This is a genomic window from Cytobacillus sp. MT66, assembly GCF_058792595.1.
In genome coordinates, this window is record NZ_JBXAFB010000001.1 from 107,208 (window position 1) to 164,878 (window position 57,671).

At 39.2% G+C, this 57,671-nt stretch carries 54 protein-coding genes and 1 riboswitch (1 of these 55 only partly in view); of the genes, 44 read left to right on the forward strand and 10 right to left on the reverse strand.

Features of this window, described 5'->3' with window-relative positions; translation table 11 throughout:
- The first annotated feature begins 52 nt into the window (after window positions 1–52).
- Both AC1Q59_RS00495 and AC1Q59_RS00500 read left to right on the forward strand, forming a co-directional pair.
- Window positions 53–322: a CGCGG family putative rSAM-modified RiPP protein gene (locus AC1Q59_RS00495; protein ID WP_492363804.1), complete on the forward strand. Its 270-nt coding sequence runs from the start codon at window positions 53–55 to the stop codon at window positions 320–322.
- A complete protein-coding gene (locus AC1Q59_RS00500; RefSeq protein WP_492363805.1) occupies window positions 298–564 on the forward strand; it encodes a hypothetical protein in 267 nt (88 codons plus the stop codon). Before AC1Q59_RS00495 ends, AC1Q59_RS00500 begins: the two co-directional genes overlap by 25 nt.
- Window positions 565–596: 32 nt before the next feature.
- On the opposite strand, the gene AC1Q59_RS00505 is transcribed toward AC1Q59_RS00500, so the two are convergent.
- A complete protein-coding gene (locus AC1Q59_RS00505) occupies window positions 597–1,736 on the reverse strand; it encodes a CAP domain-containing protein (protein WP_492363806.1) in 1,140 nt (379 codons plus the stop codon).
- A gap of 245 nt (window positions 1,737–1,981) precedes the next feature.
- Between AC1Q59_RS00505 and speD the strand changes: the two genes are divergently transcribed.
- Complete coding sequence (gene speD, locus AC1Q59_RS00510; RefSeq protein WP_492364313.1) at window positions 1,982–2,788, forward strand: adenosylmethionine decarboxylase; 807 nt, start codon at window positions 1,982–1,984, stop codon at window positions 2,786–2,788.
- A 95-nt stretch (window positions 2,789–2,883) separates the two neighbouring features.
- Here the strand turns inward: speD and AC1Q59_RS00515 are convergent, their stop codons facing one another.
- Entirely contained in the window at window positions 2,884–3,819 is a 936-nt protein-coding gene (locus AC1Q59_RS00515; RefSeq protein ID WP_492363807.1) for a MerR family transcriptional regulator, read from the reverse strand.
- A 194-nt stretch (window positions 3,820–4,013) separates the two neighbouring features.
- A complete protein-coding gene (locus tag AC1Q59_RS00520) occupies window positions 4,014–5,105 on the reverse strand; it encodes an AbrB family transcriptional regulator (protein ID WP_492363808.1) in 1,092 nt (363 codons plus the stop codon).
- A 210-nt stretch (window positions 5,106–5,315) separates the two neighbouring features.
- Between AC1Q59_RS00520 and AC1Q59_RS00525 the strand changes: the two genes are divergently transcribed.
- From AC1Q59_RS00525 to narI, 7 genes are all read left to right on the forward strand, one after another.
- Entirely contained in the window at window positions 5,316–5,738 is a 423-nt protein-coding gene (locus tag AC1Q59_RS00525) for a hemerythrin domain-containing protein (protein WP_492363809.1), read from the forward strand.
- A 43-nt stretch (window positions 5,739–5,781) separates the two neighbouring features.
- Window positions 5,782–6,093: a hypothetical protein gene (locus AC1Q59_RS00530; RefSeq protein WP_492363810.1), complete on the forward strand. Its 312-nt coding sequence runs from the start codon at window positions 5,782–5,784 to the stop codon at window positions 6,091–6,093.
- Window positions 6,094–6,107: 14 nt separating this feature from the next.
- The gene (locus AC1Q59_RS00535; protein ID WP_492363811.1) at window positions 6,108–6,401 is read left to right on the forward strand and encodes a hypothetical protein; all 294 of its coding nucleotides are present in this window, start codon (window positions 6,108–6,110) and stop codon (window positions 6,399–6,401) included.
- Window positions 6,382–10,074, forward strand: coding sequence for a nitrate reductase subunit alpha (locus tag AC1Q59_RS00540; RefSeq protein ID WP_492363812.1), 3,693 nt, complete (start codon window positions 6,382–6,384; stop codon window positions 10,072–10,074). Before AC1Q59_RS00535 ends, AC1Q59_RS00540 begins: the two co-directional genes overlap by 20 nt.
- A complete protein-coding gene (gene narH / locus AC1Q59_RS00545; RefSeq protein WP_492363813.1) occupies window positions 10,064–11,566 on the forward strand; it encodes a nitrate reductase subunit beta in 1,503 nt (500 codons plus the stop codon). Before AC1Q59_RS00540 ends, narH begins: the two co-directional genes overlap by 11 nt.
- Complete coding sequence (gene narJ, locus AC1Q59_RS00550; protein ID WP_492363814.1) at window positions 11,563–12,165, forward strand: nitrate reductase molybdenum cofactor assembly chaperone; 603 nt, start codon at window positions 11,563–11,565, stop codon at window positions 12,163–12,165. The genes narH and narJ overlap by 4 nt, the downstream gene beginning before the upstream one ends.
- A 404-nt stretch (window positions 12,166–12,569) precedes the next feature.
- Complete coding sequence (narI, locus tag AC1Q59_RS00555) at window positions 12,570–13,259, forward strand: respiratory nitrate reductase subunit gamma (RefSeq protein WP_492363815.1); 690 nt, start codon at window positions 12,570–12,572, stop codon at window positions 13,257–13,259.
- 50 nt (window positions 13,260–13,309) lie between these two features.
- On the opposite strand, the gene AC1Q59_RS00560 is transcribed toward narI, so the two are convergent.
- Window positions 13,310–14,803 carry a nitrate/nitrite transporter gene (locus AC1Q59_RS00560; protein WP_492363816.1) on the reverse strand — a complete coding sequence of 498 codons (1,494 nt, stop codon included), beginning with the start codon at window positions 14,801–14,803 and terminating at the stop codon, window positions 13,310–13,312.
- A gap of 324 nt (window positions 14,804–15,127) precedes the next feature.
- Here AC1Q59_RS00560 and AC1Q59_RS00565 point away from each other — a divergent pair, with 324 nt between their 5' ends.
- On the forward strand, window positions 15,128–15,889 hold the full coding sequence (locus AC1Q59_RS00565) for an exodeoxyribonuclease III (RefSeq protein ID WP_492363817.1): 762 nt from the start codon (window positions 15,128–15,130) through the stop codon (window positions 15,887–15,889).
- Window positions 15,890–15,918: 29 nt separating this feature from the next.
- On the opposite strand, the gene AC1Q59_RS00570 is transcribed toward AC1Q59_RS00565, so the two are convergent.
- The 3 genes from AC1Q59_RS00570 to AC1Q59_RS00580 all read right to left on the reverse strand — a co-directional run bounded on the left by AC1Q59_RS00570 (window position 15,919) and on the right by AC1Q59_RS00580 (window position 18,806).
- Complete coding sequence (locus AC1Q59_RS00570) at window positions 15,919–16,608, reverse strand: Crp/Fnr family transcriptional regulator (RefSeq protein ID WP_492363818.1); 690 nt, start codon at window positions 16,606–16,608, stop codon at window positions 15,919–15,921.
- Window positions 16,609–16,610: 2 nt separating this feature from the next.
- Complete coding sequence (locus AC1Q59_RS00575; protein WP_492363819.1) at window positions 16,611–18,506, reverse strand: heavy metal translocating P-type ATPase; 1,896 nt, start codon at window positions 18,504–18,506, stop codon at window positions 16,611–16,613.
- A gap of 90 nt (window positions 18,507–18,596) precedes the next feature.
- Entirely contained in the window at window positions 18,597–18,806 is a 210-nt protein-coding gene (locus AC1Q59_RS00580; RefSeq protein WP_492363820.1) for a heavy-metal-associated domain-containing protein, read from the reverse strand.
- A 158-nt stretch (window positions 18,807–18,964) separates the two neighbouring features.
- On the opposite strand from AC1Q59_RS00580, the gene AC1Q59_RS00585 reads away from it, so the two are divergent.
- The 13 genes from AC1Q59_RS00585 (at window position 18,965) to htpG (ending at window position 31,322) form a co-directional block, all read left to right on the forward strand.
- Window positions 18,965–19,609 carry an SDR family oxidoreductase gene (locus AC1Q59_RS00585; RefSeq protein ID WP_492363821.1) on the forward strand — a complete coding sequence of 215 codons (645 nt, stop codon included), beginning with the start codon at window positions 18,965–18,967 and terminating at the stop codon, window positions 19,607–19,609.
- 67 nt (window positions 19,610–19,676) lie between these two features.
- Window positions 19,677–19,778: riboswitch (guanidine-I (ykkC/yxkD leader) on the forward strand.
- A gap of 59 nt (window positions 19,779–19,837) precedes the next feature.
- Window positions 19,838–20,179, forward strand: coding sequence for a DMT family transporter (locus AC1Q59_RS00590; RefSeq protein WP_492363822.1), 342 nt, complete (start codon window positions 19,838–19,840; stop codon window positions 20,177–20,179).
- Window positions 20,179–20,493 (forward strand): DMT family transporter, encoded by a 315-nt coding sequence (locus tag AC1Q59_RS00595; protein WP_492363823.1) that lies wholly within the window; start codon window positions 20,179–20,181, stop codon window positions 20,491–20,493. Before AC1Q59_RS00590 ends, AC1Q59_RS00595 begins: the two co-directional genes overlap by 1 nt.
- Before the next feature lie 82 nt (window positions 20,494–20,575).
- Complete coding sequence (locus AC1Q59_RS00600) at window positions 20,576–21,178, forward strand: transglutaminase-like domain-containing protein (RefSeq protein WP_492363824.1); 603 nt, start codon at window positions 20,576–20,578, stop codon at window positions 21,176–21,178.
- Between the two features lie 90 nt (window positions 21,179–21,268).
- The gene (locus AC1Q59_RS00605) at window positions 21,269–22,465 is read left to right on the forward strand and encodes a DHH family phosphoesterase (protein ID WP_492363825.1); all 1,197 of its coding nucleotides are present in this window, start codon (window positions 21,269–21,271) and stop codon (window positions 22,463–22,465) included.
- Between the two features lie 104 nt (window positions 22,466–22,569).
- The gene (locus tag AC1Q59_RS00610) at window positions 22,570–22,710 is read left to right on the forward strand and encodes a hypothetical protein (RefSeq protein WP_492363826.1); all 141 of its coding nucleotides are present in this window, start codon (window positions 22,570–22,572) and stop codon (window positions 22,708–22,710) included.
- Window positions 22,711–22,818: 108 nt separating this feature from the next.
- Complete coding sequence (gene corA / locus AC1Q59_RS00615) at window positions 22,819–23,754, forward strand: magnesium/cobalt transporter CorA (RefSeq protein ID WP_492363827.1); 936 nt, start codon at window positions 22,819–22,821, stop codon at window positions 23,752–23,754.
- Window positions 23,755–23,965: 211 nt separating this feature from the next.
- A complete protein-coding gene (locus tag AC1Q59_RS00620) occupies window positions 23,966–24,403 on the forward strand; it encodes a helical membrane plugin domain-containing protein (protein ID WP_492363828.1) in 438 nt (145 codons plus the stop codon).
- A gap of 39 nt (window positions 24,404–24,442) precedes the next feature.
- Window positions 24,443–25,624, forward strand: a complete 1,182-nt coding sequence (locus AC1Q59_RS00625; protein WP_492363829.1) for an NAD(P)/FAD-dependent oxidoreductase — start codon at window positions 24,443–24,445, stop codon at window positions 25,622–25,624.
- A 137-nt stretch (window positions 25,625–25,761) separates the two neighbouring features.
- Window positions 25,762–26,703, forward strand: coding sequence for an AAA family ATPase (locus AC1Q59_RS00630; protein WP_492363830.1), 942 nt, complete (start codon window positions 25,762–25,764; stop codon window positions 26,701–26,703).
- Entirely contained in the window at window positions 26,700–27,977 is a 1,278-nt protein-coding gene (locus tag AC1Q59_RS00635) for a DUF58 domain-containing protein (protein ID WP_492363831.1), read from the forward strand. The genes AC1Q59_RS00630 and AC1Q59_RS00635 overlap by 4 nt, the downstream gene beginning before the upstream one ends.
- A 20-nt stretch (window positions 27,978–27,997) precedes the next feature.
- Entirely contained in the window at window positions 27,998–29,335 is a 1,338-nt protein-coding gene (locus AC1Q59_RS00640) for a hypothetical protein (protein WP_492363832.1), read from the forward strand.
- A 109-nt stretch (window positions 29,336–29,444) separates the two neighbouring features.
- The gene (gene htpG / locus AC1Q59_RS00645) at window positions 29,445–31,322 is read left to right on the forward strand and encodes a molecular chaperone HtpG (RefSeq protein ID WP_492363833.1); all 1,878 of its coding nucleotides are present in this window, start codon (window positions 29,445–29,447) and stop codon (window positions 31,320–31,322) included.
- 31 nt (window positions 31,323–31,353) lie between these two features.
- On the opposite strand, the gene AC1Q59_RS00650 is transcribed toward htpG, so the two are convergent.
- Entirely contained in the window at window positions 31,354–32,358 is a 1,005-nt protein-coding gene (locus AC1Q59_RS00650; RefSeq protein ID WP_492363834.1) for an AI-2E family transporter, read from the reverse strand.
- A 220-nt stretch (window positions 32,359–32,578) separates the two neighbouring features.
- On the opposite strand from AC1Q59_RS00650, the gene AC1Q59_RS00655 reads away from it, so the two are divergent.
- The 6 genes from AC1Q59_RS00655 (at window position 32,579) to menC (ending at window position 38,976) form a co-directional block, all read left to right on the forward strand.
- Entirely contained in the window at window positions 32,579–33,697 is a 1,119-nt protein-coding gene (locus tag AC1Q59_RS00655) for a metallophosphoesterase (protein WP_492363835.1), read from the forward strand.
- A 182-nt stretch (window positions 33,698–33,879) separates the two neighbouring features.
- Window positions 33,880–34,986, forward strand: a complete 1,107-nt coding sequence (locus AC1Q59_RS00660) for an ABC transporter ATP-binding protein (protein WP_492363836.1) — start codon at window positions 33,880–33,882, stop codon at window positions 34,984–34,986.
- A complete protein-coding gene (locus AC1Q59_RS00665) occupies window positions 34,976–35,779 on the forward strand; it encodes an ABC transporter permease (RefSeq protein WP_492363837.1) in 804 nt (267 codons plus the stop codon). The genes AC1Q59_RS00660 and AC1Q59_RS00665 overlap by 11 nt, the downstream gene beginning before the upstream one ends.
- Complete coding sequence (locus AC1Q59_RS00670; protein WP_492363838.1) at window positions 35,776–36,579, forward strand: ABC transporter permease; 804 nt, start codon at window positions 35,776–35,778, stop codon at window positions 36,577–36,579. Before AC1Q59_RS00665 ends, AC1Q59_RS00670 begins: the two co-directional genes overlap by 4 nt.
- Window positions 36,576–37,649 carry an ABC transporter substrate-binding protein gene (locus AC1Q59_RS00675; RefSeq protein ID WP_492363839.1) on the forward strand — a complete coding sequence of 358 codons (1,074 nt, stop codon included), beginning with the start codon at window positions 36,576–36,578 and terminating at the stop codon, window positions 37,647–37,649. The genes AC1Q59_RS00670 and AC1Q59_RS00675 overlap by 4 nt, the downstream gene beginning before the upstream one ends.
- Window positions 37,650–37,869: 220 nt before the next feature.
- Window positions 37,870–38,976 (forward strand): o-succinylbenzoate synthase, encoded by a 1,107-nt coding sequence (menC, locus tag AC1Q59_RS00680; protein WP_492363840.1) that lies wholly within the window; start codon window positions 37,870–37,872, stop codon window positions 38,974–38,976.
- A 213-nt stretch (window positions 38,977–39,189) separates the two neighbouring features.
- Here the strand turns inward: menC and AC1Q59_RS00685 are convergent, their stop codons facing one another.
- The gene (locus AC1Q59_RS00685) at window positions 39,190–40,437 is read right to left on the reverse strand and encodes an ATP-binding protein (RefSeq protein ID WP_492363841.1); all 1,248 of its coding nucleotides are present in this window, start codon (window positions 40,435–40,437) and stop codon (window positions 39,190–39,192) included.
- A gap of 284 nt (window positions 40,438–40,721) precedes the next feature.
- Between AC1Q59_RS00685 and AC1Q59_RS00690 the strand changes: the two genes are divergently transcribed.
- The 14 genes from AC1Q59_RS00690 (at window position 40,722) to AC1Q59_RS00755 (ending at window position 56,739) form a co-directional block, all read left to right on the forward strand.
- Window positions 40,722–41,819, forward strand: a complete 1,098-nt coding sequence (locus AC1Q59_RS00690; protein WP_492363842.1) for an amidohydrolase family protein — start codon at window positions 40,722–40,724, stop codon at window positions 41,817–41,819.
- A gap of 27 nt (window positions 41,820–41,846) precedes the next feature.
- The gene (locus AC1Q59_RS00695; RefSeq protein ID WP_492363843.1) at window positions 41,847–42,200 is read left to right on the forward strand and encodes a Rieske (2Fe-2S) protein; all 354 of its coding nucleotides are present in this window, start codon (window positions 41,847–41,849) and stop codon (window positions 42,198–42,200) included.
- Window positions 42,201–42,237: 37 nt separating this feature from the next.
- Entirely contained in the window at window positions 42,238–42,969 is a 732-nt protein-coding gene (locus AC1Q59_RS00700) for an IclR family transcriptional regulator (protein WP_492363844.1), read from the forward strand.
- Window positions 42,970–42,980: 11 nt separating this feature from the next.
- Window positions 42,981–43,733: a sulfite exporter TauE/SafE family protein gene (locus AC1Q59_RS00705; RefSeq protein WP_492363845.1), complete on the forward strand. Its 753-nt coding sequence runs from the start codon at window positions 42,981–42,983 to the stop codon at window positions 43,731–43,733.
- A 224-nt stretch (window positions 43,734–43,957) separates the two neighbouring features.
- Window positions 43,958–44,965, forward strand: a complete 1,008-nt coding sequence (locus tag AC1Q59_RS00710) for a TAXI family TRAP transporter solute-binding subunit (protein WP_492363846.1) — start codon at window positions 43,958–43,960, stop codon at window positions 44,963–44,965.
- A gap of 33 nt (window positions 44,966–44,998) precedes the next feature.
- Window positions 44,999–46,879 carry a TRAP transporter permease gene (locus tag AC1Q59_RS00715; protein ID WP_492363847.1) on the forward strand — a complete coding sequence of 627 codons (1,881 nt, stop codon included), beginning with the start codon at window positions 44,999–45,001 and terminating at the stop codon, window positions 46,877–46,879.
- A 16-nt stretch (window positions 46,880–46,895) separates the two neighbouring features.
- Window positions 46,896–48,101, forward strand: a complete 1,206-nt coding sequence (locus AC1Q59_RS00720; RefSeq protein ID WP_492363848.1) for a CaiB/BaiF CoA transferase family protein — start codon at window positions 46,896–46,898, stop codon at window positions 48,099–48,101.
- Between the two features lie 21 nt (window positions 48,102–48,122).
- Entirely contained in the window at window positions 48,123–49,082 is a 960-nt protein-coding gene (locus tag AC1Q59_RS00725; RefSeq protein ID WP_492363849.1) for an NAD(P)H-dependent flavin oxidoreductase, read from the forward strand.
- Between the two features lie 409 nt (window positions 49,083–49,491).
- Window positions 49,492–51,153: an amidohydrolase gene (locus tag AC1Q59_RS00730; RefSeq protein ID WP_492363850.1), complete on the forward strand. Its 1,662-nt coding sequence runs from the start codon at window positions 49,492–49,494 to the stop codon at window positions 51,151–51,153.
- Window positions 51,154–51,179: 26 nt separating this feature from the next.
- On the forward strand, window positions 51,180–52,775 hold the full coding sequence (locus AC1Q59_RS00735; protein ID WP_492363851.1) for an ABC transporter substrate-binding protein: 1,596 nt from the start codon (window positions 51,180–51,182) through the stop codon (window positions 52,773–52,775).
- 100 nt (window positions 52,776–52,875) lie between these two features.
- Window positions 52,876–53,826: an ABC transporter permease gene (locus AC1Q59_RS00740; RefSeq protein ID WP_492363852.1), complete on the forward strand. Its 951-nt coding sequence runs from the start codon at window positions 52,876–52,878 to the stop codon at window positions 53,824–53,826.
- Window positions 53,827–53,840: 14 nt separating this feature from the next.
- The gene (locus tag AC1Q59_RS00745; RefSeq protein WP_492363853.1) at window positions 53,841–54,740 is read left to right on the forward strand and encodes an ABC transporter permease; all 900 of its coding nucleotides are present in this window, start codon (window positions 53,841–53,843) and stop codon (window positions 54,738–54,740) included.
- An 18-nt stretch (window positions 54,741–54,758) separates the two neighbouring features.
- Window positions 54,759–55,775, forward strand: coding sequence for an ABC transporter ATP-binding protein (locus AC1Q59_RS00750; protein ID WP_492363854.1), 1,017 nt, complete (start codon window positions 54,759–54,761; stop codon window positions 55,773–55,775).
- Window positions 55,726–56,739 carry an ABC transporter ATP-binding protein gene (locus tag AC1Q59_RS00755; RefSeq protein WP_492363855.1) on the forward strand — a complete coding sequence of 338 codons (1,014 nt, stop codon included), beginning with the start codon at window positions 55,726–55,728 and terminating at the stop codon, window positions 56,737–56,739. The genes AC1Q59_RS00750 and AC1Q59_RS00755 overlap by 50 nt, the downstream gene beginning before the upstream one ends.
- 57 nt (window positions 56,740–56,796) lie before the next feature.
- Here the strand turns inward: AC1Q59_RS00755 and AC1Q59_RS00760 are convergent, their stop codons facing one another.
- Window positions 56,797–57,671, reverse strand: the 3' portion of a protein-coding gene (locus AC1Q59_RS00760; protein ID WP_492363856.1) for an AAA family ATPase. Its footprint extends 844 nt past the window's final position; 875 of the gene's 1,719 nt are visible here — the last part of the coding sequence; its start codon lies off the right edge, out of view; it ends in the stop codon at window positions 56,797–56,799.

Consider the following 57,671-nt stretch of genomic DNA (forward strand, 5'->3'; position numbering starts at 1 on the left):
CTATTATAGACGTTTTTTTTATAATGGATATATAAAGAGGAGGGGGTCACAAATGCAAAAGAATTGGTCAATGGATTTAGAGCACAACGAATACGAGGACAATGTGGAACTGATTATTGAAGACAGCATTAAAGCAGTCGAGGAAACCGCCGCAGGCTGCTATGTGAATTTAGTCACTTCAGGGAAATTCGGCAACCCGTATAATTATCTTGTGCCGCTGTTATCGGAAGTATTTGGCGAAGCAATACAAATGAAATTTATTGACCAATGTGGCTGCGGGGGGTATGTATTACGCGTATGGAAACTGGAATCGAATACTTAACACACTTTCAAAATCAGCAAGTGGTGTTAAACTTTTATGAGAACGATGAATTGGTACAAAGAGACGGTATTCGCTTCGAATCCGTAGAAATTGCGGATCAGCAATTACTATTTAAAAGGGGAGAGACCGTCCTATATACACTTCCCTTGAACAAATGGAAAACCTTCAGACAGCGGACAGAATTTAAAAATTACTTTATCCTTGAAAATAAAGACGCCTGGATAGATATTTATTTTCCATAAAAACAGCCTATACGATTATGATAGGCTGTTTTTTATCTTATAAAATTCTCCGTGTAATACGGCTGTTTCTGGCTGTTAAAGGCAACGCCGACGCCTAGTGTATCGTATTCCTTCCGTAGAATATTTTCCCTGTGCCCCATGGAGTTCATTAGCCCTTCATGAGCAAAAATACTGCTAAATTGCCCGTAGGCTAAATTTTCTCCAGCAACAGTGAAGAAAATATCATCCTCTTTCATCCTGTCAAACGGAGACTCCCCGTTTAAATTTGTATGGGAGAAGTAGTTATTTTCGGCCATATCTAAGCTATGTTTCCTTGCTGTTTCTTTTATCTTATCATCCCAAGAAAGAACAGAGAAGCCGTGCTTAACACGGGCAGCATTCGTCAAATCGAACAGCTGAAGTTCGAAACCTTCTTTTAATTGCGGAGTTCCTTCAGCATAAAATCCTTTTTTGCTTTGTTCCAGATCCTTTTTGATGACTTGAATAGCAGTAACCGTATTATCCATATGTTTATCGTAAAAAATAGTCACATAGCTGTCATCAATCATAAAAACATCATAGTCACGGTCCTGTTCGAATCGGAAATAAACTAGGCCTTTTCTAATTTCATTTAAAGGCTTTCCAAGCTGCTCCAGAACTGTCTCTTTTGGTGTTCCTAATTTGATTCCTTTAGAGGAAGAAATTAAATCCTGGTTTGTATATAAACCGACAGCTTTATCTTTCTCGTTATAAGCAACCATCACAAAGTTCTGATACTGATCATGATAAGCATCCCATTTAACCCCGTATTCATTATAGGTTGAACGTTTAGCTTGTCCCAGCTGCTGCTCAATAGCCGATCTAGTTTCTTCAAGGGTTATATTATGAACGGCAAATGTATGACTGTTTGGCACAGCCAAATCGGGTTTTTTTACGTGACTCAAATCTGGCTCGTTCTGCTTTTTCGCCAATAGATCTGGAGCATCTTCCACTTTTTCTGTGATTTCGGTTAACGCGGAATACAAGGATTGCAGTGCTTCATTTACCTGCGGACTTTCTTTTAACATTTGAAGCTCTGATCTTACATTATCAACAATTGGATAATAGTCCGTCTTTTGCAGCTGTTTATCAATGAAAGGCCATGAAAAGTATAAAATTAATAATATAAACAGTGTGCGGAACAGTTTTCCCAAGATTTCACCATCCATTTCTCACACAAGTAAAATAGCCCATCTCTTTCAATTATATTAGGACCAAGAGCATTCGTAAAATTAAATGCAACTGGAAAATGACGGCAAGGAATAATGATCTTTCTATCCATTATAGACATATTTCTCTTATTTTAGAGGTTACGTTCATTTTGTCAAAAAAACCGGGCAAGCTATAAATATTTACAACTAATCTGGGTGTTCTTAGCTTTTTTGAAGGGGGAATTATGTTGAATTTTACTCCAGAAGAGAGAATTGAACTGCATGGGTTTAATAATCTGACTAAAACATTGAGCTTTAATATGTATGATATATGCTATACGAAAACGAGAGAAGAACGGGAAGCCTATATTGAGTATATTGATGAAGAATATAGTGCAGAAAGGCTGACGAAAATTTTAAAAAACGTGGCAGATCTTATTGGGGCACATGTTTTAAACATTGCACAGCAGGATTATGTCCCGCAAGGAGCAAGCGTTACCATGCTTGTGTCAGAAGGGCCTGTTGTTGAGGTACCAACTGAATCTTTTCACGAGTCACCAGGGCCGCTGCCTGATTCTGTTGTCATGCAGCTGGATAAAAGCCACGTAACTGTGCATACGTATCCGGAATATCATCCGACCGAAGGAATAAGTACTTTTAGGGCAGATATTGATGTCTCAACGTGCGGGGAAATTTCACCATTGAAGGCGCTTCATTACTTAATTCATTCCTTTGATACCGACATTATGACAATTGATTATCGCGTACGCGGTTTCACAAGGGAGAAAACTGGACATAAGCTATTTATCGATCATAATATCAGTTCGATTCAAAATTACATTCCTGAAGATATTAAGGAAGAATTTGATATGATTGATGTAAATATCTATCAGGCCAATATTTTTCATACAAAATGCCGGATCAGGGATTTTGACTTAAATAATTATTTATTTGGATATACAAAGGATAAGCTTCCCCAAGAAGAAATAGATGAAATTACAGAAAAATTGCAGACTGAAATGGATGAAATTTTTTATGGTACAAATATAAAATAAAACTATTTGCAGTCCTGCCCTTCCTAAGTCATATGAACCAGGAGGGGACAGGGACTGCTTGTTTTAATTTATACGATTTTCAGCCTAATTACTGATTATGCCTTACTTTCCCAAAACTTCCACCATGGTTTTGCCTTTTCTTCCTCAGCTGCGGCAGCACTTCGGAAATTGACGATTAAATCCTGGAATGTTTTTTCCCGCTGATGAACATCCTGCCAGTATTGCTCGCGTTCTTGATTTATAGTTTCCAGATAAATTTCTCTATCGGTATTAAGTGTCTCAATGAGAGAGCTAATTTCTGTGTGTGTAACCTCTGCAGAGCTAGAAATATAATGAATCATCGTTTTGAACTCTTCGGAAGCTGCTTCCGAAGAATCTGCTACGTGTTTTGTTAGATTGCGAATTTGTTCGGAGGTTCCTTTTGAAGTTTTCACAATCCTTCGTGAAAGGTTTCCGAGCGTTTCGGAAGTCTCTTCCGAAGTCTTATGTATGGATTTAGAAAGTTCTTGAATCTCCTCTTTAGTTTTTTCATTCGATTTATAAATAGAATCAGATAAACTTTTTACAGTATGAAGGGACCCTTTTGAGATTTCTTTTTTCACTTCCTCAAGAACTTCCTTCTTTATTGATGTTCTTATTTCAGCTCTTACATCATCAATTAAACGTGTGCGGAACTCCTCCATAACTGCGTATAGTTCTAATTCTTTCATCTCGCTTTTTTCCTGTGCTGGTTCGATTTCGTCAATCATTGCCGGAACGGTTTCGATTGCTTCGGAACCGCCTTTTGAATCTAAATGTTTTTGGAATAACTCTTTAATCATTTCTTTACTTAAGCTCTTTGCGCGCATTTGCTTTACAATGTTTAGCATGTTGATTTCTTCATCTGTATAAAAACGGGCGCCCTGTTTTGTACGCGGGATTATAAGGAGGCCGTCAAGATCTTTTTCCCACTGTCTTAAGGTGCCTGGCGGTACACCGATCATTTTTGATACTTCTTTCACTGTATAAGCTTTAACAAATTCACTTGTCATTTTTTCCATCCCTTTCTATCTCTTAGGTTATGAATCGTTCGGAAGCACGCTCCGAAGCTTTTTTTGGCATGTAAACTTATTCATCATCCACTACCACTTTTTCCTGCTGCCTGACAAAAGCTGTCAAAACAAGAGCATAAATTTGAAAAAACAACAATTTCGACAACAAAAAAACCGCCCTATTCAAGGCGGTTTTATTCAGTGGCTTTTTGTTTTATTCTTAGTTTTTTATTCATTTGTGTTTTAAAAAGCCATTTTAGGACGGGAGGAACAATGAAAAGAATAAAGAAAATCCGAAAGAGCTGATAGGCGGTCACAATGGATAGATCAGCTCTTATTTCATGCGCCATCAGCGCCATTTGTTCCATTCCGCCTGGCGCGAGAGCAAGAAAGCTTGTAGGGATGGAGAAATGATAATACGTCATCAAACCAACGCTCAAACCTAATGCACATAGAATAAGTGAAAAGCTGCTGATCAAGGCCAAAGTTATCATTTTTGTCTTGTTTTCGAGTTTTTCTGGTTTCATCATTAGGCCAATATATCCGCCAATAAATAATTGTGATAGATCTAATAGGCCATGCGGCAGCAGGGGTCCGTTGACGCCTGAAATATTCAGGCTCGCCGTGACAATGATTGGGCCAAGTAAAAAAGGAGTCGGCATATGGATCCTTTTTCCAAGAAAAGCAAAGCCAATAGAAAGAATAAAAAACAAAAGAACTTTAGATGACAAATCACTCCATAAAGGGGACGACGCCTCCACTACTGCACTCTTTTCACCTCCGAAAAAAGGACCAAACACAAGAACAGGCACAATAAAAATGATCATCATCAGCCTGGCCACTTGCAAAAAGGTCACAATCGTTAAATCAATGCCCTTTTCTTCCTCGGCCATCACAATCATTTGTGAAAGTCCGCCTGGAATACTGCCTAATAGGACAGAGGGATAATCCACTTTAGTAAACTTAGAAATGATCCATGCAGCACCAGATGAAAAAAGAATAATTAAAACGGTCGTAAACAGCATGGATGGCAGCTTATTGCCTACCTCAATCAGAGTTTCCTTTGTAAAAGAAAGCCCCATTTCATAACCAACAATAATAAGCCCAGCCTCTCTTATATATCGTGGCCAATAGAATTCTATTTTAAATAACCGGGAACCGATTAAGACAAAAGTCATCGATCCAAGCAGCCAGGGAATTGGCAAATGCAGCAGCTGAAAAACAATCCCGCCGAGAATGGCAGCCAGGAATGAAGCTATTAACCGCATCACTTTATCTTTTATCATGATTCAAACCTTCTTTATAAAGAATCGTAAAAGTCATTTTGCCATTAATAATAACATATTTTAATTTAAGTGGCTGAAAAAAATTTCCAAAATTTTCTTCGTCATAAAACGTTCATCTCTTATAAGTTTATCAGCCCCTGTTTTGGATATGATGGTTACTAATGCTTATCTAAGCCATAATTTACCTTATGTGAAAGGGAGAGATCTAATTTGTCGGGACCTAGCCTTAAAAAGCAAGACGCACATTCCTCTATCCATGAGGCTGCCTTAAATGAAGCAAAGGAATTAGCTTCTTTATTTCATCGCTGTCTTGGAGAAAATGATAAAGAAAAAGCGCTGCAAATAGCGGAAATCATTATAGAGCATTGGGAATCACGGACATTGGCACATGCCCAGTCAGAAGAAGAGGGTTTATATAAAGAAATGAAGGAGGAGCATCCAGAACTGAATGATCTTGTTGCACAGCTGACCCGTGATCACGATATTATGCGCCGGATTGTCGAGCAAATGAAGAAAATGCTGGAAAACCAGGAAGCAGATAAACGATTCTTGAAGCTGCTGGACGGCCTGATCATTGTTGATTTAATCCATAATGAGGATGAAATGAATAAATTGCTTGGTCATAACGAATAATAATCCGAGGAAATTTAAGGAAGTCTTTTGGGAGGGAAATAAATTGGGAGAATATCAGCTGCAAAAAGAAGAATCATTGAGGATTGTTTCACCAGTTCTTTATCGCAGAATGATTGATATTTTTAAAAAATATAATATTCATCCGTATGACGCTCATGGTTTTATCAAGAAAAGCCACTCAGGCTTTGAGCTATCTATCAAGCTTGCAGACAGCTTCTCTGAAGTTGGCAGAACAATTATTAGTGATAAGCAAGCCTTCGAGCCGGATGAAGAAGTTAGCGAATTCTTTAAAGAAACAGCAGAGAGCTGTAAAAATCGCTTGATTCAAGAGTATTTCAAAATGATTAAGCTTTAAGGGAGGGTGATAAAATGTTTTCCTTTGAGTCAGACTCCATGCTTGTGGAGGACAGGGAGGATTTAATCGCGCTTTTAAGAATGCGATTTGGTCAGATCCCAGGAGAAATGATTGAAAAAATCTATGAAATGAATGATATGAACACGCTGCAGAGACTCATTCTTGCCGCCGCCAATGCTGCAAGCTTCGAGATTTTTGTCAGGGAGCTTGAAGAAGGTGTCGGCCCAGTAAGAATCGCAGGTGAAGATTTTAATCCGCTGAGCAGCATAGAAAGGAGGGACTGGATAAATGGAGCAAAAGCAGAATAAATTACTAGCTGGATTAAAACATTTACAGCGAGGATCAAGAATTAACGATGGCTGGACAGAACATAGCCCAAGACCGAGAAATTCGGAGGACGTTTATCGAAGACGATGGCAGCATGACAAAATTGTCCGTTCCACACATGGAGTAAACTGTACCGGCTCATGCAGCTGGAAAATTTATGTCAAAGATGGAATTATCGTCTATGAAACACAGCAAACCGATTATCCATCAACAGGGGAGGACTTCCCTGACTATGAACCAAGAGGATGTCCGCGGGGTGCCAGCTTTTCCTGGTATACATACAGTCCAACAAGAGTTAAACACCCCTATGTCCGTGGTGATCTCTACGAATTATGGCTCAACGAACTAAAGTCTGCCGATAATCCTGTTCAAGCATGGGAAAATATTGTCAATGATCCTGAAAAAAGAGCTAAGTATGTGAAAGCGCGCGGAAAAGGCGGATTTGTCCGCGGAAATTGGAAGGAACTATGCCAATTAATCGCTGCTGCCACTATTTACACAATCAAAAAATACGGACCTGATCGGGTCTGCGGTTTCTCGCCGATACCGGCAATGTCGATGATCAGCTACGCAGGAGGAACAAGATTCCTATCCTTAATCGGCGGAACCATCCTTTCCTTCTATGACTGGTATGCAGACCTTCCGCCAGCCTCTCCGCAGGTTTGGGGAGATCAGACAGATGTACCGGAAAGCGGAGATTGGTATAACTCAAAGTATTTCATCATTTGGGGCACAAATATTCCACAGACGCGGACGCCTGATGCTCACTTTATGGTCGAATCACGCTATAACGGAACGAAGGTTGTTGGGGTAAGCCCGGATTATGCGGAATATGAAAAATTCGCTGACATATGGCTGCCAGCAAAGCCTGGTACTGATGGCGCACTGGCCATGGCCATGACACATGTGATTTTAAAAGAATTCTATGCTGATAAAGAAACACCATATTTTGTTGACTATGCTAAGCAGTATACAGATCTGCCATTCCTTGTTATGTTAGACGGCCAAAAAGGCAGCTATCGTTCCGACCGCTTCTTGAGAGCTTCAGACATTGCCCAAGGCAGTGAGCTTGGCGAGTGGAAGACAGTGGTCTGGGATGAAAATTCAAAAAGCACGGCTATTCCAATTGGAAGTCAAGGCTTTAGATGGGATAAAGGAAAACAGAATTGGAATCTGGATCTAAAGAGCGAGGATGGAAAGGCCATTAATCCAAAGCTAAGCTTCATTAATGATTCTGATGAGGTTGTTTTGGTAGACTTCCCATATTTCGCCGAAAAGAAAGGCGGCAAGGTATCTTTAGGCGTTCCGGTTAAGAAAATTAAGGACCAGCAAGGAAACGAGATCCTCGTAACTACAGTGTATGATTTAATGATGGCCCATACAGGCGTCAACAGAGGATTAAAAGGGGATTATCCAACAGATTATAACGATGACAGCAAGCCTTATACACCAGCATGGCAGGAAAGTATTACTGGTGTGAAAAAGGAACATGTTATCCAGGTTGCCAGAGAATTTGCCGACAATGCGGCAAGGACACAGGGGAAATCTATGATTGCCATGGGCGGAGGAACCAACCACTGGTTCCATAGTGACCAAATCTATCGCTGCATCCTTAACCTTGTTTTATTAACAGGATCTCAAGGTGTAAACGGCGGTGGCTGGGCCCATTATGTCGGCCAGGAAAAAGTACGCCCAATTGAAGGGTTTTCGCAAATTGCTTTTGCTAATGATTGGACCAAATCACCTAGATTCATGAATGGTACTTCATTCTTTTATTTTGCAACGGAACAATTCCGCTATGAATATAAAGCAGAAGGCGAAACAAATGACTGGAGTCCAAACAGCAAATATCAAAATATGCATCCAGCGGACTTTAATGCGATGTCAGCACGTCTTGGCTGGCTGCCAAGTTTTCCGCAGTGGACGCAGAATTCCATTGATGTGATGAAGGATGCCCGTGAGCGGTTAGGGGATAACGACCAGGCCGTTATCGAAGATATTGCCAAGCAAATTGAAAAGGGAAACATTCAATATGCAATGGAACATCCCAATGATCCGCAGAACTTTCCGCGTGTCTTCTTTAACTGGCGTTCCAATTTACTCGGAGATAGCGGAAAAGGCCATGAATACTTTGTTAAGCATTTGATTGGCGGAGATGATTCTGTTCTTACAGATACGGAAAATTCCTGGGAGCCAGCAGATGTACAACTGGACAAAAAGCCGCCTGAAGGAAAAACGGATCTATTTATCGCGATGGATTTCCGCATGACAAGCTCTGGGCTATTTTCCGATATTATTCTGCCTGCAGCAACCTGGTATGAAAAATTCGATATAAGCACCACAGACCTTCATCCATTTGTCCACCCATTTAATGCGGCTATTTCACCGCCATGGGAAACAAGAAGTGACTGGGATGCCTTTAGAGAAATCGCCCGGGTATTTTCTGAGCTGGCAGAAGATCATCTTCCTGCTCAGGAGGATGTAGTCATGTCACCGCTGGCACACGATACGATCAATGAAATCGCCCAGCCATTCGGAAAGGTAAAGGATTGGCGCAATGGGGAAATCCAAGCGATACCTGGTAAAACGATGTCTAATCTGACAATCGTTAAACGTGATTATCCGAACGTATACGATATGTGGACGACAGTAGGAGAAAATATCCGCAAAGGTTACGGAACAAAAGGTGTAAAAGTTGACGGAGAAAAGGCCTACAAAGAGCTGTTAAAGAGATTAGGCGTATCCAAGCGTGAGGGTGTAGGAAAAGGCCACCCTGATCTTTTCTCAGACAAACAGGCCATCAACGCGATTCTGCTCATGTCCGGAGCAACAAATGGGAAACGGGCGGTTGAAGGCTGGAAATCGATGGAGGAAAAGACGGGAAAGAGTCTTATGCATATTGCGGAAAACCGCGAAGAAGAAGATTTTACCCTCGATGCACTGACAATCCAGCCTCGCCAAACAATCTCAACTCCTGTCTGGAGCGGTCTTGAAAAGGATAATCGACGGTATTCTCCATTCACTGTGAATAAAGAATACAATATTCCTTGGCATACGCTCACTGGCCGGCAAAGCTTTTATCTCGATCATGAAGTGATTTTGGATTATGGGGAAGGACTGCCGCTTTATCTCCCGCCAGTCAATGCCATGCCATTTTTAAAAGGGGAGAAGGAAGTCGATAATCCAGGGAAATCCATTACCCTGCGATATATGACCCCGCACCAAAAATGGGGCATTCATACAATGTTTACAGATACAAACCAAATGTCCCAGCTGTTTAGGGGATGGCAGGTTGTATGGCTGAATGAAAAGGATGCAGCTTCTGCAGGGATCAAAGACAATGATTTTATTGAGGTATATAACCGGAATGGAGTTGTGACAGCAAGAGCTGTTTTAACGTATCGGATTCCGCGCGGTGTTGCGTTTATGTATCATGCCCAAGACAGGCATATGGGGGTACCGGGCAATACTATCAACAAAAAACGCGGAGGAACACACAACAGTGTGACAAGGATTAATCCAAAACCGACACATATGATCGGCGGATACTCACAGCTTAGCTACGGATTTAATTATTACGGCCCAACAGGAAGCAACAGGGATACAATGGCCATTATCCGTCCGCTGAAGGAGGTTGATTGGCTTGAGAATTAAAGCCCAAGTGGCGATGGTCATGCATTTGGATAAATGTATTGGCTGTCATACATGTTCGGTTACATGTAAGAACACATGGACTAACAGACCAGGGATGGAATATGTCTGGTATAACAATGTTGAAACAAGGCCTGGTCCCGGATACCCCAAGGAATGGGAAAATCGGGACCGCTATAAAGGCGGATGGACATTAAGAAACGGAAGGCTGCACCTGCGCGCAGGCGGACCGATTTCTAAGCTTGCCAACATCTTTTACAATCCGAATATGGCTACGATCGATGATTTTTATGAGCCATGGACATATGACTTTGAACATCTTTCCAAGCGGCCGAAGGGAGAGAGTCTCCCAGTTGCGCGGCCAAGATCAATGATCACTGGTGAATATATTGATAAGCCGACTTGGGGCTCGAACTGGGATGATGATCTTGCCGGTGGAAGTGAAGTCGTGCCGATGGACCCTAACGTCCAGAAACTTCAAGAGCATATTGCCATGGAGTATGAAAAAACCTTTATGATGTATTTGCCGCGAATTTGCGAGCATTGCTTAAATCCATCATGCGTGGCATCCTGCCCATCTGGGGCTCTTTATAAAAGAGAGGAAGACGGCATTGTTCTGGTAGACCAAGATGCTTGCCGGGGATGGCGTTTCTGTATGAATGGATGCCCGTATCATAAGGTGTACTACAATTGGAACACCCACAAAGCCGAGAAATGTAATTTCTGCTACCCAAGAACAGAAGCAGGGCTGCCGACGGTCTGTTCGGAAACATGTGTCGGAAGGATTCGCTATATCGGGGTTGTTCTATATGATGCTGACAGAGTCAAAGAAGCAGCTTCTGTGGAAGATCCTAAAGATTTATACGAATCACAGCTTTCTGTATTTTTAAATCCGAATGATCCTGAAATCATTGAAAAAGCACGGGAACAGGGCATCAACGACAGCTGGATCAAAAGTGCACAGGAATCACCAATCTACAAAATGGCGATGAAGTGGAAAATAGCCCTGCCGCTCCATCCGGAATACCGAACGCTGCCAATGGTTTGGTATGTTCCGCCGCTTAGCCCGATTATGAACCATATTACCAACGAGAATAGCTTAAGTGCGGATGGCTATATTCCTGCAGTAGATGACATGAGAATCCCTATGGAATATCTCGCATCCCTTCTGTCAGCCGATGATACTAGTGTCATCCGCAGGGTTCTTTTGAAGATGGCAGCGATGCGCGTGCATATGCGGGCAAAAACGGTTGGCGGTGTTGATGAGGTGAAGAAAAGTCAGCTGCTTAAGGAAGCGAACACCACAGTTGAAGAGCTGGAGGACATGGCACGTCTATTAGGAGTTGCCAAGTACAATGAGCGATTTGTTATTCCAACAGGCCGCAGGGAAATGGACGATAATCTGCATTATCGGCAAGGCTCCTGCAGCATTGAAGAAATCGCGCCTCCAGAAGGTATGGTGACCTATCCTTATGAAAGAAGTGAGAACGGATGATAAAGGACGATCAAGCAATTCTATTCATTGTCTCCCGCTTCTTGGATTACCCGGACCAGGCTTTTATTGACGAAGCACAAAATCTTGATGCGTTCGTGAAAAAGTATATTTCATCTGAGGAGCTGCAGAAGGAAGCAAGCATACGGCTAAAACCGTTAGTCTCCATGTCACTAACGGAGCTCCAGGAGCATTATGTGTCCCTCTTTGACTACAAAGAAAAAACGGGTCTGTACCTTACTTCGCAAGAGCTTGGCGACAGCCGTAAACGCGGAGGGGCACTGATACAGCTTCAAAAACTAATTGAATATTTAGGGTTTGAACATATTGGAAAAGAACTGGCGGATTATATGCCAATGCTACTTGAGCTTGCCGCAGTTGCGGAGGACTGCAAAGAATTAGACGGGTTGAAGAAAAGACTAGCATATGCAGGGCAGAGAATTTTTTCCAATCTCGCGGAAACTAGCCCCTATTATCATATTTTTGATCTGTTAATGTCTTTTGCACTCGAAGCTCCGACTGCAGACGAAATTTCTCAAGTGGAAAGCGGACGAGAAGAAGCTGATTTGGATGATATGCCGTACCCAATGCTTTATTTGTAGTTTGGGCTTGATTAATAGACTATGGAGGAGTTCTGTCGTCCGAACTGGCGTGAAGTTCGGACGCACTGAGCAGTTTTTGCGGGGGGTGTGTCCGAACCAGGGTGAAGTTTGGACTTGGTAAGCAGGTTTATCGGTGGTTGTGTCCGAACCAGGGTGAAGTTCGGACTCGCTGAGCAAGTTTTTAGGGAGTTCAGTCCGAACCCCAGTGAAGTTCGGACTAGGTGAGCAAGTTTTGCGGGGGTTGTGTCCGAACCAGGGTGAAGTTCGGACTCGCTAAACAGGTTTTAAGGAAGTTTTGTCCGAACCCGGGTCAAGTTCGGACTCAATGAACAGGTTTTAAGAGGTTTCTGTCCAAACCAAGGTCTATTTCGAACCTGATTATTATGTTTAAAAGGAGGATGGATATGGAAGGACTTTTTTGGTGGGGTGTTTTTCCTTATATCGTTGGTACCATTTTGGTCGTCGCCTCTTTTTACCGTTTTATTTTTCGCGGAAAAACGTGGCATGCCCCGTCAACTGAAATTTTCGAGAAAAAGTGGCTTCGGGCTGGTTCCATACTTTTTCATTGGGGCATCGTTTTTGCTTTTATCGGTCATGTCATGGGTGTTCTTATCCCAAGAGAATTTTATTTAGCGATTGGCGTCTCCGATCATTTATACCATTTCGGTGCGATTGCCGGCGGTGGGGTTGCCGGTCTGATGGTTGTCGTTGGCCTGATCATCCTTATTATCCGCAAAGCTACAAACCCAAGAGTAAAAGTCCATGCTTCATTTGCCGACTGGTTTACCGTGATTTGGCTGTTTGTTGTAGCAGGGCTTGGTACATATATGACACTTGTCTATAATACAACGGTGGTCGAATACGAATATCGAGTGACAATCGGTCCGTGGTTTAGAAGTCTGTTTACCTTCCAGCCAGATTACCAGCTGATGCTGGGGGTACCGCTTTTATTCCAAATCCATGTCATTGCCTCATTTATATTATTTGCGGCAATCCCGTTTACCCAGCTTATCCATATGTTTAGTTTTCCAGCCCGCTATCCAGCTCGTGCGCCGCAGCAATATCGGGCAAGGGACGGATATAAAACCAAATAAACAAATAAAAAAATCACTTTCGATAAAAACCGAAAGTGATTTTTCTTGCCTTAAGGCTTTGTAATATCGCTGAACATACCAACATACCTATATTTATTTCCGCTCTCATCGCGAAGGATACTAATCGTCAGCCACTCCTTATAAATCTCGCCGCTTTTTCTTTTATTCCAAATCTCTCCCTGCCAATAACCTTTTTTGTCAATTTCAGCCCACATTTTCTTATAAAAAGAAGCATCATGCTTGCCTGATTGCAAAATACTTGGCGATTTGCCGACTGCCTCTTCAGGTGTAAATTCAGTAACCCTAGTAAATGCTGGATTCACACTGACAATCTTGCCGTCTAAATCTGTTACCATAATGCCTTCACTCGTGTTCTCCATGATTTCACGTGCTAGCGTTAGCCGCTCTTGGTAATACAGCCAGACAACAAGAATGGTACTTGCCAGGGCAAACTCTGACAAGGCCATAAAACCAATAGCATAGTGCCCGGTCCAGCTGAATAGGATGGTTAAAATGATTGGCGGGAAAAACCCCCCTAAACCTCCCATAGCGGAGACAATCCCGTTAACAATTCCTGCCTGCTGGGAAAAATAAAAGGGAACCAGTTTAAAGATGGTACCATTTCCGATTCCAGCACAGATTGCAACCGCCAAACAGCCAACTGTGTAGATTGGCAGAGAAGGGGTGAACGATAAAAGAAATCCAGCGAAAGTCAGTCCAGAAAAAACCACAACTAATATTAAAAAGGAATTAAACTTATCCCCCAGCCATCCCCCAACGGGCCGCAAGAACGTGGCCAAGGCAATGAATCCAGCCGTTCGCATGCCGGCATCGATTTTTTCCAGCCCAAAGTGATTGACCAAAAAGTTAGGCAAATAAATGGTAAAGGCAACAAACGACCCAAATGTAATAAAATAAAATAGGCTTAAAAGCCAAAGTATAGGATTTTTATAAACACTTTTAACCTGTTCAGAAAAGACCGCATGCACCTTTTTCTCCTTGCGATCACCAAGCAGGAAGTTAATAATAGCAACAAGTGCCATTAAGATAATGTAAAATTGAATGGTTGCCCGCCATCCTGCAGAATCCGCAATCACTGGTGCTAAAAAAGATGTAATCGCCGTTCCAATATTACCGGCCCCGTAAATCCCGTTGACAAATCCATGCTTTTCTTTAGGATAATATTTTGGCAGGGAGGTAACCCCGATTGAAAATACCGCTCCGCCAATCCCTAGAAGCAAACCGCCCAGAATGAGGGTTAAAAATGAATTAGCAATACTGATGATAAATACCGGCAAAATAAGCAGGGCAAAGCTTATGGCAAAAATTACTCTTGCCCCGTATCGGTTAGTCCAAAATCCAATTGGGACGCGGAGAATCGACCCAAGAATCACGGGGACTGCTGTTACCAATGAACTTTGGCCATCGGTGAGCGGAATATCCACTCTTATATAAGCCATCAACGATGAAAGGATGACCCATACCATAAAACCGGCAACCAAGCTTCCAGTCTGTAATGATAATTGAAAACCTTTATTTTGCATAATCTTCTCCTTTCAGCGCAAATCCTTTATATTAACTTATTATTTGCCAGTTTCAATAAAAAAATTTTCATTAAAAAGCTTAGTTCGCTTTTATACGAAATAAGACCTGCCTTAAAAGGCTTCTCTGCCAGGTTCATGAAGAAACCCTTTATGTCACACACCATGAAGTTATATAGATATTTTATTAGCTCATACCCAAAATAATCATTGTTCACAGAATTCTTTTGTCAGCGTGCACATATTTCCAAGATCAAATTCAGTGCGTGTGCAGCTTTTCCATGTTACTCTATATTCTAGAGAAATGATTAAAGGGGAAAGCAGCATATGAAATTTGTGTCATGGAATGTGAACGGAATTAGAGCCTGTGTAAAGAAGGGCTTTTTAGATTATTTTCATGAAGTGGATGCAGATATTTTTTGTATTCAGGAATCCAAGCTTCAGGAAGGGCAAATCCAGCTTGACCTTGAGGGATACCATCAATACTGGAATTATGCCTTGAAAAAGGGCTACTCAGGTACAGCTATTTTTACCAAAGCAGAGCCGATATCTGTTAGATATGGGGTAGGGGATAAGGATTCAGAAGACGAGGGCAGAATTATTACCCTTGAGTTCGAAAGCTTCTTTCTGGTGAATGTATATACTCCAAATGCCCAAAGAGACTTGGCGAGACTTTCTTTTCGTTTGGAGTGGGAGGACGAGCTGCGCGATTATTTGCTGGAGCTTGACAAGAAAAAGCCGGTCATCTATTGCGGTGATTTAAATGTTGCCCACCAAGAAATTGATTTAAAAAATGCCAAACCAAATATAGGGAACTCCGGATTCACTTATGAGGAGCGGGATAAAATGACTACTCTCCTTGATTGCGGGTTCGTGGACAGTTTCCGGTATGTGTACCCAGATGCGGAAGGGGCGTATACATGGTGGAGTTATATGATGAAAGTAAGGGAAAGAAATATTGGATGGCGCATTGACTATTTTATTGTTTCCGACCGTATAAAAAATCAGATTAAAGCCGCACAAATTCATTCCGAAGTGATGGGAAGTGACCATTGCCCGATTATGCTGGAGATGGATTTTGCACAATAAAAAAGTATTGGATATTCTCCAATACTTTTTTATTGAAGTTTTAGCGACTCAAGGTCGATAATCTCAATACCTTTTTGCCCTGTTTGTTTAATTAATCCATGTTCCTGGAATTCGGTCAGTTTTCTGCTTACACTTTCCGGTGTAGTTCCAAGATGGGAGGCTAAATCTTTTTTACTCATTGGGAGTGACACCTGCAGTTTGTTTTGTTCTTCTGCCAGTTCAACGAGATAGGAAGCAATTCGCTTGCTGACATCCTCTAGTGTCAGACTGCTGACCAGTTTTTCTGTATGGTCAAGCCGTTTGCTAAGTTCATCAAGCAACTTTAATGAAATGGATGGCCATTTTAGTAAAAATGCTTGAAGATCTTTTTGTCTCATAAAACATATTTCTGTTTTTTCCATTGTTTCTGCATAGTGATCAAAGGCTGTCTTAGAAAATAGCGAAAGCTCTCCCATAAAATCCCCGGGCCCCATAATCCTAATTAGCTGTTCTTTGCCAGATTCTGAAAGCCTGTAAATTTTCACTCGGCCTTTATGAACAATATACATATAGTCTGAGGGATCTCCGGGTTCGTAGATGACCTGTCCTCGAGAAAACTTCTCCATTTTTGTTGTCTTTACGATTTCTTCCATTTCTTCTTGCTTTAAATGATTAAAAGTTGGTACAACGGAAATGCATAAATGTTTCCCGTGATGGTCTGTGTGCCCGCAGCTGCTCAATTTTAAACACCCTTTTCGATCATAATAGCAGGATCTGCTTCTTGCTTCTTTTTCCTCTCACTATTATATCCTACTAAACGGATCGCGTTAAGAATAACAATTAACACACTTAATTCGTGAATGAGCATGCCTGATGCTAAAAATACTTTTTTCAGCAGGACCCCGCCAAGCAAAAGGATTACGGTGCTCACGGCAAAATAGGTGTTTTGTTTCATATTTCTGACGGTTGCCTTAGAGAGCTTTAGAGCGTGAACTAATTTGTCAAGCTTCCCAGACATGAGGACTGCATCAGCTGTTTCCATGGCTGCATCTGTTCCTGCACCGCCAATAGCCAGCCCGATATCGGCTGCTGCTATTGAAGGGGCGTCATTAATTCCATCACCAACCATGGCTACGCGGTAACCTTCTTCCTGAAGCTGTTTTACCTTAGTAACTTTATCTTCTGGGAGCATTTCAGCAAGGACGTGATCGATGCCCAATTTATTTGCGACAAGATTTGCCGTGTGTCGGTTGTCTCCGGTAAGCATATAGATTTTTTTAATGCCATTGGCTTTTAATTTTCTAATGGCTTCTGCGGCTTCTGGCCGAATTTGATCGGCAATGGAAATCAGACCGGCAATCTCTTTATTAATGGCTACAAAAATCACGGTATTTCCTTTTTTCTCTGAACCTAAGGCCTGAATCTCAATTCCTCTGGGTATATAGATTTCTTTATCGAGCATAAGTTTTCGATTCCCAATCGCAAACACGTTTTTTTGTATTTTCCCAGTAATCCCCAACCCCTTAATAACCTCAGCCTCATCCGGTTTTTCATTAAGTGAAAGATTGCGGCTTTTTGCTTCCCGAACGATTGTTTGACCGAGATGGTGTTCTGAAATGGTTTCTGCCTGTGCGGCAAATTGCAATAAGTCATTTTCATTGATTGTCATGGCTGCGATCTCTGTTATTTCAGGCTGGCCTTTCGTTAAAGTTCCTGTTTTATCGAATACAACTGCATTGACCCGAGCAAACTTTTCAATCATTTCCCCGCCTTTTATGAGGATGCCGTTCTTAGCCCCATTGCCTATACCAGCAACAATAGATACTGGAGCAGAGATAACCAAGGCACCTGGACAGGCAATGACTAGGAATGTCAATGTAAGATCAATATCTTTTGTGATTATATATACAAGGATTGATAGGATGACAATGGCAGGGGTATAGAGATTCGCAAACTTTTCCAGGAACTTTTGCGTTTTAGCCTTAGCTTCCTGAGCTTCCTCAACAAGTTCAATGATTTTTGAGTAGGTTGTATCATCGCCAACCTTTTCTGCAATAACCTCAATATAACCGCTATCTAGTATTGTGCCTGCAAATACGTGATCTCCGATGTTTTTCCTCGCAGGATACGGTTCCCCTGTGATAGCTGCTTCATTTAGAAAGCCTGTACCGGTATCGATAAACCCATCAGCCGGCACTTTATCACCTGAACGAATAAGAACCCGATCACCTGCTGTTAATTCCTCAACAGGTAATTGAACAGATTCACCTTTCCTAATAACATTCGCTTCTGCTGGAACAAGATCCATCAGTGCCTTAATAGAAAACCTGGTCTTAGCCAGTGTTTTTGCTTCAAGAAAGGCACCGAATAGAAATAAAAACGTGACTGCAGCAGATTCCGTATATTCTCCAATGATTAAGGCGCCGATAACTGCAATCGTTACAAGCAATTCAATGCTGAACACTTTCATTCTCAATGCCTGAAAAGCCTTCCTCGCAATCGGAAACCCCGCTGCTCCAGTCGCAGCCAGCAAGAACACATCCATCATTAAACCTAACCCTAACCATTTAGCTGCAAAAGCCGCAGCCAGCATCACAGCCGACACACCAACAACAACCGACCTCATCCTCTGAGTCATACCACTCACCCTTTCGCACTTTAAATCAGCGGGGGTCAGGCCCCCGACATGGTAACGCGTTAAACCAGTGGGGGTCAGGCCCCCAGTGCTTTAACGCATAACAGGATAACCAAGCTTTTCTATCGTGGATTGAATGTCAACAGGTTTGATGATGGTTTCATCATATTTGGCTTTGACTTTGCTTGAGTTAAAGAGTACTTTGGCTTCGGCTACACCTTCTTGTTTGTATAGTGCGCCTTCAATTTTTTTTATACATGATGGACATGTAAGCGGTTCGAGCTGGAAAGTAACTGTTTTCATGTGCTTTTCCTCCTAATGTTGAGCTTTGTTTACATCTTCATTATAAGAGGTACCCTATGGGGCTTCCTTGACTAAGGTCAAGTTTGAGGCCCTTTCCTTGAAAGGCTAATTAATTAATGAAATAATAAATGAAAAAACTGGAAGGGAGTAATTATTTAATGAAGGTATTTGTTGTAGGAGCTAATGGACAAATTGGCAAGCACCTAACCCGTATATTAAATGACAGCAAGGAATTTACCGTCAGAGCTATGGTTAGAAATGAAGAACAGGCTAAAAACTATGAAGCAATAGGAATTGAAACAGCATTAGCTAATTTAGAAGATACTGTTGATTCCATAGCCAATGCAGCAAAAGGCTGTGATGCGATTGTTTTCACAGCTGGTTCAGGGGGACATACAGGGGCAGATAAAACCTTGCTAATTGATCTGGATGGTGCGGTAAAAACGGTGGAAGCTGCTGAAAAAGCCGGCATTAAGCGATTTGTCATGGTCAGTGCGCTTCAGGCAAATAACAGGGAAAATTGGAATGAGAAAATTAAGCCATATTATGTTGCCAAGCATTACGCTGATAAGGAGCTTATGCGAAGTAATCTGGACTACACAATCATTCGTCCAGGCGGGTTACTAAATAAACCGGGGACAGGAAAAATATCTATTGGGGATCAGCTTACAAGAATAACTATTCCCCGCGAAGATGTTGCCCAAACGATTGCTGCTGTTCTTAAAGAAAAGGGCACGTATAAGCGCTCTTTTGATTTAGTGTCAGGAGAAGCACTCATTTCAGAAGCAATCAAGAACATTTAGCAGAAAAAGGAAGTAAAATCATCTTGATAAACGGTCAAGATAAAATATAATAATAAGTAATGAAAATAGTAAGGTTCTCTAGGGTTCCGCAGAAACATCTGTTCTGGTCTGGTCCGAGAGAGAACCCACAGTGCAAACTGTGACACGGAGGGATAAAAGCCCGGGAGATAACTGTTCAAAACAGCTATCTGCCGGGCTTTTTTATTTTTTCCTTAGGAGGGAACATGAATGAATTGGCTAAAAGTATTTATAGCGGCATTTTTCGAGGTTTTCTGGGTCATTGGCCTAAAACATGCATATGATTTTTGGACATGGGCGGGAACAGTTATTTGTATAATTGTCAGTTTTTATTTATTAATCATGGCAGGGAAGAAGCTGCCTGTTGGTACGGTTTATGCAGTATTTACAGGATTGGGCACAGCAGGAACCGTCCTGTCAGATATCCTTTTCTTTGGCGATCCACTAGAACCGGCAAAGATCATTCTAATCTTAATCTTATTAACGGGTGTAATCGGGCTTAAGCTAGTAACAAAAGAGGAGCCGTCTGAAGTGAAGGAGGGAGCCGCCTAATGAGCTGGTTTTATCTTGTTCTGGCAGGAATGTTTGAAATGACCGGGGTTACAGCTATCAACACACTTCATAAAAACAAGAACTGGCAATCCTTAGCCTTTCTTATGATCAGTTTCGGAGGCAGTTTTTTATTTCTCGCATTAGCGATGGCGCATTTGCCGATGGGAACCGCCTATGCGATTTGGACTGGAATCGGTGCCTCTGGGGGAGCTATTCTTGGGATGATTCTTTATGGTGAACCAAAAGACTGGAAGCGGATTTTGTTTATTTGTTTGGTTCTTGGGGCAGCGATTGGGTTAAAGCTTACATCGTAAAATGAGGATCATTGATATATATCACTGAATGAATGCATTAATTACCCTATAATATCCTAATCAGATAATGGGAGTGGTTAATATGGAATTAATTGCCTCAGGGGATATACCGGAATTTTTACAGGAAACAGAAATCATTAATTTTCGTAACAACAAGATCCTTGCCAAAATTGAAGAGTTCAATTATATGGGTAAAACAAAATTAGAACGCGCCAAATTAGCATTTAATTTTGTACGAGATGAGATTCAGCACTCTTTTGATGTTGATAGTAAATTTGTTTCAATTACTGCTTCAGAAACATTAGAGCATAAGGAAGGAATATGCTTTGCCAAGGCACATTTGCTTGCAGCCTTTTTAAGGGGAATGAATATTCCGGCAGGGTTTTGTTACCAGCGGGTCACAAGAAAAGGAACTCCTGAATCCGGTTATGCCCTTCACGGTTTTAATGCTGTCTGGCTTAACGAGATGGATTCATGGTTTAGGGTTGACCCCCGTGGAAACAAGCCAGGTGTTTACTCGGAATTCAGCGTTAGTCCAGAAAAACTTGCCTATCCAATTAGAGAAGAACTGAAAGAAATTGATTACCCGTATATTTTCAGCAGCCCATTGGATTCTATTATAGATTCAATGAAAAATTCGCTTGACTGCAATGAATTATTTTACAAAAGGCCCGAAAGCATATAATTGCTTTCAGGTCTTTTTTACATCTCTAAACTTGAAAATTTTTCAATAATTCTTCCATAATAAATCCATACTAACTTTGGGGTGAAGTCAATGTATCATTTGCTGTCACATAATGATTTAGATGGTGTCGGATGCGGCATCCTTGCTAAGCTTGCTTTTGGCAAAAATGTAAAGGTTCGTTATAACTCTATTTCCGGCCTTGACCGCGAGGTAGAATGGTTTTACGAGAACGGGGACAGGGACACATCTCTAATTATTACTGATCTCTCCGTCAACGAGGAAAATGAAAAGCGGCTGGAAAAGTTTTTTCAGGCAGGCGGAAAAGTTCAGATGCTTGATCATCATAAAACATCCCTCCATTTCAATGATTATGAGTGGGCGCATATTGTAGTCGAGGATGAGGATGGGAAATTGACTTGTGCGACATCATTATTATATGAATACCTGGTAAACCGAAGCCATTTAAATCCAGCACCCGCTATTGCTGAATTTGTGGAGCTTGTCAGACAGTATGACACATGGGAATGGGAAAAGAATAATAATCAGCAGGCCCAGAGATTAAATGCATTATTCTTTCTTGTATCTATTGATGAGTTTGAAGAAAAAATGATTGAAAGACTTCATACAAGTGACCATTTTTCCTTCGATGATTTTGAAAAAAGAATTTTAGATATGGAAGAAGAAAAAATTGAACGGTATATTCGCCGCAAGCGCCGCGAACTTATTCAGGCCCAGATTGGATCACATCTGGCAGGAATCGTTCATGCTGAATCTTATCATTCTGAACTTGGGAATGAATTAGGGAAGGAATATCCGCATCTTGATTATATCGCTATCTTAAATATGGGCGGAAAACGAGTCGGATTCAGAACGATTCATGATCATATCGATGTGTCTGAAGTAGCGGGAAAATTTGGCGGCGGCGGCCACGCAAAAGCTTCAGGCTGTTCTTTAACCGACAGCGCCTATAAAAAATTTGTTGCTGGGACATTTCATCTTGAACCATTAAGAGAAGATGCCAGAAACACTCGGTACAACGTAAAGGAATCATCATTCGGCACACTTTATAAAGACCGTGAAGAAAACCTTTATCTTCTTAAACGGGTATCTGATTCTGAGTGGAAAATTGACCGAAACAAGAAACAAATGGATCAAACCTTTGAAACTTATGAAGAGGGTGTGTATTTCTTAAAAAGAAATCATGCAGCTTGGCTTGTAAGAGATGATACATTTGTTGACTATTTACTAAATGAAATAAAAAGGATGAAAAAAACCGAACAATCGTAAAATTATTAAAGAAATTTTTGGGAAAAGACCGATTACTTTATCGTTTATTTTACGGAAATATAAGCACAATAAGAAGGATTTAAAGAGACAGAGGAGGTATTTAAGTGTCCAAGGATAAGCAAACGCCATCAAGGCAGGTCGATCAAAAGAAATTGCTGAACGATAAAGTACAAGCGCAACGGGCCAATAATTTTGATGACGGCCATGTTCGAAGAGTTACTTTAAATGGAGCCGATGGCCAATAATAAAAGGAATACTAACAATGGAAGGGGATATAACAGATCTCCTTCCTTTTATTTTGCCATATAAATAAAAGACATCAGGGAATTCTACCTTTTATAGGGGGATGACGGATGATTCGCACATATGCAGTTACAAATGAATGGAGACTTATCGAAGATTTGCCAAAAGAGCAGTTGTTTAATCCGGAAATTCGGTGGTTTTGGATGGACTTTGATTCACCAACCGATGAGGAATCACAAGTTCTAAATCAAACTTTTGACTTCCATCCGCTGGCTATTGAAGACTGTATGCATAGATTGCAGCGTCCAAAGCTCGATTACTACGATGGCTATGATTTTTTCGTACTCCATACCCTTAATCAATCCACTCTTTTGCCAGAAGAAATTGATGTATTTGTCGGAAAAAACTTCATTGTAACCTACCATTTATCCACGTCACCTGAAATTATAATGATTCGGCAAAAAATGACAAGCGACAAAAAAATCCTTGAAAAAGGGGCCTTAAATCTTTTCTATATTTTAATGGATAAAATTGTTGATGAGTATTTTCCGTCACTATACAAAATAGAAGATGAAATTAATGAGTTAGAGATGAAAGAGGACAGTGTGATAGAGGATTTATTCGAAATAAGAGGTCAACTCCTCAAGCTGCGCCGGACGATTTTTCCGATGAGAGAACTGCTGTACAGAGTTTTAAATTCCGAACGTGTAATTATTCCAAAAGAGGAAAGATTGTATTTCATGGATATTTATGATCATTTATTAAGGCTTTCAGAAATGATTGAATCTAATAGAGAAATGACAAATGATATCCGTGACAGCTATATATCACTTAATTCAGATAGAATGAATAATATCATGAAAACCCTCACTGTTATGTCTTCAATTTTCATTCCATTAACCTTTATTGCCAGCATTTACGGGATGAACTTTGAATATATGCCGGAGCTAACATGGCATTGGGGCTATTTTGGTGTACTTGGCGTGATGTTTTCCGTCGGGACGATTCTTCTGATTGTTTTATGGAAAATGGGCTGGTTTGATTAAGGCAAAATTCAATGCCACCATAGAGATTTCGCATGAAAATAGCCTTGCCAAAACCAGAATTTAGTCGTATATTTGTTTAGGGAAACTGGAAGGATAAAAATCAATAGATAAAAGTAGAACTTTTATGAACATCTTTGTGAAATTTCTAACAAATTGGGATTATCTTTCAGTTAATAATATGAATAAATATTTGTACAAAGGGGTTTAGGAAATGACAGCGACAGTTACTGAAACAAAGCCTGAACAGCAATTAGAGTCTGTTAACCAAGACAAGCTTGATATTCTTGATCAGCTATTAAAGCCAGAGGTTCAAGATGCTTTAACAGCTTTAGTGGAGCAATTACCTAAATTAACTGAACTGCTCAATATTCTTAACAAGTCATATGACTTTGCTCAATCCGTGGCAACTGACGACGTATTAAAGAATGACACTGTTGGCGCAATTAAAGAAATTGCAGGACCAGTAAAAGATTCTGTAAAATCAATCGCATCTGCTGCTATTGAAGCAAAAGATCGTGCGGATGAAAAGAATGAAGTAATTGGTCTTTTCGGTCTAATCAAAATGATAAAAGATCCGCAGGCACAAAAACTTTTCCGTTTTGTTAATGCCTATCTTGAAATTTCAAATGAACGCAAACAACAAAAATAATTCTTTTATACAACAAAGTTAGGGACGGAGGATTTAAACATGTCAAAACATATCGTTATTGTAGGCGCAGGTTACGGCGGTGTTCTTACTGCGTTAACTGCACGTCAATATTTAAACGCAAAAGACGCATACATTACTGTAGTAAACCAATACCCAACACATCAAATTATCACTGAATTGCACCGCCTTGCAGGGGGAACAATCTCTGAGAAAGCTGTCGCTCTTCCATTGGATAAACTATTCAAAGGCAAAGACATTAATTTAGTGATTTCAAAAGTTGAATCATTTAATGTTGATAACAAAGAAGTAAAGCTTGATAATGGACAAACCTTATCATATGACGCACTTGTTGTTGGTTTAGGAAGTGTTACTGGATACTTTGGCATCCCAGGACTTCAAGAAAACAGCATGGTGTTAAAATCTGTTGAAGATGCAAATAAAATCTTCAATCATATTGTTGAAAGAATCGAAGCATATTCTAAAACTAAAAATGAAGCCGATGCTACGATCGTTATTGGCGGCGGCGGTTTAACAGGTGTTGAGCTTGTTGGCGAAATCATCGATAACATGCCTAAAATCGCTAAAAGTTATGGCGTTGACTTCAATGACCTTAAAATTAAGCTTATTGAAGCAGGTCCGAAAATTCTTCCGGTGCTTCCGGACAATTTAATTGAGCGTGCTACTGAAAGCTTAGCAAAACGCGGTGTTGAGTTCTTAACAGGACTTCCTGTTACAAAGGTTGACGGAAATGTCATCGAGCTTAAAGATGGACAAAAAATTACTGCCAACACATTTGTTTGGACTGGCGGCGTTGCTGGCCATCCTTTAGTCGGCGAATCAGGTCTAGCATGTGACCGCGGACGCGCAACTGTCAATGAATACCTTCAATCTACTTCACATCCTGAAGTATTTATCGTTGGCGACAGTGCTGTTGCATTCCCTAAAGAGGGCGGTCGTCCATACCCTCCAACTGCACAAAATGCTTGGCAGATGGGTGAACTTACTGGCTACAATTTATTTGCTTTCTTTAATGAAAAAACTATGGAAGAATTTAATCCTGTTAACTCAGGTACACTAGCAAGCCTTGGCCGCAATGACTCTGTTGCTTCCATCGGTGCAAACGGAACACAGCTTAAAGGCCTTCCAGCTACATTAATGAAAGAAGCAAGTAATGTTCGTTATCTTTCACACATCAAAGGCTTATTTGCTTTAACTTATTAATAATGAAAAATTATATCTCCCTTGACTTACACGAGTCAAGGGATTTTTATTTGCCTCAAACTTTAAAATAGTCCCACTATTACTAGTCATGCTATAATTAGTTTAAAATTTCAAAATAATATGGCAGGAGAATAAAAATGGAACATACAGAGAAATTATGGGATGAACTTGCAAAAAGTGTAATTGGAAGAAAAACAGAATTGAAGCTTTTGCTGACTGCTCTGCTTACTGAGGGACATGTTCTTCTAGAGGATCTCCCCGGCACTGGAAAAACAACTATGGTAAAAGCATTTGCAAAAGGATTAGATTGCCTGTTTGCGCGGATTCAATGCACACCTGACTTGCTGCCATCAGATATATTGGGTGCTTCTATCTTTAACCCAAAGGACAACGATTTTCATTTACGAAAAGGGCCTGTATTCACGAACGTATTATTAGTAGATGAAATCAACCGGGCACTTCCTAGAACACAATCAAGTCTATTAGAGTGTATGGAGGAAAAACAGGTGTCAATTGAAGGGGAGACGCATAAGCTTCCCACTCCGTTTATAGTTTTAGCTACACAAAATCCGATTGAAATGGAAGGAACATTCAAATTGCCTGAAGCGCAGCTTGATCGGTTTTTAATCAAACTTTCACTTGGATATCCTTCCATAACAGAAGAAGAACAAATGCTTGAATTAGTCGGTGATGATATTCCATTTTCAAAAATCAATGCAGTATTCAACCCAGGGCAAATTAAAGATATGCAGAATCAATGCAGGGAGATTGCTATTCATCCGTCTATTATAAAATATATTACTGCCTTGGCTCATAAAACCCGAAATCATCCTTATATCTCTGTTGGAGTAAGCCCTCGCGGTAGTAAGGCACTCTACAAAGCAGTTAAAACTTGGGCATACCTAAATGGAAGGACGTATGTTCTTCCAGACGATGTAAAGGAAATGGCCCCGCATGTATGGAACCATCGCCTGCTCCTTAAAACAGAAGCAAGAATTAATAACAGAGGAGCAGAAACAATTTTACAAGAAATTCTTGATAATACAAATCTCCCAGAAGAAGCGGTCGTCCATCTATGAGTGATATAAAGAAGGTGGATGAAAATAATAGTGGAGAAAAACAAGAAGCTCCGTCAATAAAAACAAGTATTTTTTTCGGAAAATATGCAATTTGGATATGGACAGGCTTTTTGCTCGCTGGTGTTTGGTTTTCCTTTACTCCACTGATCGCTGTCAGCATATTTTTGCTATTATTAAGCGTCCTTACATTCTTTTGGAAAGAACGATCACTTAAGAATTTGACTCCCGAACTTCGAGTCAATAAAAGCAGGATCTTTGCTAGTGAGCAATTCCATGCTGAGGCCTCGCTAAAAAACAATAAATGGCTGCCGCTGATATGGGTTGAATGGGAGTTTCCCAATAAAAATGAGGTTATATGGGGCGAAGCAAAACAAGAAAAATATATTATCCGATTCCTTTGGCTATTATGGTTCCAAAAAATTTCCTGGAGTGTAAAAGGGGAGGCTGCTAAACGAGGGGTGTACCATATAGGAAACATCACACTTAGATCTGGCGATGGATTCCGTTTTTCGGAAAAGGAAATATCATATTCACTTCACCAGCAGCTTTATATCTATCCGAAATTATATCCAGTAACTGTTCCCGAATTTAATCCTTCTATCAGATGGCAAGTAAAAGGCAGACAGGGCGGATTTTTAGAGGATCCTTTGATAATTAATGGGATAAGAGAGTATCAGCCTGGAGACGAATGGCGAAAATTTAATTGGAAGGCAAGTGCCCGGACAGGGAAAATGCTGACCAACATTTATCAGCCTGTCGTTACAAAGCAAGTCTTAATCTTTATTGATGTAAAGGGATTTTATGTACAGCTGAATGAGGAAGGTGATAAGCTTCGGGAACTAATAAAGCTGGCAAGAAAAAAACAGGAGGAGTTTGAGTATTTGCTCTCCATTGCTGCATCTGTTGGCGAAGCGTATCATCAAAAAGGGATTCAGGTTGGTTGTTACGGCAATGCCATTAACTATCTTGGAAATAAGCAGCAATATATTTCCCCAGCCGCAGAGATTACACCTTTTTTAGACTCGCTGGCTGAACTCACTTATCGAGTCGGAACTGAACAAAAACAAGTGCTTGATCATATGCTATATGCCGGGATGATGGCAGATCCTTTCATGATATTTTGTGAAACCATTACTAAGGAACATTACCAATGGTATGAGCTGCATAAGCATGAGGTGCCCTTGCTTGGAATCTATTATCTTTCAGAAAGCGAATATTCCCAAAAATTAGCTGGAACCGCCAAAAACACCAATGCTTTATTGGCCTCGAGCTAAGACATTTAGAGGGGTAAAACATGGGACATATAAAAAACATCAATCAATCCATCATTTTATTATTCAGTGAGTCCATATGGATCTATTATTCTATCGTTTTATTTACCAGTATTGAATGGAATGAAATCGCTTTTTTTCGTATTCATTGGTGGATTGCCGCCGGAATTCTAGGTTTTTTGGTTCACGTATTCATGTTAGGAAGACAATCCATCTTCATGTATCTTGTCAATGTCATCATCTTTGGGCTGGTTGCAGTCATTAATTGGATACAAACGGTCCCAGAAGGACATTGGATTTTTGGCCTGGCTGTCACTTCAGCTCTGGCATTTATTTACATACGCAGCGCACTGTTTGTTATTAAGGGCTCAACAAGGCTGCAAATGATCAGCCATTTTGAATTCAATATTCTTCTCTATGTAGTTTTTTCCCTGTTTTTTACTTTTAATGACATCATCCATGACACTAGTCATCACTTTATCTTTATAAGCGCTATTGTGTTGAGCCTTTTAGGAATGATTCTTACACTAAAGCATCATGAACAAAATAGCCAAGAGGAAGTTGATATTCGCAAAGTTGGCCATTCAGGCTGGTTTACAGGTGCAATAACTGCTGGAATTGCCAGTATTGTCTTATTATGTTTTTTAATGATGCTGCCATCCATTCGTGGTTATCTATCAGAAATTATTCTTTCTGGCTGGGGCGGGCTGAAGTGGATTGGAGCAAAGCTATACCTGCTATTAATGTGGTTCATCGGGTTATTTCCTAAACCTGATGCAGAAGGCGAACTGCCCGAACCGCCAAATACTCAAATGACCATACAGGAAAATATGCAGCAGGAAATTATCTGGGATATTCCTTACATGTGGATAGCAGGTATTCTGACCGTCATTGGGCTTCTGTTAATCCTTTGGATTCTTTCAAAATTTATGAAAGGAAATAAGAAGCGATCATCCCTTGCGATTCAGCATGTCATTATTGAAAAAGAATCTTTTTGGGCAAATCTTTATAAGCGCCTTCTATTTTTTTATCAAAGCCTTAGAAAAAAATGGCGGATGCGCTCTGCACGTTTTTATAAGGAACCTATCTTTTGGTATTTTTATCAGGTGCAAAAATGGGGAAGCAAAAACAAGCTTAAACGGGAAAAAGCTGAAACATCCAGGGAATATATCGAACGAATGATTAGTTTTATACGTGAGAACAATGGAACTGGAGAGTTAGTACCTTTATTAAGAAACCTAAATCAGGATTATGAAAGTGCCTACTACGGGATGAAAAAGGATATTTCAGCCCATGAATATCGGGTTCTTCTTAACGGTTTAAAGGAAATCAAAATTACACAAACCAATAACCTGGAATAGAAACAGCCTGATTGACAAGAAAATACCAAATATGGTATTTAAAAATAGTGATAGCACACTACTGATGTGAGTGCTAAAGTGTGAAACAATGAGTAAGGAGAGATATGATATGGAAAAGAAACAATTCCAGGCAGAATCTAAAAGACTATTAGAAATGATGATCAACTCCATTTACTCTCAAAAAGAGGTTTTTTTAAGAGAGTTGATATCCAATGCAAGTGACGCTATTGACAAACTCTACTACAAAGCTTTAACAGATGAAAACATTAGTTTTGATAAGGAAAGTTATTTTATCAAGGTTATTCCTAATAAAGAAAATCGGACACTAACCATTATTGATACTGGCATTGGCATGACAAAGGAGGAGCTGGAAAACAACCTTGGAACCATCGCCAAGAGCGGCTCTTTAGCCTTTAAAAAAGAAAATGCAGCAAAAGATGGTCACGAAATTATCGGCCAATTTGGTGTAGGATTTTATGCAGCTTTTATGGCTGCTGACGCAGTCACTGTGCTTAGCAAGGCTTTAGGAAGTGATGAAGCGTATAAATGGGAATCTGAAGGTGCTGAAGGATACACAATTGAACAGGCGCAAAAAGATATAACCGGTACAGAAATTATCCTAAAAATAAAAGAAAACACCGAAGACGAGAATTATGATGAGTTTCTTGATCCTTACGGGGTTAAAGCCATCATCAAAAAGTACTCAGATTTTATTCGCTACCCAATTAAAATGGATATGAAAACAAGCAAGCCTAAAGAGGGCAGCGATAATGAATTTGAAGAAGTAATCGAAGAGAAAACCATCAACAGCATGGTTCCAATCTGGCGAAAGAACAAAAATGAACTAACAGATCAAGATTATGAGCAGTTTTATCAAGAAAAACACTATGGATTTGATAAGCCATTAAAGCACATTCACATTAGTGTTGATGGAACGATTCGCTACAATGCCATTCTCTATATTCCAGAAAAGATTCCATTCGATTATTACTCAAAGGAATTTGAAAAGGGACTGGAGTTATATTCAAACGGTGTATTAATCATGAACAAATGTGCAGACCTGCTCCCAGATCACTTCAGCTTTGTCAAAGGAATGGTAGATTCTGAAGATTTATCGCTGAATATCTCAAGGGAAATCCTTCAGCAGGACCGCCAGCTTAAGCTTATTGCTAAAAACATCAGCAAAAAAGTAAAAGCTGAACTGCAAAGCTTGTTAAAAAATGAAAGAGAAAAATACGAAGAATTCTATAGATCTTTTGGCCGCCAGCTTAAGTTTGGTGTTTACAGCGACTTTGGCGCCAACAAAGAGCTATTGCAGGATCTGTTAATGTTTTATTCGTCCAAAGAAAAGAAATTAGTTACCTTAGACGAATATATCTCAAGAATGCCTGAGGAGCAAAAGTACATTTATTATGCTACTGGTGATTCTATTGAGCGGATTGAAAAACTGCCGCAAACAGAACTGGTGGCAGACAAAGGCTATGAAATCCTTTACTTTACCGAGGACATTGATGAATTTGCTATCAGAATGCTCATGTCCTATAAAGAAAAAGAATTTAAATCAGTTTCAAGCGGTGACCTGGGATTTGAAGCAGATGAGAATAAAAAGGATGAAACAGAGGCGAGCGAGCATAAAGAGTTATTTGACTATATGAAAAATATTCTCTCTGATAAGGTGAAAGAGGTAAGGGCATCAAAACGTCTGAAGAGCCACCCTGTGTGCCTATCATCGGATGGCGAAATTACCATTGAGATGGAAAAGGTTCTCAACACAATGCCGGATAATCAGAATATTAAAGCGGACAAGGTTTTAGAGATTAATACAAGTCATGAGGTTTTCCAATCCTTAAAAGGGGCCTTTGAAAAGGACAAAGAAAAACTAAGCTTATATACAAATCTGCTTTACAACCAGGCTCTGCTGATTGAAGGACTGCCAATCAATGATCCAGTGGAATTCACCAATGATATTTGCAGGGTAATGGTATAAAAAGACAGGGAGCGCGCGGCTCCCTGTCTTTTTATTGTTTCATATTCTTTACATCTAATACATCCAGCATAAATACAAACACCGGAATACCAACAATAAGTCCCCAAACACCAAAGAAGTGCTCTGAAAAAATTAATACAATAAATGTGTAGAAAACAGGCAAATCAGTTTTTGATGACATAAGCTTGGGATTTAAGATATAGGCTTCAATTGAATGGATAATGGCAACTACGATTAAAATATAAACAACTGTCATAACTCCACCGATGGTATAAGCAATGGCACAAAGCGGTATCAGTGAAATAATGGCGCCTGCTACTGGGATTAATCCAAGGAAAAAGATTAGGATCGATAGACCCAACAGCTGCGGGAAATCCATAATCCATAATGCCAAGGTTGTTAATGCTGTGTTAACTAAAGCAATAATAAACTGTGCTTCTATGACTTTTCCAAACGTTAAAGCAAATTTCCTCGCAAAAAATTCTATTTCATTCGTAAAGACAGCGATTTTACTTTGCTTAAACTTTGCCGTAAATTCAATAAGCTTTGGTTTCTCCAAAAGGAAAAATAAGCTTAAGATAAGTGACATCATAATTTGAATGACGATATTACTCATTCCGCTAAAATATCTAAGCAAAAAGGAAAATCCTTGTTCTAAGTAATTAGAAATTTGATTGGTTTCAATCATGCTGAGCAAATAATTAATAATGACATGATCGTGCTGTTCAGTTAAGAATAGCTGAAGCTGATTAACCAGCTGCGATATTTCAACAATGATAATTGGCAAATATTTAATAATTCCGATCGACAGCAGACTAATAATGATGACGTAGACGATTAGCACAATCAAATTCCGGTGCAGCCTAATTTTGTTTGAAACAAGATTCACAAGCCTATCCAGCAAAAATGAAAAAATAAATGTCAGCAATATAACATTTATCATGCTTCTAAGCATGTATAAAATAAAAATTAAAATCGCAAAAATTGTAACTCTTTTAACCGCATGGTTAGTTAGAAATGAACGGACTGTATCCATTAAATTAATATTCCTCCAGTACCCCCAATTATCAGACAAACCGAATCTTAATCATCTAATTATATTTTATAATATTTTTATATTTAATCATAATGATTTCCATCAAAAAATAAGGGATTTACAAAACTTTTGCAAATGAAACATAAAACAGCCCCAAAATATGTTTATTATTTTCTTTCCTACAGAAAATAAAGGAACAATTTGTAATTGGGGTGATAGAATGAAAAAATTTGCCATCTTGTTCTTGATCGCATCTATCATGCTCGTTTCTATCAAACAAATGAGTGCAGAAGATGACATTGAACCTAATATTCATCTTCGTATTTTACAGACAACTGACTTACATGCAAATATGCTTGGCTATGATTATGAAAAAAAGAAAAAAGTCATTGACTATGGACTGGCCAGAACCGCTTCACTGATTAAAGAAGCACGAAAAGACGCGGCAAATTCACTTTTGTTTGACTCCGGAGATCTGCTGGTTGGAAATGCATTGGATGAATATACTCTAAAGGGAAAATTCGAATTTACTGATGACATTCATCCCGTATATAAAGCCATGAATACGCTAAATTACGATGCAGCTACCGTGGGTAATCATGAGTTTAATTATGGACTGGATTTTTTAAATAAAAGCTTGAAAGGTGCTAACTTCCCCTATGTTAATGCCAATATCTACATTGATAAGCCGTTTGCAGCAGATGAACTAAATTATTTCAAGCCGTTTACTATTTTAAAAAGGACCTTTACTGATTCATCAGGGCAAATGCATAACCTGAAGGTAGGGGTGATCGGTTTTATTACTCCGATTACTGCAGCATGGGATAAAAAATATTTTAAAGGGAACTTAAAAATTGAAAACATCAAAAAATCAGCTGAGCATTTTATACCAATCATGAAGGAAAAAGGGGCGGACATAATTGTTGCACTTGTCCATGCCGGTTTAGAGGCAGATGAGGGGCTGGAGGAAAAACAGGGGAACTCAGTTCTTGACCTTAGCAGGGTTGAAGGAATTGACGCTATTCTCTATGGGCATAGTCATTCATTATTTCCTTCACAAGGAGCAAAAGTTATAGAAGGAATTGATCAAACCGCAGGACAAATATATGGAATACCGGCTGTCCAGGCAGGCTATTGGGGGAACCATCTAGGAATGATTGATTTGATCCTGGAAAAGAAAAATGGAAAATGGACGGTAAGCCAGAGCCAAGCCGCTGTTAAACCATTAATTCGAACGGTTCATAACAAAAGAATACCGATTGTCGAAAGTGATCCAATTATTGAACAGGTCATGAGATCTGATCATCAAGCGACATTAAAATATATGAAGAAAAAATAATTCAGTTACATCCTGTACAAATAAATGTACAGGATATTTTTCTGGGATATTATAGGGTAAAAATTAAAAAAATGATATCCCTCAATACATTGGAATGTGATATGATTACGTTTGTATGTTTAATCGTATTCGATATATTTCGACGAAAACAGCTTCAATTTTTAATAGTAGAAGGAGATATTATGACAAACAGTACAATTATTCGTTTTGACCGGGTGACAAAACAATATGATGATGATCCTCCCGTCCTGAATAATGTAAGCTTCGAAATTGAGCGGGGGAAATTTTATACCCTTCTTGGCCCTTCAGGCTGCGGAAAAACAACCATATTACGCCTGATTGCTGGATTTATAGAGCCTACTGAAGGAACGATTTATATAGACGATAAGGTGGTCAATGATATTCCGGCCAATAAAAGGCAGGTAAATACGGTATTTCAGGATTATGCCCTATTTCCGCATCTAAACGTTTTTGAAAATGTTGCTTTTGGTTTGCGGATAAAAAAAATGAAAAACACCGAAATCAACCGTAAAGTCAAAGAAGCCCTGCGTTTTGTCAATCTGGAAGGCTATGAAAATCGTGAAATTAAAGAAATGTCTGGCGGTCAGCGTCAGCGCGTTGCGATTGCAAGAGCCATTGTCAACGAACCAGAGGTTATTCTTCTTGATGAACCATTATCTGCGCTCGACTTAAAGCTTCGCACTGAAATGCAGTACGAACTACGCGAGCTCCAGCAAAGGCTGGGAATTACATTCATCTTTGTTACACATGACCAGGAGGAAGCCTTGGCAATGTCTGATGAAATTTTCGTCCTGAATAATGGAAAAATCGAACAAAGCGGGACACCAACAGATATTTATGATGAACCCATTAACCGGTTTGTCGCCGATTTCATCGGTGAATCTAATATCGTGCCTGGAGTAATGTTGAAGGATTTTCTTGTCCAGTTTACCGGTAAGACCTTTGAATGTGTTGATGGCGGATTTCATCCTAAGGAAGAGGTTGAAATTGTTATTCGTCCGGAGGATTTAGAAATCACAAAGCCCGATCACGGCAAGCTGAAAGTTAAAGTTGATACACAGCTTTTCCGCGGTGTACACTATGAAATCAGCTGCTATGACCAAGATGGAAATGAATGGCTTGTTCATTCTACGAAAAAAGCAAAAGTTGGGGAAGAGATTGGCCTTTATTTTGACCCAGAAGCGATCCATGTGATGAGACACGGAGAGACGGAAGAAGAATTTGATAAGCGTCTAGAAGCTTATGTAGAGGGCAGTCATGAGAGCTAAATCACGCAACCTTTACTTGATTCCATATATGATATGGATTGCCTTATTTGTCGTAACACCAATTTTGCTCGTAGTCTACTATTCTTTTTTTGATATTGAAGGCCATTTTTCTTTTGAGAATTATAAAAAATTCTTTACACCCGTTTATTTAAAAATGACGCTCAGTTCATTTTGGTATGCCTTTTTAATTACCTTTTATGCATTAGTTATTGCTTATCCAACAGCCTATTTGCTGACAAAGACAAAATATAAGCAGCTTTGGCTTTTATTAATCATTCTTCCATCGTGGATTAACTTATTGCTGAAAGCCTACGCTTTTATCGGGATCTTTGGCACGTATGGGGCAGCAAACAGCTTTCTTGAAGTTATGGGAGTTGGCAGCAAGCAGATCCTATTTACGGATTTTAGTTTTATCTTTGTTTCCGTTTATATTTTTCTGCCATTTATGATATTGCCAATTTTCAATGCTCTCGATGAGCTAAATCCATCGCTGGTTGATGCTTCAAAAGATCTTGGAGCATCCTGGTGGACAACCTTTAGACGAGTAATTTTCCCATTAACAATTGATGGTGTAAAATCAGGCTGCCAGGTTGTCTTTATTCCAGCTCTATCATTGTTCATGCTGACAAGATTGATTGCAGGAAATCGTGTAATCACACTTGGGACGGCCATTGAACAGCATTTCCTTGTCACACAGGATTGGGGAATGGGGTCAACCATTGCTGTCTTTTTAATTATTGCGATGGTCTTGATTATGGTCCTTACAGGCAGAAGAAAAAGGGGGATGTTATGATGAAAAAATCAAAGCTATCTTCCATTTATTTGTTTATTATTTTTGCTGTTTTATATGCGCCGATTTTTTATTTAATTTTTTATTCGTTTAACAGCGGCGGAACGATGTATCATTTTGAGGGTTTTACCTTAGAGTGGTATAAGGAACTATTTGGTGATACAAGACTATTAATTATCGTGCTTAATACAATTATTGTTGCTCTGCTATCGGCGGCCATTTCAACAATTTTGGGCATCGCCGGAGCACTTGCTATTTATTATTCAAGAAAAAGGAGAGTCCAAAATACACTTCTCTCCCTAAATAACGTTCTAATTGTCAGCCCTGATGTCATTATCGGTGCATCATTTCTAATTCTATTCACGATGATTGGCATTAAGCTTGGCTTTGTTTCTGTGCTGCTTGCTCATATAGCTTTCAGTGTGCCAATTGTGGTCATTATGGTTCTGCCAAAGCTAGAGGAAATGAGCACGACAATGATCTATGCAGCGCTTGACCTAGGTGCCAGCCGCTGGGATGTATTAACCAAAGTTATTTTGCCTTATATTACACCAGGGATATTTGCAGGATTTTTTATGGCATTAACTTATTCCCTGGATGACTTTGCCGTTACGTTTTTCGTTACAGGAAATGGATTCAGCACGCTGTCAGTTGAAATTTATTCATTAGCCCGTCGCGGTGTTTCTTTAAATATTAATGCGCTTTCTGCCTTATTGTTCCTGTTCACCATGCTATTGGTTGTTGGCTATTATTTTATTATAAAGCGGAATAGCCGGCCGTCCAAAATGGGGGTAAGATCATGAAGCAGTTAGTACGTGCATTAATCATTGTGTTAATTATCTCATTTGGGTTAATGTTTATTGTTCATAAACTCAACGCGACACAGGGATTATCGGGAGGAAACACGCTGACAATCTTCAACTGGGGTGATTATATCGATGAGGAACTAATCGACCAGTTTGAAGAGGAGACAGGCATTAAGGTTATATATGAAACCTTTGACTCTAATGAAGCCATGCTGACAAAAATCGAGCAGGGAGGAACCTCATACGATATTGCCGTCCCTTCAGAATATGCAATAGATAAGATGAGGGAAGAGGACCTGCTAAATCCAATTGATCATGAGAAACTGCCTAACTTAAAATATATTGATCCGCGTTTTATGGATTTGCCATTTGATCCAGGAAATCAATATTCGATTCCATATTTTTGGGGAACCGTGGGCATTCTTTACAATAAGAAAATGCTCGGCGATATTGAGTTTACCAGCTGGAATGACTTATGGGATCCCGCCTATAAAAATGACATTCTATTAGTTGATGGTGCACGTGAAGTAATGGGCATGGCATTAAATAGCCTTGGCTATTCTTTAAACGACACGAACAAAGACCATCTTCATGAAGCTAAAGAAAAACTTGATAAGCTGACACCAAACATAAAAGCCATTGTCGGTGATGAAAATCGCATGCTTTTAGAAAATAATGAAGCTGCCATTGGACTTGTCTGGTCAGGGACAGCTCAGGAAATCATGTGGGAAAATGAGGATGTCGAATATGTTGTTCCTAAAGAAGGTTCAAATCTTTGGTTCGACAATATGGTCATTCCAAAAACTTCGAAAAATATCGAAGCCGCGCATCAGTTTATCAATTTCATGCTTGATCCTGAAGTCGCTGCACAAAACACTGATTATGTTGGCTATTCAACACCAAATAAGGGTGCACTTCAGTACATGGATGCAGAGGTCATTAATGACACACGTTTTTATCCTAATGAAGAAATGACAGCAAAGCTGGAGGTTTATGAAAACCTTGGAAAGAAAATGCTCAGCTTTTATAACGATCTTTACTTAGAATTTAAAATGCATAAAAAATAGACTGGGTAATATTTCCAGTCTATTTTTTATCTATCATGCCAGGGACCGCCCACATTCCGGTCTGGTTAGTCCCGCAACGAAGCGATTGAGAAGAGGTGGACGGCCGTGATAATAGTATATGATGAACATGAAAAAAGGATACAATCCGCTTTTGGGCTTTCCATTGTATTCCACGAAATATTATGATATTTTTCAATTTGAGTGAAGGGAGGATTTATTCATGCGAATAAAAGATGTGACCATTCGCCTGCTTAAAATGAAAATGAAATTTAATTTTACCACAAGCTATGGCTCCATGAAGGAAAAGGAGTTTCTCTTACTGGAGGCGAAAAGTGAAGACGGACTTTCCGGATGGGGAGAAGGTGATGCTTTCTCTGTCCCCTGGTATACAGAAGAAACAGTGAAAACAAGCATGCATATGCTTGAAGACTTTTTGATTCCTGCAATAATTAACAAAGATATCAATCATCCCGATGAAGTATCAGAAATCTTGAAGCCCTTTAAAAGAAATCACATGGCAAAGGCGGGGATTGAAGGGGCAGTTTGGGACCTTTTTTCCAAGGAAAAAGGAATACCGCTTTCCCAAGCAATTGGCGGAACGAAAACAAAAATTGATGTAGGCGTAAGCATTGGAATCCAGAAAACGGCAGATGAACTCCTGCAAGTTATTGAACAGCATTTAAATGAAGGATACAAACGTATAAAAATAAAAATAAAACCTGGACAGGATATTGAAATCATCCGCCACATTCGCAAACATTTTCCTCATGTCCCGCTTATGGCAGATGCCAACTCAGCCTACTCACTAAAGGATATTGACCGTTTGAAAGAGCTGGATGAATTTGATCTTATGATGATTGAGCAGCCTTTGGCAGCAGATGATATTATTGAACATGCCAAGCTCCAGCGGGAAATCAGCACGCCTATTTGCCTTGATGAAAGTATTCACTCTTATGGTGACGTTAAAATGGCCATTGAATTAGGCAGCTGTAAAATCATCAATATGAAGGTTGGACGTGTCGGCGGCATTACAGAGGTAAAAAGGATCCATGATCTTTGTGAAAAACATCAAATTCCGCTATGGTGCGGCGGGATGCTTGAGGGTGGAGTTGGACGAGCCCACAATATCGCGTTATCATCACTGCCTAATTTTATTTTGCCTGGAGATACTTCCGGTTCCTCCCGATACTGGAACAAGGATATTATTAAACCAGAGGTCATTGTCCGTAATGGCTCTATCGTGGTTCCAGACCGTCCTGGAATTGGGTATGAACCAGACCTTCAGACGATTAACCAATTCACGATTTTAGAAAAAACACTGAGATAGCAAAAGGAGAAGGTTTTGACCCTTCTCCTTTTGCTATCAGATAGATGCTGGGGAATGAGGATGAAAAAGCAAAGATTGTGAAAATTAATGACGAAATATTCTATCAATATTTCTTGGGAAAGCGCAAATTCAGACATTTTCTTCATGGTGCCGTCTAAATTTATCATAAATTGCCCTAAAATAATGAAATTGTCGAAAATATGTATTTTTCCGCTAATCATTGTTGTTTATTCGTGGAAAACTGATTTTAAAGGATGTTCCCTGCTGCGCAATACTGTTTATTTCATAGTCGCCTTTCATGCGTTTGATAATATCAAAACAGATCATTAGCCCAAGCCCTGTCCCTTTTGATTTTGTCGAATAATAGGGCTGGCCAAGCTGTTTTATTTGCTGGGGGGGAATTCCAATACCGTGATCATTTACTTCAATAACAGCCATAGAATTTTTCTTGTAGCCTTTTATTTCGATATTACCTCCATCAGGCATGGCCTCAATCCCATTTTTAATGAGATTGATCATCAGCTGCTTAAATTCATTCACATTTCCGGAAATAAATAACTCTTCTTGGATATCTGCAGATAAGTAAACTTTAGAAAAAACAGCATATGGCCTCATAAAGTCAACTATCGCATAGGTTATTTCTGTTAATGAAATTAATTCAGTTGATTGTGTTGAAGGCCGTGCTAGCGAAAGAAAGTCTGTAATAATATGATGGGTACGATCCAGTTCTTCTAAAGACAGGGAAATGAAGGTCCCTTGACTGGCAGTTAGATTCTTTTCATTTTTTATTAACTGGAGAAATCCCCTGATGGTTGTCATCGGGTTGCGGATTTCATGTGCAATCGATGCAGCCAGCTGGCTAATGGCATTTAGCTTATCTGCATTTTTTAACCTTTCTGCCATAATATAGTGCATATTATTCATTTCAATTAAATAAATCGTCATGGAAAGACTGGCCATTGATACAAGTGAGAACCATAGGAGGGACTCAATATCATTAAATTGTCCTGATTGAACTAAAGCTATCATCCTTGTCCCTAAAATCATGAAATAAAAAGCTCCGCCAACACAAAGTTTAAACAGCAAACCACTCTTCTGAAAAGGTTTGTTTATTAAGAAAAACAACCCAATCGCAATCGAATAATTGATAATCATAGGAAATAGCGAATGAATATCAATTATTGCATTGACTCCCAGCAGAACCGCAATCGACAATATCCCAGCGATTGGATTTAGATAAAAAAAGGCAATAAATGCGGGAATAAACTTAAGATCAAATTCCAATCCATCTGCGATCCGCACAGGATATAACATGGAAAGAAGCAGGGAACCTATAATGATCAGCAAAAAGACGATATTTCTCATACCTTCCCTTGACTGCCGATACAAGAGATTATTGGCAAGTGGAATAATCATCATGATAAAAAAGTGAAAAAGCAGTTCCGCGACAAAATCCTTCAATTATCATCATCCTTCGAGACTTTCTTCCTAATTTAATTAAACACAGGATGAGTAAAATCCTTGCTGATTCTAAAAAAATTATTTTTAATACTGGATTATGGATCAGACCTTACATTTTTAAAAAGTGCAAAAAAAAAAATAAAGACTCTGCCTCATAAAGGCAGGTTTTTTTTATTGCTATTTTATATATTTATAATTTTCAAAATTTATTGACAGTAATTTTTAGTGGTGTTATATTCGTTTTAGGGACAGCGTACCTAAAGTTTAAAAATTGGAGGGATAATATGACAACCAACACTCAAGTTCAAAATTCAAAAAATGAAAAGGCAAATGTAAGGCAACCAATCATTGATGTTGACGTACATGAAATGCTGCCAAATCTGAAGCATATTGCGAAATACTTGGATCAGCCTTGGAAGCGGTGGGTGACAGATACTTTGTGGGGGGGATTAAGACAACTTCCGTATGTCCAGCATTTGGATGGAGGTGTAGAGCGAGTTGATGCAAAACCAGGGGATGGGAGGCCAGCCGGTTCTGACTATGTATTAATGAAGCAGCAATTATTAGATGAATATAATGTTGAACATGCCATTTTAACAGGATTATTTTATCCATCCACTATGCGTGCTCAATTTGAATTTGGAACAGCCTTAGCATCTGCCTATAATGATTATCAAATTAAGGAATGGCTAGAAAAGGATTCAAGATTTAAAGGATCCGTCCATATTAATTGTCATGAGCCTGAAAAAGCTGCTTATGAAATTGACCGTGTAGGCCAGCATCCTCAAATGGTTCAGGTATTATTGCCAATTGGAGATTTTGCCTACGGTGACCCGCGTTTTCACCCTATTTTTGAAGCTGCTCAACGGAATGGTTTGCATATAGCCATGCACCAAAGCACTCGCACCACAACAGCACTTGATAATGGATACCCTAGATATTTCATTGAATGGCACTCTTTACTGCCACAGGCATTTATGTCTCAGGTGGTTAGCCTTGTTTGCAACGGAGTTTTTGAAAAGTTCCCTAATTTGAAATGTATCTTATTAGAAGGAGGATTTGTATGGATTCCGGCACTAATGTGGAGATTGGATCACAACTATAAATCCTTAAGAAGAGAGGTGCCATGGCTCAAGAGAATGCCAAGCCAGGTGATTCGCGAACATTTCCACGCTGCAACTCAGCCAATTGAACAGCCGGATCCTAAAGAGATGCTTCAAATGGTTGAAATGATTGGAAACGATAAGTTCCTATTATTTGCAACGGACTATCCACATTGGGATTTTGATGATCCAAATACATCGTTACCAACAACATTTTCTAAAGAGCTAAAAAGGAAAATACTATATGACAATGCCAAAGAGCTTTACGGCTTTAAATAATATCAAAAAAATAAAAGAGGTGATTATATGAAACATAGGTTATTTAATAGAGATGAATTAAAACCAGGTGAAAAAAAGGTAGTTGTCTTAAATAATAAATCTATTTTGGTTGTCTGCAAAAGTGAAGGTGAGATTTATGCAGTGAGAAACAAATGTCCTCACCAAGGAGCACCACTAGACAAAGGGAGTTTTAACGGGACAGTTGTTTGCAGCATAGCCGGAGAATATAAATACGGAAGAGAAAACGAAATAATAAGGTGCCCATGGCATGGATTCGAATTTGAAGCAAATACTGGCTGCGCTGTACATGATAAGAATGATAAGAAGATGAAAACTTACCCCGTTTATATTGAGGATGAAAATGTTATTATTGAAGTATAAAAATAATGTTTTCTTTTGAATTTATTGGGGTGTATTCATGGCAGATTATATTAAATTAGTTGAATCAACAATCAATGCATTACGATTATTAAGTGAAAACCACGAAGGGTTAGGCGTAAGAGAAATTAGCAGATTACTTGAAATGAATAAAAGTACAAGTCATAGATTACTATTGACATTGCAAAAAGAAGGATTAGTTGAATTTGATGAATTAACACAAAAATACAGGATGACTTTAGGGATTCTACAGCTTATCAATAAAATCCCGCAAAAAAGCAACTTAATTTCTGCATCCCTTCCCTATATGGAAGAATTAAGAGACCTGACAAAAGAAACTGTTGCTTTACACATCCGTGTTTTAAATTACAGATTGGTAGTTGCAAAAGTAGAAAGTAATCTAGAGCTCCGCTGGTCTCCTTTAATCGGTAAACCTTATCCGCTTTATCAAGGAGCAGCAAGTAAGGTAATCTCAGCTTTTCTTCCACAAAAAGCATTAACTGAGCTAATGGAGAACCTGCCAGATGAGATTAATCAAATGGAATATGTTCATAAAATTGAAGATGTAAGAAAACAAAACTATTCCATTAGCTACGGTGAAATTGAACCGGGCGGAATCGGAATTGCTGCTCCAATTTTTAACCATCTTAATGAATTTGTTGGAGCCATTAGCGTTTATGCCATTGAGTCGCGGACTACTCAAGACAAGGTAAATTTTATTATTCAGGAAGTTACCCGAACAGTGAAACAAATATCAAAGTCTCTTTATTAAGGAGGTATTTATTGTTTGAGCTAATTTTTCTTTTATTTGGATCCCTGCTTACAGGAATAATAAAAGGTAGTATAGGGATAGGCAGCGGAATTGTACCTGTCTCTATTCTTGCAATATTTTTGCCTCCTGATCAAACGGTTGTTTCACTGTATCCAGCAATGCTGGCAACTACACTGTTTTCATTGGTCCCCTATTGGAAAAAATGGGATGTTAGGTCATTGAAAATTATGGGGCCGCTTAGTATTGCTGGGACTCTACTCGGGGTTGCAATTTTAATTTATTCCACACCTGAAATTCTCAGAGTTCTAGTAGGGACCATCGCAATACTATTTGTATTGAATGAGTTCTATAAAGAGCGAAAGCAAGAAGAATCGAATAACGTTAAATATTTTAAGACATTGGCCTCAGCCTTCGGATTTATCGGAGGGATTATGAGCTCAATGATCCATTCGGGCGGAGTTATATTTAGTATGCTGCTTTTAAGAATGAAATTATCGAAAGAGACTTTTGTTGCGACTTTAATAGTACTAATGGCGGTAAACGATATTTGTAAAGGTGTTCTCTATGGAAGTGCAAATTTAATTAGCATAAGTATTTTATCACTCCTTTTAATTGGGCTATTTAGTCTGATTGGTGTAGGTTTAGGGGTCTATCTTTGCAGATTTATATCATTAAAATATTTTAAGTGGCTAATTAGAGGTGTCTTGCTTTTTAGCGGCCTTATGCTATTTGTTACAGGAATTAAAAATATGTTTTTTGTATAAACACCAGACTTGCATTTCTATATCTCACTATAAGTAGATCAATAAATAATCAAAGTAATCAATATCAATATAGAAAATATGTATACAGAGTTTACTGAATAGTATTGATATTCAGTAAATTCAGTGATTTAATTGTAGAAAACACTGTATTCACATTGGAAAACTGGTAAATATTAGGACTAGTGCCAGCTTATTCGCCCAAATTTAAAATTGGAGGGAAATGCATGAAATCAAAAATATCAATATTCATTGCTGTTTTAATGCTTCTTAGTATAGTTCTAATAGGATGCAGCAGCGATAAAACTGGAAGTGAATCTGGTAGTAATAGTGCTGAAAAGTCGTTTTTATCAATTGGTACTGGCGGAACCGGGGGAGCATGGTACGGTATTATGGCTGCAGCGGGTACTGTGTTAAATCAAAATTCAGAAATTGTAAATTTAGACGTACAAGCAACAGGCGGAAGTGTTGAAAATATGAAACTTCTAAAAAACAAAACCGCTCAATTAGGGGCTGCAACTCCAGATGTTGCCTATTATGCCTATGAAGGAGGACGAGAATTTGATGAAGCAAATCCGAACTTAAGGGCTATCATGGCTGGAAATAACATGTATGAGTACATTATGGTTCGGGCAGATTCAGATATCCATTCCTTTAACGATTTAAAAGATAAGATTATTTCGATTGGTGCACCGGGAAGCGGAACCGCTATAACAGGTGAAGCTCTGTTAAAGTCCCTAAATGTCACTCCTAAAGAAATTAAAAATCTTGCCCACGCAGAGGCATCAGCGGCACTGCAAGAAGGATCTATTGATGGGGTTATGGCATTATCAGGAATACCGTTCCCTGCTGCAACAGAGTTAACAACAATTACTGATGTTCGTTTTGTCCCATTAAGTGATGAGGAAATCAGCAAGGTTATTGAGGATAACCCTTATTGGTTTAAAGGAATTTTGCCTAAAGACACCTATAAAGGGCAAGAAGAAGATGTTCCTGGAATCGGGGTGGGTACGGTAGTTTTAACGGACAAAGATACTCCAGATGATGTCATTTATAACCTGCTAAAAACATTATTGAAAGATAATAAAGAGGATTGGGTGAAAGGACATAATTTAGCTGAAGAATTCTCAATAGATATGATGAAACAATCTATTGAGGCAGGGACGATTTTAATGCCAATTCACCCTGGAGCAAAAAAATTCTATGAAGAAGAAGGAATTGAAATTAAGGAGTAATATTTAAAAATCTGTGGCAAAGGAGTTGAGACAGTGGAACAAAACCTTCCTAGTTTTAAAGAGAGTACGGTCATGCAAAAAATAATTTATATTATTGCCATAGTATTTTCTTTAGTAAGTTTATACTTTGGATTTAGCCCTGAAGCAAGCGTTATACAGCAAGCTGTACACCTTATGTTTGCAAGTGCAATAATTTTCCTGCTTAGCAAACCGGTCATTAAGGCTGTAAAAGTTTTTGATATTCTTGTCATGATAAGTACAACATTAAGTGCCATTTATCTTATTTTAAACTTTGAGGCCATTGCTTGGAGAGCAGGGGATTTGAATACTCTAGACCTGACAATGGGCGCCATTACAATCTTCTCTGTCCTATATGCAACAAAAAAAATTATCGGGTGGTCATTGCCAATTATTGCGCTTGTTTTCATCCTATATGCGCTATTTGGAAGATATTTTCCTGGAATGTTCCAGCATGGAGGGTATGATATTAGCAGGATTATTGGTCATATTTACTTGACTGAGGATGGAATATATGGATCACCATTAAAGGCATCTGCCACACTAGTTATCTTTTTTCTAATATTTTCCTCTTTCTATGAAAGAGCCGGGGGAGGAAATCTGGTAATTCAGTTAGCCAATGCCATGTTTGGCTGGTTGAGGGGAGGACCTGCTAAGGTAGCTGTAGTAGCGAGTTCGCTATTCGGGAGTATATCAGGAAGTGCTGTTGCAAACGTGGTAGGTACTGGAGCACTAACTATACCCCTAATGAAGAAAACAGGCTATAAGGCACATTTTGCAGGTGCGGTTGAGGCAGTTTCATCAACTGGAGGACAAATAATGCCGCCTATCATGGGAGCAGCTGCGTTCATTATGGCAGAAATGCTAGGAATCCCTTACAGTGAAATTGTTCTTGCCGCCTTAATTCCAGCCATCCTATATTACCTCGCTTTATTTATCATGGTTCATTATGAGGCAAAAAAACTTGGTTTACAGAAAATAGATAAATCAACTTTACCTTCAACGAAACAAGTATTGCTTGATTCTGGTCATATGCTCGTACCATTGTTCGTTTTAGTCTATTTGTTAGTTTTCTTACACTATTCTCCTGCACGAGCTGCATTAATTACCCTAGGTGTTATTCTTATTTTTAGCATGCTCCGAAAAGGGACCCGTCTGGGTTTAAATGGATTTTTTGAATCATTGCGAAATGGATCTTTAGGAGTATTACAAGTTGCTTTAGCCTGTGCCTGTGCTGGTATTATTGTCGGTGTCTTTTCCCTTACAGGTTTAGGCTTAAAAATGTCTCATATTCTTATTAATCTTTCCGGCGGATCTATGGTCATTTTACTAATCCTAACGGCTATGACAAGTATTATTCTTGGAATGGGAATGCCAACCGTAGGAGCCTATCTTGTTTTAGCCATTTTAATTGCCCCAACATTAATCGATGCGGGCTTTAACCCAATAGCTGCTCATTTGTTTATTTTCTACTTTGGGAATATTTCGAATGTAACACCTCCAGTTGCTTTAGCAGCATACGCTGCTGCGGGTTTAGCGGGTTCAAATGCAACTAAGACAGGGTGGACCGCAACAAGATTGGCTGTTTCAGGGTTTATCATCCCGTTTATGTTTATTTTTAATGAAGAATTGCTATTGGAAGGTTCAACGGTAGAGATATTTTATATTGTCTTTACTTCTTTAATTGGGATTGCCTTCCTTTCAATTGCTTTACAAGGTTATTTTTCTACGAATATCGGATTAACAGAGAAAATATTGCTTATTGCTGCCTCAATTATGCTAATCAATCCAGAATTAATAACATCTATTTGTGGGATTACCTTGGGTATTATTATTTTGTTCTGGAATGTAACAAAAGGAAAAAAGGCTACAGCAACAGCAAATATTAACTTATAAAAAGGAGAATTGATAAATGACTCTTCCACTAGAGGGGGTTCGTATCTTAGATTTATCCCATGTCGTCGCCGGGCCGTTTAGTTCCATGCTATTAGCTGATAGCGGGGCAGAGGTGATAAAAATTGAAAAACCTAACGAAGGAGAATATGGAAGACGTATAGGTCCATTCATCTCAAATGAAGAAGGTGAGGAAACAGCAGCATGTTTTTTACGAATGAATAGAAATAAAAAATCAGTTACCATTGATTTGAAAAATCCTGAAGGAAAAAGCCTTTTTCTTGAGTTGGTTAAAAAAAGTGATGTCATTATAGAAAACTTTCGGCCTGGGACGATGGAGAAGCTTGGACTCGAATATGAAAAATTAAAATATGTAAATCCTCGAATTATTATGGCGTCTATAAGCGGTTTTGGGCAAAAGGAAGAAGGGAACAAATACTGGAAGCGTCCTTCATATAATATGATCGCACAAGCGTTGGGCGGACTTATGGATGTGACAGGATATAAGGATAGTCCTCCTCTTGGTATTTCATTGCCGTACGGGGATTTGCTCCCGGGCCTTTATACTGCTTTTGCAATAACTCAGGCAGTCATTCAGCGGACGAAGACAGAAAAAGGACAATATATTGATATATCAATGTACGATGTATTAACTCTGTTTAGCGAGCGAAACATTATTAACTACCAGATAACACAAACCCTGCCTGTAAGAGGAGAAGAACAACATATTAGTCCACACGATGCATATAAAGCTGAAGATGGATACTTTGTAATAGATTGTTATTCCAATAGAGAATGGAATATTATTTGTCGAATGATGGGTCACGAGGAGTGGGTTGATCATGAGGACTTTAATTCCGGCTCCAAACGCGCTGGGCTTTCAGAATCGCATATTCGTCCGATGATTGAACAATGGGCGGCTGACAAAACGAAAAATCAAGCAACAGAGATGCTGACGAAAGAAGGGATTGCTGCAGCTCCAGTACAAAATGCTGATGAATTAATTCAATGTGAGCATTTGAAACATAGGAATATGTTTGTTGAGGTAGAAGACCAAGTGGCGGGTAGAATTAAGTACCCAGGAAACCCCATTAAATTTTCAAATGTTCCAAAGCATGAATTTACTCCAGCACCGCTTCTTGGAGCTGATACGAGTATATTAAAAGACCTATTAAACCTGACGGAAACTGAATACAAAGAATTGAAGAAAAAAAATGTGATTTGAGAATAAAAAAAGGGTGAGAGAATGGAAACACGTATTACACAGCTCTTTGGAATAAGATATCCAATCATTCAGGGAGGAATGGCACATTTAGCTTTTTCAGGGTTGGCATCTGCTGTATCAAATGCTGGTGGTTTAGGGCAAATCACAGCAACTTCTATGGAATCGCCTGAACAATTAAAAATAGAAATTGAGAAAGTTAGAAAACTAACAAAATACCCCTTTGCAGTAAATTTTGCTGTGGGCATGGGGAGGAGACCTTATCAAGACCTTCTGGATCTAGCTATCTCAGAAGAAGTTCCAATTATAAGCATAACAGGTGGAAATCCTGAACCTTTAATTACTAAAGTTAAGAACAAAAATATAAAAACGATGGTTCTCACCTCAACTGTTAGGCAAGCCCAAAAGGCAGAAAGTCTTGGCGCTGATGCTATTATCGCCGTTGGATTCGAGGGCGGGGGGCATATTGGACTTGATGATACAAGCACAATGGTTCTTATCCCGAAAATTGTTGACTCTGTAAGGATACCGGTAATTGCAGCAGGCGGTCTTGGAGATTCTCGTGGTTTGATGGCCGCGCTTTCTTTAGGAGCAGAAGGAATTGAAATGGGAACAAGGTTTATAGCGACAAAAGAATGCGTGGCACATCCTAAGTATAAAGATGCTCTGGTAAAATTAACCGAAAAAGACACAGTAATCATCAAACGTTCACTAAAACAGCCAGGAAGAGCACTCCGCAATAGGATAACTGAAAAAATATTAGAATTGGAACAGGTCGGAGCAACTTATGATGACCTTAGAGCCTATATAAACGGCTCAGCCAATAAAAAAGCCATTTATGAAGGGAATTACGAGGATGCTTATTCATGGGCTGGTCAGGTGATTGGCTTAATAGATGATGTACCATCATGTCAGCAATTGATAGATAGAATCATTAACGGATCTTTTGAGATTAAAAATCGCTTGGATTCCATGGGTATATAATAATTAACTGAAAAAAGAACCAATTCCCCTTTCGGCAATCAATTAATTGAAAGGGGAGTTTTTTATTTTGCTATGTAACAAACAATGAAAATTTTTCCACTTAAATTTTTTTGTTAAATATTTTAGAAAATATTGAAAATTATAAATACATATGTTTTAATTATGTTATTCCGCGAAAAGTGGTAATGATGTCATGATATTGGTATGTATTTCCTAATAGGTGGTGATATGAATATTTCCGTAAGCAGCATCTATTTACGTCAACATAGAACTCCTCTTAATTAAAAAATAACTCCTACCAGAGCAGACTTCAAAAATACTCGTAAAATACAATAATACACAAATATTTTCATATCATTCGCTTTAAAGAAAAATTGAATTGGCTAAATTCCCATTAAAGGAGAACACAATGGAAAAATTTGATTTATTTATCGTTAATGGAAACATATTAACACTTGATGAAAAGAATTCAATTAGCGGATCTCTAGCAGTCTCAAACGGTAAAATAGCTGAAATCTGGTCCGAAAAACGGCCCCCCTCAGACATATTAGCTCTTAACACCGATGCAGAAATACTGGATCTAAAGGGAAATACATTAATTCCAGGCTTTGTTGATACACATAATCATATATTGACCTATTCTCTGAATCTAGCACGAGTTGACTGCGGGAGCCCGTTAAATAAAAGTATCGAAGAAATGCAGCAAAAGCTTTCAAATAAGGCAGCTGATACTCCGGAAGGAGAATGGATATTTGGATATGGGTACGATGATACCTTGTTACAGGATAAAAGACATCCTAATCGATACGACCTGGATAAAGTGACGGATAAACACCCAATTATGATTCATCATACAAGCGGACATCTATCTGTTGTAAATTCAAAAGCAATAGAACTAGCAAAAGTAACTGAAAATACTCCTGTTGGCACCGGCGGTTATTTTGGGCTGGATGAAAGTGGAAAACTTAATGGCGTCTTATATGAAAGACCAGCAATGGAATTTTTTTATGCAGTTCAGGAAAAAGACACAGAAGAAACACTTTTAAAAAGACTAGGAATGGCAGCTCAAAACTACATGGCTGAAGGGATTACAACTAATACCGATGCAGGCGTAGGGCTGCGTGTGGGTGATGTGGAATTTGATATTCATATTAAAGCAGCACAGCAGGGGTTAAATCCTATGAGAACTAAACTTATGATCCTTCATACCCTTCTTAGAGATGGAGGAAAGTTTGCCGGTTATACTGCTGATCGTTTGGATGCCTACATTAAGCAGCTGACAAACGGACTTGTTGAATTAGACAGTGCTAAGATGTTCCAGGATGGCTCCATCCAAGGGTTAACAGGAGCACTGCGTGAACCCTACTATTCTGATTCCTCTATAACCGGAGATCTATTTCATGAACAGAGTGCATTTAACGAAGAAATACTTGAACTTCATAAAAGAGGCTATCGTATTGCGATTCACGGAAATGGCGATAAGGCAATCGGGTCGATATTAGATGCATTCCAATATGCTTTGGAAAAAAGTCAAAAAGAGGATCATCGTCATCGAATCGAGCACGTCCAAACAGCCACAATTGAAGACCTGGACCGGATGCAAAAATTAGGTGTTGCCGGGTCCTTTTTTATCAACCATGTGTATTATTGGGGCGATCGTCATGAGTGCATTTTCCTTGGCCCTGAACGAGCGAGCAGAATCAGTCCACTTGCCGATGCAGTTGAGAGGAACCTGCTTATTACACTGCATTCTGACTGTCCAATTACGCCAATTTCACCATTATTTTCAGTTTGGGCGGCAGTTAATCGCATCACGAGAGAAGGTAAGGTGCTCGGTCCAGACCAGCGAATCGATGTCATAACTGCTTTAAAAGCGATGACTATATACGGTGCAAAGCTTGCCTTTATGGAAGATAAAATTGGAAGTATTGAGACAGGAAAGCTGGCTGATTTTGCCGTGTTAGATAGAGATCCAACAAAAATTAACCCTGAAGAAATTAAAGATATTGAAGTACTTCAGACAATTATCGGAGGAAAGTCTGTATATCAAAATTCAAGAGTTTACAATTGAAAAAAGACATTGCCAGGGGGGTTCTTATGTTTAGAAAATCTAAGGTTGTTTTGATTTTTATAACTATCATCATGATTATACTGGCTGGATGCAGCAGTGGTACAAATACTTCAACTGAAGGCACACAAAATTCAGAAGGGGATGCTTCTGGTTCAACCTCTATAGCCGAAAAGTTTAATATGGCCATGGGAGCACAGCCGCCGTCCCTTGATCCGCACATATCAACTGCGATTGCGACACGCGATATCGCTATGCAAGTTTTTGAAACACTAGTTACCATAGATAAGGATTATAAACCAGTGCCAATGCTTGCAGAATCCATCGATGTTAGTGAGGATGGAAAAACATATACTTTTAATTTACGCCAGGGTATTAAGTTCCATAATGGCAAGGAAATGACCTCTGAGGATGTGGTCGCATCAATGAATCGTTTTGTTGAAAAATCAGGTGCAACGAAGGTTCTGCTTGATGGGGCAGTATTTAAAGCAGATGGAGATTATAAGGTCATTCTAGATGTTCCTAACCCGTCCACACTCATCATGACGTCCCTAGCAGCTAGGTCACCTATGCCAGCTATAATGCCAAAGGAAGTAATTGAATCTGCTCCGGCTGAGGGAATTAATGAATATATTGGAACAGGCCCGCTGAAATTTGTTGAATGGAAACAGGACCAGTATATTAAGCTTACAAAGAACGATGACTACCAACCATTGGAAACAGAATCAAACGGTCAAGCAGGTAAAAAGGAAGTCTTTATTAAGGATTTTTATATCCACTTTGTTCCAGATACTTCCACACAAGTAGCTGGTTTGCAAACAGGGGAATATGATCTATTGCTTGAAGCACCGAATGATAACTATGAGCTTCTTGCCAACGATCCGTCTCTTGGCACATCTATTAATGATTATGGACCGTATAACCTGATATTTAATAAACACAAAGGTATTTTTACTAATGCTGATATGAGAAAGGCCATTAATGCTGGTATCAATTCGGAAGAGATTTTAAGGACCTCCTTTATGCATGAGGACATTTATGAATTAGATCCTAGCTATATGTCGCCTCAATCTGCTGATTGGTACAGTGACGCAGGGAAAGAGTACTACAATCAAAATGATCCAGAAAAAGCAAAAGAATGGTTAGAGAAGGCTGGCTATAATGGAGAGCCCATTAAAATAGTCACTACACGTGACTATGCGCACATCTACAATACAGGTGTTGTTCTTCAGCAGCAACTGGAAAAAATCGGAGTAAAGGTTAGTCTTGAAATATATGATTGGCCAACAGCATTAAATATTCGCAATAAGGAACCAGATAAGTGGGATATCTTTATAACTGGAACTCCTTTTGTCCTTACACCGCTGGAGCTATATGTCTACACGATTGAAGCATACATGGATCCAAACAATCAGAAGGTGACAGAATTATTAAACTCAATAAAGAATGCACAAACAGAAGATGAGGCTAAGCAAAAGTGGGAAGAATTACAGGCCTACACTTGGGAGTACCTGCCTGTTGCAAAAATGGGGAACTTCTTTAAAGTCAGTGCTTTCAAGGATTATGTAAAAGATTATAAGTATCAGGAAGGTCCGATTCTCTGGAATATTAAATTAACAAAATAAGAAATGACTATTATGTGGGTATCACATTGGAAGAACTTATTCAAATGTGACACCCACAAGTTCATTATTGCTTTTATCTTTTGGAGAGAGGAGCATTTATTTGAAAGAATTTATATTAAAAAGACTTTTAGCATTGATCCCAATTTTATTTATTGTATCGCTTGTTGTTTTCTTAATTATTCATATGACACCTGGTGATCCTGCCCATGTTATTTTAGGGGAAACAGCAACGGAGGAGCAAATTGAAAATCTACGACAACAACTTGGTTTAAATAAGCCTATTTATGAGCAATATTTTAGCTGGATTGGCGGAGTTATTACCGGAGATCTTGGTTACTCCTATTTTATGAAGATGTCAGTTTCAAGTGCGTTACTTGAACACTTGGGGCCTACCGTTTCATTATCCTTATTAGCTGAACTTATTGCTATTTTTATAGGAATTCCACTAGGCATTTTAGCTGCTAAACATAAAGGATCTGTTTTAGATCAATCATTTATGGGTTTTTCCCTAATGGGTATATCTATACCAAGCTTTCTGTTAGGCCTATTATTAATTTTATTCTTTGGTGTGCAACTAAAATTACTTCCAGTTGCCGGTTACGTACCATTGAATGAAAATATCGGGAGTCATCTTAAATATTTAATCTTGCCGGCTTTTTCTCTTGGGATTATGCAGGCTGCATTAATTGCAAGGATGACAAGGTCTTCCATGCTTGATGTCCTTAACACAAATTATGTGAAAACTGCGCTTTCCAAAGGAGTAAAACAAAGAAATATCGTTTTAAAGCATGCTTTAAGAAATGCATTTTTACCAATCTTAACCGTTATTGGCCAGACATTTGGCGTTTTAATTACTGGTGCAGCTGTTATTGAGACAGTTTTCAATATTCCTGGAATCGGACAACTAATTATCAATTCAATTGAACGAAGAGATTTCTCAACGATACAGGGCGCAATTTTATTTATGACACTGGCCTACGTAATGATCAATTTAATTATTGATTTACTGTATGGAGTTATTGATCCCCGTGTTCGATTATCTCATAAATAGAAGGGAGTAAATAAATGGAAACTGTCCGACAGAGTAACATAGAAATGACAGACGTGAAAAATGACTTAAAAAAGAAGCAAAGACAAATTATAATTCGCAGAATCTTTTCTAGCAAATTAACAGTTACCGGGTTTGCTATGATTATCTTTCTTGCTGTATTAGCCTATCTGGGCCCTTTATTTGTTCAGTACAACCCGCTGGAAATGGATACAGTCAATCGTATGAAAGGTCCAACGGCCGAACATCTATTGGGGACAGATAATTTTGGACGTGATTTACTTGCCAGAATAATATATGGCTCTCAGGTTTCCTTGAAAGTCGGAGGATTTGTTGCGGTTATCACGGCTATATGCGGAATGATCATCGGTTTATATTCCAGTTATTATAAAGGCTTGGACAATATTCTAATGAGAATTTGTGACGGGTTAATGTCATTTCCGGCAATCCTGCTTGCCATAGCAATAATGGCAGCACTAGGACCAAGCATAAATAACGTAATCATATCCCTTAGCATTGTGTATACACCGCAAGTGGCTCGGATTGTCCGCTCGGTTGCTATCGTTATTCGTGAACAAACTTATATAGAAGCCATTAAATCACAGGGTGCATCCGCGTTTCGAATTATTTGGAAACACATTGCCCCGAATACATTGTCGCCTTTAATCGTACAGGCAACCTTTATTTTTGCCAATGCAATTATCGTAGAAGCGGCATTAAGCTTTCTTGGTGCTGGTGTCCCTGCTCCTGAACCTAGCTGGGGGAATATTCTATACGATGGAAAGCTAGTCATTTTCAATGCTTGGTGGGTGACCGTATTTCCTGGCATCTGCATTATTCTGGCTACTCTTGGTTTAAATCTCGCAGGTGATGGTCTGAGAGATATACTTGATCCGAATTTCCAAAAAAGCAAATAATGAGCAGGGGGTGAGAGAATGGATAATACTCCAGTTTTACAGGTAAAGGAGCTTAGAACCCATTTTAAAACAGAAAGAGGAAAAGTAACTGCGGTTGATGGTGTTTCTTTTAGCCTAAATGAGGGGGAAATTCTTGGAATTGTTGGTGAATCTGGATGCGGAAAAAGTGTAACATCACAATCTATTCTTCGCTTATTTGATGAAAAATACCTTACTGCCTATGAAGGGGAAATCATTTTTAGGGGAAAGAATCTTTTAAAAGCCTCAAATGCTGAAATGGAAAAACTGCGCGGAAACAATATCTCAATGATTTTTCAGGATCCGCTAAGTTCTTTGAATCCAGTTTTCACTTTAGGGCAGCAAATTACCGAAGCCATTTTATTACATGAAAAAACAACCAAAAAGGAAGCCTATCAAAAAGCCATTGAAATGCTGAAACTTACAGGTATACCAGCGCCAGAAAAAAGAATTAATGAATACCCGCATGAATTATCAGGGGGAATGAGACAGCGGGTAATGATAGCCATGGCTCTTGCCTGTAAACCGAGAGTCTTAATTGCAGACGAACCAACAACCGCACTTGATGTAACCATTCAAGCACAGATTTTAGAACTCATGCTTGAACTAAAAAAAGAAACAGGAATGGCCATTATTTTTATCACCCATGACTTAGGGGTAGTAGCTGAAATTTGCTCTAGAGTTGCTGTCATGTACCTAGGACAAATTGTAGAAGAGGCAGACATTAACAATCTATTCGAGAGTCCAAACCATCCCTATACAATGGGGTTAATTAAATCGATTCCTCAGCTTGATGGCGATAGAAAGAAAGAACTTAATGTCATTCCAGGAACGGTTCCATCGTTAAATAATGTACCAAAAGGCTGCCGATTTGCAACAAGATGTGAATTTGCAGACAGCAAATGTCAGGAGGAAATGCCTGAATTAATTACCTGCGGTGAAAATCGAAAGGTCCGATGCTGGCATTATGAAACCATTAAAACGGGGGGTGAAAATTTTGTCTTTACAAACAATTGAAAAGAAACCCCTTCTTGAAATAAAAAGTCTAAAAAAATATTATCCAATTAAAACAGCATTAGGCCGGACTACCGATTATGTTCAGGCCGTTAATGACGTCTCCTTTCAATTATATGAAGGGGAAACATATGGGCTAGTCGGCGAATCTGGCTGCGGAAAAAGTACAATCGGGAGAACATTAATCCGGCTACAGCAGCCAACTGAAGGAGAGGCTATTTTTAACAACATCGATATTTTTAAGCTCTCAGAAAAGGATTTTGTTAAAGTTAGAAAAGAATTTCAAATGGTTTTTCAAGACCCTTTTTCATCACTTAATCCAAGACAGCGAATCGGTCAAGCGTTAGAAGAGCCATTAGTTATTCATAAGATAGGTCCTAAACAGAAAAGGACTGAGCTTGTTATGGATATACTGCAAAAGGTTGGGCTTTCCACAGACCATTACTATCGCTACCCTCATGAATTTTCCGGTGGCCAGCGGCAGAGAATAGGCATTGCCAGGGCATTAATTTTAAAACCAAAGGTGATTATTTGTGATGAACCTGTTTCAGCACTGGACGTCTCCATTCAGTCACAAATCATTAATTTAATGCAGAAACTGCAAAAGGAATATAAATTAACGTATCTATTTATCGCACACGACATTAGTGTTGTACGCCATATTTCAGACAGAATAGGCGTTATGTATTTAGGCAAGCTAGTGGAAGAAGGATCCACAGATCAGATCTTTTCAGATCCGTTACACCCATACACGCAGGCATTGCTATCTGCTGTCCCATTACCAAATCCTAAGCTGAAAAAAGAAAGAATTATCCTAAAAGGGGATATTCCTTCACCGATTCATCCTCCTTCGGGATGCTTTTTTCACACAAGGTGTCCAATGGCAACAGACCTTTGCAAAAAAGAGGTGCCACAGAGAAAACAGATGAAAAATGATCACTTTGTCTCATGTCATTTATATACTTAGCAAAAATGAAAAACCCCATCTGCAAATTTTGCAGATGGGGCATAATCTATCCCTAAGTTATCCAGCTTTGGATAGATCAACAATATCCTGAACCTCTGTACCTTCCAGGGTTTCTTTTTTATATAGGACATCGACAAGTGTTTCAAATTGCTCTGAATGATCCTTAATAATGGATTCAGCTCTTTCTAAAGCTTTTTGGAAAAGCTCCTGCATTTTTCTTTCTTTGTCCACTTTATTAAAGGTTAAAGTAAAGCCGTCTTCAAGTAATCCAGTATCAACCATTTGTTCAATGATATGCTTAGCCTGCTGAACATCGCCGCTTACACCGATACTGTGCTCGCCAAGATAGAGACGTTCTGCAACACCGCCGGCAAGAACCATAGCGGTCTGATCGAGCATATCGGTTGTAGTTGATAAATGCATTTCTTTAGGAATCGGCGCCACGTATCCAAGTGCCTGACCACGAGGAACAATTGTCGCCTTCCTGACAGATCCTGGCTTTGTTACGGCAGCTACAAGAGCATGACCGGATTCGTGAATGGCCACACGTCTTTTTGTATTAACATCCTGTAGTGCACGTGTTGCACTCCCAAGAATGGTACGATCAAGTGCATAATCAAGATCTTCCTTTGTAATCATCGATTGGCCCTTATTCACTGCTCGTCTGCTGGCAGTTTCAAAAAGCGAATGAAGGTCTGCACCGGAAAAACCAGAAGTACTTTCTGCAAGCTCTTCAAGTGAGTTCCTGACATCATCTGCAAGGATGCGGTTTTTCGTATGAATCTCAATAATTTCTTTTCTGCCTTTTGTATCTGGAAGCGGAACATTGAAAGTGAAATCAATTCTTCCAGGACGTACGAAGGCATCATCAAGCATGTCTTTTCTATTGGTTGCTGCAATGAAAAGTATCCCATCATTTGAATGTCCGCCAT

Coding starts and splice junctions, on each gene's coding strand:
- AC1Q59_RS00655 (WP_492363835.1), top strand. CDS start 32,579: ATGAAAAAATTTGCCATCTTGTTCTTGATCGCATCTATCATGCTCGTT.
- corA (WP_492363827.1), top strand. CDS start 22,819: ATGATTCGCACATATGCAGTTACAAATGAATGGAGACTTATCGAAGAT.
- AC1Q59_RS00590 (WP_492363822.1), top strand. CDS start 19,838: ATGAATTGGCTAAAAGTATTTATAGCGGCATTTTTCGAGGTTTTCTGG.
- AC1Q59_RS00700 (WP_492363844.1), top strand. CDS start 42,238: ATGGCAGATTATATTAAATTAGTTGAATCAACAATCAATGCATTACGA.
- AC1Q59_RS00675 (WP_492363839.1), top strand. CDS start 36,576: ATGAAGCAGTTAGTACGTGCATTAATCATTGTGTTAATTATCTCATTT.
- AC1Q59_RS00690 (WP_492363842.1), top strand. CDS start 40,722: ATGACAACCAACACTCAAGTTCAAAATTCAAAAAATGAAAAGGCAAAT.
- AC1Q59_RS00625 (WP_492363829.1), top strand. CDS start 24,443: ATGTCAAAACATATCGTTATTGTAGGCGCAGGTTACGGCGGTGTTCTT.
- menC (WP_492363840.1), top strand. CDS start 37,870: ATGCGAATAAAAGATGTGACCATTCGCCTGCTTAAAATGAAAATGAAA.
- AC1Q59_RS00670 (WP_492363838.1), top strand. CDS start 35,776: ATGATGAAAAAATCAAAGCTATCTTCCATTTATTTGTTTATTATTTTT.
- AC1Q59_RS00605 (WP_492363825.1), top strand. CDS start 21,269: ATGTATCATTTGCTGTCACATAATGATTTAGATGGTGTCGGATGCGGC.
- AC1Q59_RS00595 (WP_492363823.1), top strand. CDS start 20,179: ATGAGCTGGTTTTATCTTGTTCTGGCAGGAATGTTTGAAATGACCGGG.
- AC1Q59_RS00520 (WP_492363808.1), bottom strand. CDS start 5,105: ATGATAAAAGATAAAGTGATGCGGTTAATAGCTTCATTCCTGGCTGCC.
- AC1Q59_RS00540 (WP_492363812.1), top strand. CDS start 6,382: ATGGAGCAAAAGCAGAATAAATTACTAGCTGGATTAAAACATTTACAG.
- AC1Q59_RS00630 (WP_492363830.1), top strand. CDS start 25,762: ATGGAACATACAGAGAAATTATGGGATGAACTTGCAAAAAGTGTAATT.
- AC1Q59_RS00750 (WP_492363854.1), top strand. CDS start 54,759: ATGGATAATACTCCAGTTTTACAGGTAAAGGAGCTTAGAACCCATTTT.
- htpG (WP_492363833.1), top strand. CDS start 29,445: ATGGAAAAGAAACAATTCCAGGCAGAATCTAAAAGACTATTAGAAATG.
- AC1Q59_RS00725 (WP_492363849.1), top strand. CDS start 48,123: ATGGAAACACGTATTACACAGCTCTTTGGAATAAGATATCCAATCATT.
- narI (WP_492363815.1), top strand. CDS start 12,570: ATGGAAGGACTTTTTTGGTGGGGTGTTTTTCCTTATATCGTTGGTACC.
- AC1Q59_RS00640 (WP_492363832.1), top strand. CDS start 27,998: ATGGGACATATAAAAAACATCAATCAATCCATCATTTTATTATTCAGT.
- AC1Q59_RS00535 (WP_492363811.1), top strand. CDS start 6,108: ATGTTTTCCTTTGAGTCAGACTCCATGCTTGTGGAGGACAGGGAGGAT.
- AC1Q59_RS00730 (WP_492363850.1), top strand. CDS start 49,492: ATGGAAAAATTTGATTTATTTATCGTTAATGGAAACATATTAACACTT.
- AC1Q59_RS00500 (WP_492363805.1), top strand. CDS start 298: ATGGAAACTGGAATCGAATACTTAACACACTTTCAAAATCAGCAAGTG.
- AC1Q59_RS00695 (WP_492363843.1), top strand. CDS start 41,847: ATGAAACATAGGTTATTTAATAGAGATGAATTAAAACCAGGTGAAAAA.
- AC1Q59_RS00710 (WP_492363846.1), top strand. CDS start 43,958: ATGAAATCAAAAATATCAATATTCATTGCTGTTTTAATGCTTCTTAGT.
- narJ (WP_492363814.1), top strand. CDS start 11,563: ATGATAAAGGACGATCAAGCAATTCTATTCATTGTCTCCCGCTTCTTG.
- AC1Q59_RS00565 (WP_492363817.1), top strand. CDS start 15,128: ATGAAATTTGTGTCATGGAATGTGAACGGAATTAGAGCCTGTGTAAAG.
- AC1Q59_RS00560 (WP_492363816.1), bottom strand. CDS start 14,803: ATGCAAAATAAAGGTTTTCAATTATCATTACAGACTGGAAGCTTGGTT.
- AC1Q59_RS00575 (WP_492363819.1), bottom strand. CDS start 18,506: ATGACTCAGAGGATGAGGTCGGTTGTTGTTGGTGTGTCGGCTGTGATG.
- AC1Q59_RS00515 (WP_492363807.1), bottom strand. CDS start 3,819: ATGACAAGTGAATTTGTTAAAGCTTATACAGTGAAAGAAGTATCAAAA.
- AC1Q59_RS00745 (WP_492363853.1), top strand. CDS start 53,841: ATGGAAACTGTCCGACAGAGTAACATAGAAATGACAGACGTGAAAAAT.
- AC1Q59_RS00665 (WP_492363837.1), top strand. CDS start 34,976: ATGAGAGCTAAATCACGCAACCTTTACTTGATTCCATATATGATATGG.
- AC1Q59_RS00635 (WP_492363831.1), top strand. CDS start 26,700: ATGAGTGATATAAAGAAGGTGGATGAAAATAATAGTGGAGAAAAACAA.
- AC1Q59_RS00620 (WP_492363828.1), top strand. CDS start 23,966: ATGACAGCGACAGTTACTGAAACAAAGCCTGAACAGCAATTAGAGTCT.
- AC1Q59_RS00585 (WP_492363821.1), top strand. CDS start 18,965: ATGAAGGTATTTGTTGTAGGAGCTAATGGACAAATTGGCAAGCACCTA.
- AC1Q59_RS00720 (WP_492363848.1), top strand. CDS start 46,896: ATGACTCTTCCACTAGAGGGGGTTCGTATCTTAGATTTATCCCATGTC.
- AC1Q59_RS00495 (WP_492363804.1), top strand. CDS start 53: ATGCAAAAGAATTGGTCAATGGATTTAGAGCACAACGAATACGAGGAC.
- AC1Q59_RS00660 (WP_492363836.1), top strand. CDS start 33,880: ATGACAAACAGTACAATTATTCGTTTTGACCGGGTGACAAAACAATAT.
- AC1Q59_RS00650 (WP_492363834.1), bottom strand. CDS start 32,358: ATGGATACAGTCCGTTCATTTCTAACTAACCATGCGGTTAAAAGAGTT.
- AC1Q59_RS00755 (WP_492363855.1), top strand. CDS start 55,726: ATGAAACCATTAAAACGGGGGGTGAAAATTTTGTCTTTACAAACAATT.
- AC1Q59_RS00600 (WP_492363824.1), top strand. CDS start 20,576: ATGGAATTAATTGCCTCAGGGGATATACCGGAATTTTTACAGGAAACA.
- AC1Q59_RS00580 (WP_492363820.1), bottom strand. CDS start 18,806: ATGAAAACAGTTACTTTCCAGCTCGAACCGCTTACATGTCCATCATGT.
- AC1Q59_RS00735 (WP_492363851.1), top strand. CDS start 51,180: ATGTTTAGAAAATCTAAGGTTGTTTTGATTTTTATAACTATCATCATG.